Source organism: Rubrivirga litoralis, from assembly GCF_031846415.1.
Lineage (GTDB): Bacteria > Bacteroidota > Rhodothermia > Rhodothermales > Rubricoccaceae > Rubrivirga > Rubrivirga litoralis.
In genome coordinates, this window is sequence record NZ_JAVRHT010000034.1 from 1 (window position 1) to 40,455 (window position 40,455).

Consider the following 40,455-nt stretch of genomic DNA (forward strand, 5'->3'; position numbering starts at 1 on the left):
GAGACGCACCGCTTTGACCGCCCCGCCCCGCCCCGCTGGACGCGCTTGGCACCGACCCCGGCGTCGGCTTGCCGTTCGCAGTAGGTCGAGGTCCGAGCTCTCGTTAGAATCCGTGTCGCCGCCCGGAGTCGGAAGGTCGCCGTCAGCTTGCACGCGGGCCGTGCCTGACACCTCTACTGCGCGCGCCGCCAGGTTTGCGTGCGACCGAGAGCGCGGACGCCGACGTACCCGCGGACGCGGAGCTCGTCGCGGCCGTCGAGCTTCAAGATGCCCTTGTACCGCTTGGCGTTCGTCGGGTCGGTGATGCGCCCGCCGGAGAACTCTCCGCCGTCCCACTCCATGCCCTCGATGAGCGGAACGGTGCGGAGATCTGCCCCCTCGAACTCCCCAATGCACTCGCCGCAGAGGTACTGGGGCTGCGGAGACTCCTCCGTCGGCAGGATGCGAACGATCCGCCCGCGGAGCACGCCGCTGGACTCGGTGAGACGGACGACGGACTGGGGCTCGTCGCCGTCGTACGTCGTCCAGTCGCCGAGGTAAGCGCGCGCTCCGGGGGGCAGCGACTGCGCCGAGACGGTTGGGGCGACGAGGAACGCTGCGAGGACGAGGAGGACTGTTCGGAGCATGAGACGAAGAGTGGTGGACGTCGACGCTAGCTACAAGCCGCGCGCCAGACGTTCCATCGGGCCGTAGAGATTCCCGAACCACGTCTTTCTACTCCGGCTGTCCTCCCATCTGGACGCCTTTGGTCACCACACGCCTCTCGGGCGACAAGTCCTCAAGCGGGAGTCGCGGTGGCGGCATCCGCTTTCAGGCAGTTTGCTCACATGCGATCGAGCACGTGTAGCGAACCGGGAAGGTCAGGTGAGACGAGGACTGAGCGTCGTCCCTACTCCTGGATCTTTGAGTTCGTGCGCCCTCCTCCGCCCCGCCCGAGCGGCCTCTACGACGTCCTCTCTCCCGCTGGCAGGAGACATCGCGCAGCGTCGGCGCAGCCAGGGGGCGGGGTGGCGCATCGACCGTGAGATCTGGTATTGGGGCTCCGGCGGTCGTCTCTACAGAGCCCGCACGCGCCGTCGGAGCGTGGCGAGTGCATGGGGCGTGTCGGCGTCCATCGTCACCCCCTCGTCGCCGGTGTCGACTCGGACGAGGCTCGCGGTGTGCTCGATCAGGACGGCGCGGGCGCCGTCGTCGCCGCGTAGGCGCAGGAGGTCGGGGACGAACGCCTTGGAGAACACGACCGGGTGGCCGGGCTGCCCTCGCCAGATCGGGCGCACGATGGCGGGCGCCGGGGACTGGCGCCAGACCTCGGCAAGCCGCACGAGCGTTGCGGTTTGGACGAGCGGCACGTCGCCAAGCAGGACCACTACTCCGTCGAGGTCCGGGTCGAGGTCGGCGACGGCGACGCGCATCGACGCGCCCATGCCGTCCCGCCAGCGCGCGTTGTGGACCGTTCGAACGCTCCGCGCCTGCGCGACGGCGCTGACGGCACTGCGGTCGTATCCGCCCACCACGACGGCGTCTGCGAACATCGCGTCGGTCGCGAGGTCGAGGACGTGGTCCAGGACGGGCCGGCCGGCGAGGTCCGCGAGCAGCTTGTTCTCACGCCCCATCCGCGACGAGCGGCCGGCGGCGAGCACGACGGCCCCCAGGCGGCGCGCGCTCACAGGGCGGTCTGGGCGGGGTGGAGCCTCGGTCCGCCTGGGAGCCGGTCCCCCAAGCGCACGACGTCCGCGTCACTCAGCCCGAGGTCGGCGACGGCGCGGTCCAGGAGCGTCTCGCGGACAACCAGGAGCAAGCGCGGGCTGCCTGGCTGGCGCGCGCGCGCGATGGCCGGCCCGACGGCGTCGGCCAGTCCTTCGCCCCGGAGCTCCAGCGGGCCGACCTCGTCGACTACGAGCCAACTCCCGGCGCTGTCGGCGCTGTCGACGCGGGCACGCGCCCAGGCGAACGTGGCGGCAGAGAACGCGAACCGGCCGACACGCACAACCTCGTCACCCGGCTCTGCTTCGAGCGGTCGCGTCTCGCCCGACGCTAGAGACAGCACGTGCCGTCGGCCGTTGATCACTGGTTGCAGCACGCCAGCGGCGCCCGGTATAGCACCGTTGGCGAAGACGCGGCGCAGGGCAGTGGTTTTGCCCGTCTGGATGGGGCCGGTGAGGACGACGATCATGGGGCATCGGGTCTCTCCCCGCGGCGCTCCCCGCTGGTGAGGGCGGCGGCCGAGACGAGAACCGCGAAGGCGAGCGGGCGTGCTCCGCCGCGGCCCCGCGTCTTGCGCCACGCGAGCCCCGCGATGGCGCGGAGCTCGGGGATCTGTTCGGCCGCGCGTGCCACGTCGGCGCCGCGCCGGGACCGACCAGCGAGCCGGTGGACGAGCCGAAGCGCGAGCGGCGCCACAACGGTCGTCCACAAGGCGAGCAGCACGGCCGCGCGCACGACGGCCACAGCCGCGTCGGCTGCGGGCCGTGCGCTCCCCTCGGTCAGCCCGAGCGCGGCGTAGGCGGCCAAAAGGAGGGCCGCCAGACCGAGGCGGCGGATCGGTGGCCGGGCGTACCACGGCCGCGGCGTGCGCGCCGCGCGTGCCGTCCGCTCATCGGAGCGGTCCCGCCCCGCCCGTGCGAGGGCCACCGCGCTGGGCCGCTGAGCGGCTCGGAACGCCCGCTTGGGGACGCGCGCCGCCAGCACGCCGACCACCCCGCCCACCACGAGGTGAACGCCGATGTAGACCGACACGAGCCACACGCTCCCCGACCCCGCCCCGCCCAGGTCGGCGCCTACGACCGCGCCGAGCTGACGGGTTGCCAGGTCCACGAGCGCGTCGACGGCGTCCCAGAAGGCGGCCCCGAACAGGATCGTCATCACCAAGACTCGCTGGACGGCCGACTCAGCGAGCGCGACGACGCCCAGCACGAGCGGCCCCAGCCGTCGGCCCAACGTCGGCAGGGCGAGCGTGGCAAGTCCACCCTGGAACGCGACTGCGAGGTACGCGCCGACGGGGCTGTGCGGGCTCGCCGCCGCTTTCACGCCGAGCACGACGGCCGTCGCCCCGAGCAGCGTCCGGCGCACGGAGCGGCCGTCACGCCGCGCCGCCTCGGCAATCAGCGCCAGCAGCACAACGGCGCTCGACCCGACCAGTAGGCCGGTCAGCGGCAGGCGCAGTGCGTGGAGCGCACCGCCGAGCCCGACCTCGACGAGCCCCCACAACGCCGTTAGCCGTGCGACAGCGTGTGATCCTCCGGCTCGGTGCCCGTCGGGCGTATCCGTACGGTGCGCCTCGTCGCTGGCCGTCATGGGCGCGAGCTCCGGCGGCGCGCCGTCGGCGAGGGAGGGGGGCGTCACAGGAGAGACGCTCGCGGCCGATCCGAGTTGGTGGTGAGCCGCGAGTCCGCCTCTGTCCGGATCTTGGACGTCCAGGTCTTGGAGTGGCTCAGGATCTCGGCGCACGTTGCGAGCGCAATCTCCTCGGGCGTCTCGGCGCCAATGTCGAGGCCGACGGGCGACGAGAGCCGGCCGGCCGTGAGCGTCACGCCCGCCTCGGCCAGGTCCGCGACCAGACGCGCTGTACGCTCCCGAGAGCCAAGGAGCCCGAGGTAGGGGACAGCAGCGGCGCTGAGCGCCCCGACCAAGGCCCGGTCGCGCTCGAAGTTGTGCGTCAGCACCACGACCGCCGTCCGGTCGTCCAGGTGCCCCGCGAGGTCGGACGGCTCTGGGACGGCTAGCGCACGGTCTGCCTCGGGGATCGCAGCGGCGACCTCGGGCGCAGAGCTCGCGCCGACGGCGACGGTCTCCCAGCCCAGCAGCGCCGCCTGCCGGACCAGGGCGCGGGCGTCGGGGCCTGTCCCGGCCACGGCAACGCAGACCGGCGGCCGGACGACCTCGATGCGAACCACGACCTCGCCCGCGTCGCTGGGTACCGCAACCGTCCGACTGGCGCCCGCCGCGAGCGCGCCGACGGCCTCAGCCATGAGCGCCGCACGCAGCGCGGAGTCTTGGACTGTGCCGTCGACGTCGCCGTCGGCGCGGGCGAACAGGTGGCGGCCGAGGTGTACCTCTGGCCCCCCGGTGACGAGCGCCAGCGCCCCGGTCCGGCGCGACCGGAGGGCGTGCGCGACGGCGTCGAGCGGTCCGGCGTGGCCCGGGCGAACGGGTTGGACGAGGACCGTGACAGTCCCGCCGCAGCCGATCCCGAACGCGGCGCGGTCGCCGTCACCCAGGCGCGACGTGAGCGCGACCGTGCGCGGCCGGCCCGTGCGGACGGCGTCGAGCGCGTGCCACGCGACCTCGCCCTCCAGGCAGCCGCCCGAGATCGAGCCCAGGGTTTGGGGCCGAGGGACCTGCGCCCAGGTGTGCAGCGCGTCCGTGACGGACGCGAAGTCGGTCACCGGGTCCGGCACCACGAGCAGGCGCGCACCCTCGCGGCGGAACGCCGAGCCCTCCACGCCGACGACCGACGCGACGGCGAACGGACGCCTGTCGGCCCGCAGCGCGGCGTAGTCGGCTAGGAGCGCGCGCAGGCTGTTCGGCGCCGAATGGCCGGCCGGCCCAGCGTCCAGGCCCTCAGACGGCATGGAGCACCTTGTCCAGCGTCGCCGGCAGGCTTAGGACGCGGACGCCCGTCGCGTGGGTGATGGCGTTGATAACGGCCGAGGACGTGCCGACGGTCGCGATCTCGCCCACACCGCGCGCGCCGAGCGGGTTGAGTTCGTAGTCCGGCTCGCCGACAAAGTGGGCCTCGATCTCGGGCGCGTCGCGGTTGGTGAGCGCGTGGTACTCGGCCAGCGTGTCGTTGGCGTAGCGGTGGAAGTTCGGGTCGAGGATCGCCTCCTCCATCAGCGCCATCCCGATGCCCATTACCACGCCGCCGATGGTCTGGGACGCCGCCGTGGTCGGGTTGATGACCTTGCCCACGTCGTTGACCGCCACCACCTTCTCGACGCGCGGCTCGCCCGTCCTCGCGTCCACGCGGACGCGCGCGAACACGCAGCCGTACGAGTGGAAAACGTAGTCCGACGGCATCAGCATCTGGAGCTTGTTCGGCCCCGACGCCGCCGTGGCCTCGACGGGCTCACCGTGCCGCCGGACGGCGTCCATCAGCGTCTCGCGCCCACCCGGCCCGATCAGCTCGCCGTGCTCCAGGCGAACGTCGTTCGCGCTGGCGCCCGCCAGCGGCGAGGCGTCGTCGTCGATGGCCAGTTCGATGACGGCCTGGACCGCGGCCTGGCACGCGGCCCTGACGGCGGGGCCGACCGAAGCCATCGTCATGGAGCCGCCGTGGACGGGCGCGTGCGGGAAGTCGGAGTCGCCGAGCGCGAACCGGACCTTGTCGAGTGGCAGGCCCAGCGTGTCGGCGGCCACCATCGTCATCGAGACGTAGGTGCCCGGCCCCATGTCGGAGGCGGCCGTGTGGACCTGGGCCGTCCCATCAGGCAAGAGCCGCGCCGACGCCGACGCCTTGATCCGGTTGGCCGGGTAGAACGTCGACGACACGCCCAGCCCGACCCAGTCGTCGCCGTCGCGCATCGAGCGCGGGGCGAGCGGGCGGTCGGCCCAGCCGATCTTCTCGGCGCCCAGGTCGTAGGCCTCGGCGAGGTGCTTGGACGAGAACGGCGTGCCCTGGACGTCGTGCGTCGCGTTGTTGCGGCGGCGTAGCTCCAGCGGGTCCATCCCCATCTCAGCGGCCAGCGCGTCCATCGTCACCTCCAGCGCGTGCGCGCCCGAGCACTCGCCCGGCGCCCGCATCGAGGTCGGCGTCTGGACGTTCAAGGGCACCAGCCTATAGGTCGTGCGCAGGTTGGGCGTGGCGTAGGCCATCCGCGTGGTGTTGAGCAGGTTCATCGTGTACTCCTCGTACACCGACGTCTCCTGCCAGCCCTCGTGGATCACGCTCTGCAAGCGCCCGTCGGCGTCGGCCCCCAGCCGGACGCGCTGGAGGTTGTGCGGCCGGTGGCCGACCGACGTGAACATCTCGGCCCGCGTCAGCACCAAGCGGACCGGCCGGTCTAGCTCGCGCGCCGCCATCGCCGTCAGGAACGTGTGCGGCCATGTCCGCAGGCCCGAGCCGAAGCCGCCGCCGGTAAACGGCGTAATCACCCGGACGCTCGACTCCCGAATGCCCAGCACGCTCTCGACGGCGTCCTTGGCCGTGTTGAGCGCGTCGACTTTAAGGTCAATCTCCTCCTGGCGGATGCCGAACGCGAGCGCCAGCTTGTGGCGCGCGTTGTCGACCCATTGGGTTTTGTCGTGGACTGTGAGCTTGTTGCCCTCCCACCACGCAATCGTCGCGTGCGGCTCGATGGGGTGGTTGACGAGGGTCTTGATCTCGATGTCCAGGTCGACGGTGTGCGCGGCGGCCTCGAACGCGGCGTCCGGATCGCCCACCGTCACGTCGGACGGGCGGCCCGTCATCGTGCTGTTCTCGGCCGGCTTCTTCGGCGCCGAGACGCGCGGCGTGTCCTGCTCCTCGTCCGCTTCGGGCCGCTGGCGGGCGGCGTGGAGATTGGTGTCGGCTGGCGCCTCGTCGACCGTGACGCGAACCAACGTCGCCGCGTGCTCCGCCTGCTCCAGCGTCTCCGCCACGACCACGGCCACGGTCTGGCCGCTGAAAAAGATCTGGTCGGTCTGGAGCGGACGCAGCGGATCGCCCACCTGGGGCTGCACCTGGGGCCGCATGACGGGCTCCTCGTACGGAAGCTCAGGCGCGTTGAGGTGCGTGAACACCCGGACGACGCCCGGCGCCGCCTCTGCCTGCTCCGTGTCGATGGACGCGATCCGGCCGCTGGCGGCCATCGTGGTCACCAAGACGCCGTGCGCCAGCTCCGGCCCGAAGTCTTTGGAGAACTCGGCGGCGTACGTCGCCTGTCCCGAGACCTTGAGCGGCCCGGTGACGCGGCGCGTGGCCTGGCCGATGATGGGAGTGGTCTGGGTCGTGGTCATCGGGCATCACCGGATGCGCGCTGCGCGCGTGCGAGCGCCTTGCCTAGGGCGACGGCGACGGTGCGCGGGGCGAGAGGAATCTTGAAGTCGTTGTGGCCGTAGCCGGTCGCGTCGGCGACGATGGCTTCGCCCGCTTGGCGGAACGCGTCGTCAGTGGCAGGGCCGCCGCGGAGCAGGTCCTCGGCGTCGAACGCGCGCCACGGCTTGTGCGCCACCCCGCCCAGCGCCAGCCGCACGTCCTCGACCTGGCCGTCGGCGCCAAGCGCCAGCCCAGCGGCGACGGAGACGAGCGCGAAGGCGTAGCTCTGGCGGTCGCGGACCTTGACGTAGACCGACTGGCGGCTCGCGTCGGACGGCGGCGGAAGCGTAACGGCCGTGATGATCTCGTCGGCCGCGAGCACCGTCTCGACGTCGGGCGTGTCGCCGGGCAAGAGGTGGAAGTCGACGAGGGGGACCTGGCGCTGGCCGCCCCGCCCCTCGATCTCGACCGTGGCGTCGAGCGCTGCCAACGCCACGCACATATCCGACGGGTGCGTGGCGATGCACGCGTCGCTCTCGCCCAGGATGGCGTGGATGCGGTTGAAACCGTCTTTGGCCGGGCAGCCCGAGCCGGGCTCGCGCTTGTTGCACGGGTAGCCGGGCTCGGTGAAATAGTAGCAGCGCGTCCGCTGGAGCAGGTTGCCGCCGGTCGTGGCCCGGTTGCGCAGCTGCTGCGAGGCGCCGGCGAGCGTCGCCTCCGACACCATCCGGTAGTCGCGGCGGACGCGGTCGTGCGCCGCCAGCGCTGTGTTCGACACCAGCGCGCCGATGCGCAACCCGCCGTCGTCCGTCTCGGCGATCTCCCCCAACGGCAGGTCCTGCACGTCGACGAGGTGGTCGGGCGTCTCGACGCCCTTCCGCATCAGGTCCACCAGGTTGGTGCCGCCGCCCAGCGGCGTCGCGCCGGGCTCGGCCAGCAGCGCGAGCGCGTCGGCGACGGAGGCGGGTTTGTGGTAGGTAAAGGGCGTCATGCGGAAGCGGGCGGGGTGGTCTGGGCCGCGTGGCGGAGCGCGGCGCGGATGCCGGGGTAGGCGCCGCAGCGGCAGATGTTGCCGCTCATGCGCTCGGACAGCTCCTCGTCGGACAAATGGGCGGCGGAGTCGGGCGACAGGTCCACGTCTACGACGCTCGGCTGGCCGGTGGCGGCCTCTGCCAGCAGCGCGACGCCGGAGACGATCTGGCCCGGCGTGCAGTAGCCGCATTGGAACCCGTCGTGCTCGATAAACGCGTCCTGCAGCGGGTGGAGGTGGCCGGGCATCCCGATGCCCTCCACCGTCGTCACCTCCTGGCCGTCGCAGGTCACCGCCAGCACCAGGCACGCGTTGACGCGCTCGCCGTCGAGGAGCACGGTGCAGGCGCCGCACGCGCCCTGGTTGCAGCCCTTTTTGGAGCCGTTGAGGTCGAGCCCCAAGCGCAACGTGTCGAGCAGGCTGGCGCGCGGGTCTACGGAGAGGTCTCGGGACTCGCCGTTGATGGTGATCGCAACGTCTACAAGAGGCGAGTCAGAGGGGGCAGGCATGGGCGTATGTACGAAAGGATGTGCGCGCCTGTCGGGCGTACGATGGCCGAGTGCGGCGCAGGCGCCGTAGGAGCACACTACTGAGACGTCCGAATGGATCGGCTCGCGGTCTGGAAGCTAGCCTAGGGGCTGACGCATAACCGAAGGGGTTTCCCGTAGGTGCGTGAGAGTGAGCACCTGCGACGGCTTGTACCAGGTCGCTGACTTTCTACCTCATGCTCCAACGCCTTCAGAGGAGTTCCCCTCCTAGACACCGCGAAGCGACGGCGCAGTCAGGAGGGGCCAGGGGTGGTGGATGGGCGGGGCGGGGCGGCTCGGGTGAGGCACAAACCTTCAGAGCTGGTGTTACGCCGACCAGAGCGAGCTGCAGTCCCAAGCCTCGGGGATCACGCGGAGGTTCGGGAGGTGGGGGACGTGCAGAGTGCGATCGTCATCAAGCGCGGGGCCGGCACGGCGCGCCAACCGTAGCGACGGAGCGGACGCTGGGGGTCTGGGCCGCGGCGAGCAGTACGGCCGCCCCGCCCATGAACCGCGCGGCGGCGAGGTCGGCCACGTTCGACGAGACGTGGGTGTCGAAGGTCACCGTTAGACTGGCCCAGCCTGGAAAAGTCGAACCGGAGCACGGCTAGGGCCGCGGTCGTTGTCGAAGCGAAGCGTGCGGGAGCGCATAGGATAGGGGGGAGGGTGGAGGGCCGGTTACGGTTGCGCTTCGGCGGGCGGTGCGTCGACGGCGCGCTGGAGGAGGCCCGCCACGCGCTCGCGGTTGAGCACCAATCGCGCCGAGCGGTCGTAGGTGAAGTAGTTGTAGACCCAGTTGACGTAGACGTTGGCCCGGTTTCGGAAGCCGATCAGCAGGGCCAGGTGGAGCCAGGCCCAGGCTTGCCACGCCACGTAGCCGGTCAGCTTGATCCCGCCGGGCACCTCAGCCACGGCGGCACCACGCCCGATGGTCGCCATGTTCCCTTTGTCGGTGTAGCGGAACGGCTTGGCGTCCGGCGCCTCGCCGCGCGCCTCGGCGGCCAGCCGCCGCGCCACGTACCGAGCCTGCTGCTGGGCGACCGGCGCGAGCTGGGGCAGCGGCTCTACGCCGGCCGCGACGTCGCCGACGGCGTAGACGCCCGTGTGACCGGGCACCGACAGGTCCGGCTCGACGGCGATCCGCCCGCCGCGGCCTTGCTCCACGCCCAGCGTCGCCGCCAGCCCAGCCGCCTGGACGCCCGCCGCCCACAGCACGGTCTGGGCCGGGACGCGCTCCCCGTCGATGATCGCCGCCGTCGCCTGCCCGCCCGCGCCCTCGACGCGCTCGACGGCGGCGCCCAGCCGGACCTCGACGCCGCGCTTGCGGATCTGGTCGAGCGCGTACTGACGGAGGTCGCGGTCGTAGACCGAGAGGACGCTGTCCCCGGCCTCGGCCAGGATCACGCGCGCGCGCGACAAGTCGAGCTCGGGGAAGTCCTGCTGGAGCACCATGTCGAACAGCTCCACGAGCGCCACCGACATCTCGACGCCCGTCGGCCCGCCGCCGACGAGGACGAACGTGAGCGCGCCGCGGTCGATCTCGTCCGGGTCGAGCGTGGCCCGCTCGAACCGGCGGATGGTGTGGCTCCGCAGCGCGACGGCGTCTTCCAAGTGTTTGAGGCCGAAGGCGAACTCCTCCACGCCGGGCACGCCGAACGACGCCGTCTCGGCGCCGGCCGCGATGACCAAGCGGTCGAACGGGATCGGCTCGCCCTGGGCCGTCTGGAGCTCACGCCGCTCCCAGTCCACGCCGGTCGCCCGGGCCATCCGGAACCGGGCATTCGCCTGGCCCTGGAGGACGCCGCGGACCGAGTGCGCGATCTCCTCGGGCTCCAGCGCCGCCGTCGCCACTTGGTACAGGAGCGGCTGGAAGAGGTGGTAGTTGTTGCGGTCGACGAGCGTGAGTTCGACGGGCTCGCCGTCGAGCTCCTGGGCCAGGCGGAGCCCGGCGAACCCGGCGCCGACGCAGACGACGCGCAACGGCCGTCCGCCGGGCGGTGGTGACGGGTGGCGGCGCCAGCGGCGCAGGGCGGCGGTGCCCAGGCCGAGGGCGCCGGCGGCGAGGAGAGCAGTCCGGGTGCGAGGCATACAGACGATGGGTTGGGGGAGGCGGAGGTGTATGTCGGGCGGCCGTCGGCGTTCAGCATCGCTCTGCTGGCTGTTAGGCTTCGGCCGCGAGCGCGCCGGCCGCGAGCGTGACGAACACGGACCGGCGCGGACCCGCCGACAGCTGCCGCGTCTTGTGGCCGTGGCCGTCGACGTCCTCCACCAGCAGGACTTCGCCTGGCCCGAACCTCCGTACGTCAGGCGACCCGACCGGCTGGCCGTCGGCGTCGCGCTCGGTGCAGGCGATCTCAATCTCGCCGTCGAGCAGCAGGATCAGTTGACGGGCCGGGGCGGGGTGGTAATCCCAGTCGTAGTCGTCGTCGGTCTCGCGGAACTGGGCCGTCCCGGCGTCGGCGGCGTCGCTCATCCGGCCGATGACGCCCTGGTCGGTCAGGGGCACGTCGGCCGTGACGAACCGGGTGCCGCCGGCGGCGGTGGAGACGATGCGGGTGAGGCGGAAGACGTCGGGCATACGGAGGCAGAAAGAGGGGAGGGCAACATGGACGCCTTAGGTCGGCGCCGAGACCCGCTCTGCGACTAAACCGAACGGGCGAACACGATTTTGGGAGCATCGACCACGGCTGACAAGGCACCCGTGCCGTTCTTCCTGCATGATCACCGTCGCACATCCGCCCGACGACACGGAGCACGCGGCCTACGACGCCGACGCGGCGCAGCGCCACTGGCGCGTGCTCGTCCAGGCCCACCGCGTGTTCACCGACTTCCGCGCCCGCTTCCTGGGCAAGGTGAGCCCGGTCCACTTCTTCTGGGGCGCCTTCGACCTCGCCGTCACGCGGTTCTCCGGCCGCGAGGCGCCGACGCACCCCGGCGGCGTCCCCAACTGCGCCGACTGGGTGATGGAGGAGGCGTACTCGCGCGAGCTCTCGAGCGCCGGCTTCTGGGCGGGCGCGGGCCTGGGCGGGGCGGCGTACTTCCACGACGACCTGGGCGAGTTCGTGCTGCCGTACGAGGCGGTGCGGACGGCGGACGACCCGGAGGCGGTGCTCCTGGCGTTCCTGCAGAGCACGTACGAGGCCGCCGCCGACCTAGCAGACTGGGACCAGGCGGGGCTGGAGCGCGAGTCGGCCCCTCCGGCCTGACGGCCCGCGCGACCACGCGGCCCCTACGTCCCCACCCCGCCCGGCCTCTACTGCCCGTCCCCGCCCCGCCCCTACCGCTCACCCTCCGTTCTCTGCCATGTCCTTCCGCACGCCCGGCCTCCACCACGTCACCGCCACGACAGACGGCGACCAGGAGGACCTCGACTTTTTCGCCGGCACGCTCGGCCTCTCGCTCATCAAGCAGACCGTCAACTTCGACGACCACGACGTCTACCACTTCTACTACGCTGACGCCGCCGGCACGCCTGGCAGCGTCATGACGACGTTCCCCTACGGCCGCCGCGACGTGCGCCAGGGCCAGGACGGGGTTGGAATCACGAGCCTGGTGGCGTTCTCGGCACCGGTCGGATCGCAGACGTTTTGGGAGCAGCGGTTCGCCGAGCGTGGCGTCGCCACCGAGTCCGCCGAGGTGATGGGACGCCCGGCGCTTCGGATCAGTGACCCGTCCGGCCTGCCGCTGGCGGTCGCGTTCGGCGAGGACGACCGCGCCGGCGCGCCGGGCCTGGACGCCGAGGTGGCGCTCCGCGGCGTGCTGGGCGTGCAGCTCCGCGTCCGCCAGGCCGCGCCGGTCGCTGCGTTCCTGGCCGACAGCTTTGGGATGGAGGTGACGCAGACCGAGACGGGCCATCTCGCCCAGGCCGAGGGCGGCGGCCCGGGGCAGATGGTCGAGCTCGTCGAGGACGCCTCGGCGCCGGAGGCGAAGAACGGTCTGGGCACGGTCCACCACGTCGCCTTCCGAGCGCGGACGGACGCCGAGCGCGACGCGCTCCACGACCGCCTAGCGGCCGAGGGCGTGAAGGTGACGGAGACGAGGGACCGCTCCTACTTCCGGTCGATCTACTTCCGCGACCGCGAGCGGACCGGCGGCGTGCTGTTCGAGGTCGCCACGGACGGCCCCGGCTTCGACCTGGACGAGCCCGCCGGCGCACTCGGCCGCGAGCTCCGCCTGCCGCCGGGCGTGGACGACGAACAGGCGGTGCGCGAGGGCCTGCCCGACGTCGCCGTCCCGACCCCGTAGACACGACCGCACGCGCTCCCCGAATGCGGCTCGCCGTCCTGATGATCGTTCAGTTCGACTCGGAGCGCGACGCCACGACGCCCTGCCGGTTCGACTGACAGGGTCCTGCACACTCTCACCGTCGTCGACGCGTCCATCTGCAGGTCCAGAGGACGTAACCCACGTAACTCAGCCATACGAACCCATGGAACCCCACGCACACAAGCCTGCCACCCACGGCCTCCACCACGTCACCGTCATCGCCGGAGACGCTCAGGAAAACGTGGACTTCTACACCGGCACGATGGGGATGCGCCTGGTCAAGAAGAGCATCAACCAGGACGCCCCGGACGTCTACCACCTCTTCTACGCCGACGCCGTGGGCACGCCCGGCACCGACCTCACCTTCTTCCCCATCCCGACCGCCAGCCGCGCGAGCGCCGGCCCGGGCCAGGTCGTCGAGGTCCCGCTCGCCGTGCCCACCGGCAGCCTGGACTTCTGGCAGGAGCGGCTGGGCGAGCACGGCGTGACGACGGGCGAGGTCGAGACGCGGTTTGGCGAGCGGGCGCTCCCGTTCGAGGACCCGCACGGCTTGCGGCTGGCGCTCGTCGAGACCGACGACGAGCGCCCGTTCGTGCCGTGGGGGCAGAGCCCGGTTCCGGCCGAGCACCAGGTGCGCGGCCTGCACGCCGTGCGGATCTGGGAGCGTGGGACGGAGCCCACCGAGACGCTCCTGACGGCGGTGATGGGGATGGAGAAGGTCGGCGAGGACGGCGACTGGCACCGCTATGCGGCGCCGGGCGGCGGCTCGGGCACGTACGCCGACGTGAAGGTGGTCGCCGACGCCGCACCCGGGCGGGGTGGTGCCGGGGGCGTCCACCACGTCGCCTGGCGGATGCACGACGACGACCAGGAAGACGTGCTCCGGAGCTACATCGAGCGGGTCGGCCTGCGCCCGTCCCCGCCCATCAACCGCTTCTGGTTCCGGTCCGTCTACTTCCACGAGCCGGGCGGGGTGCTCTTCGAGCTCGCGACCGATGGCCCCGGCTTCGCTCGCGACGAGGACCCCGAGCACCTCGGCGAGACGCTCGTTCTTCCGCCGTGGCTGGAAGCGCAGCGGGAGCAGATCGAGGCCGGCCTTCCCGTCCTGGACACGCCCCACGTCGGCACCTGAGCCCGCGCCGTCTGACGTCCTGCTCCGTCGCGGCACTTCGACCCTACCTCCTTACCACAGCCTACGCTCTCATGTCATCCTCCGACACCCACGCTCGCCACTGGATCGGTGGCGAGTGGGTCGACTCCGAGACCCACACCGACAGCATCGACCCGGCCACCTACGACGTGATCGGCACGTACGCCGACGGCGGCGAAGCCGAGGCGCAAGCCTGCACCGCCGCCGCCAAGCGCGCCTTCACCGAGACCGACTGGTCCACCAACCGCCAACTCCGCGCTCAAGCGCTCAACGAGATGGCGGACCGCTTCGAGGCGGCTACCGACGAGCTCGTCGAGATCTTGTCGCTCGAGAACGGGAAGGTGAAGGACGAGGCGCGGTTCGAGGTCACCATGGCGCCGTCCAAGCTCCGCTTCTACGCGGCGCTGGCGCTCGCCGAGGGCGGCCGGGCCGTCCAGGTCGCGGCCGGCAAGTACACGACCGTCTACCGGGAGCCGATGGGCGTGGCCGGAGTGATCGCGCCGTGGAACTCGCCCATCATCCTGTTTATCCGCTCGCTCGCGCCTGCGCTCGCGGCCGGGACGACCGTCGCGGGCAAGCTGCCGGGCCAGACGGCGCAGACGAACGCAGCGATGTACCGCGTCTTCGCGAGCGTCGAGAGCCTACCGGCGGGCGTGCTCAACGTGTTCCACGAGTCCGGGCCGGACGGGTCGAAGGCGCTCGTCGCCTCGCCCGATGTGCCGACGATCAGCTTTACCGGGAGCACCGCCACGGGCGCGGCCATCCTCGAAGCGGGCGCCCCGATGATCAAGCGCTTCGGCCTGGAGCTCGGTGGGAAAACGCCCCACGTCGTCGCCGCCGACGCCGACCTTGACGGGGCGCTCCCGGTCATCGTGAAGTCGCTGACCACGTTCGCGGGCCAGTTCTGCATGACCGGGAGCCGGCTTCTCGTCGAGCGCCCCGTTTACGACGAGGTCCGCGACCGGCTCGGCGAGATGCTCGCGGCCGTCAAGGCCGGGCCGGCCGCCGATCCAGAGAGCGACATGGGACCGCTCATCGACCGGCCCAACGTCGACCGCGTCGACGAGATCGTCGAGAAGGCGATCGCCGAAGGCGCGACGGTGGTGACGCGCGGCGGACCGATCACGGAGGGGCCGCTCTCGAAGGGCGCCTTCTACCGGCCGACGCTCCTGGAGGTGGCCGATCCCAAAATGGACATCGTCCAGGAAGAGACGTTCGGGCCGGTCTTGACGATGCAGGCGTACGATTCGGAGGACGAGGCCATCGCGCTCGCCAACGACTCCATCTACGGGCTCGCGGCCGCCGTATGGTCGACGGACGTCGACCGCCCGCTCCGGCTCGCGCGGCGCATCGACGCCGGGACGGTCTGGATCAACAACTGGGCCGTCATCTACGACGAGAGCGCCGAGGGCGGCTACAAGCAGAGCGGGCTCGGCCGCCTCAACGGCGTGGCCGCGATGGAGGACTTTGTCGAGTACAAGACCGTCATCCAGGAGCTCTCTGTCGTGGAGCGTGCCTAGTCCGCCGCCCGCCCGCCTCGACGCCGAGGCGGGCGCGGTCGCGGAGGTCGGCCCCGCCGCCGTCGCCGTTGTGCAGCGCGTTCCCCGGTGGGAGCGCGAGCGCTACGAGTCGTGGCTCGCCACGTTCCACCGCGTCGTGGCCGACCGTCCCGGCTTCCAGTCGGTCGACGTGGTCCGTCACTCCGAAGGAGACGATATCCTGTACACCGTCCTCACGCGGTTCGACGGGTCCGCGGCGCGCGACGCGTGGCTCGCGTCGGACGCGCTCGCCGACCTCCGCCAGACGCTCGGCGAGATCGCCGGGGCGCACCGCGTGGTCCAGCAGGGGACGGGCCGCGAGCTGTGGTTCGACCTCGCCCCGCCGGGCGCACGCGCGCCGTTCTGGAAGCGGGCCGTGCTCAGCGCGGCCTGCGTCTACCCGCTCCTGCTGATCGCGAACGCGACCCTCGGCCGGCTCCTCGGCCGCTTTCCCGCCCCGCTGGCGCTGGCCGTGACGGTCGTCGTGCTCTCGTGCGTCCTCACCTATCCCGTGATGCCGCTCGCGACGCGCTGGGCGCGGCCGTGGCTGTACAACAGAGGGAAAGAGCCCACAGGAGGCGCCACAGAGAGAGGTCCGGCCTCGCCCCCCTCGGTGGAGTGAGCGGCCCACGGCCGCCCCGCCCCAGAACCCCGCCCCGCCCCATGCGTCCACCCCGCCCCTCACCACCCTTGCCCCCATGGCCCTGAAGACCGGCGACCGCGCCCCCGACATCCAGCTCTACGACGACGCCACCGAGCCGTTCTCGCTCCAAGACGCCCTCGCCGACGGCCCCGTCGTCGTCCTGTTTTTCCCCGGCGCCTTTACGAGCGTGTGCACGACCGAGCTCAACACGGTCGGCAACGACTACGACCGCTACCGCGACCTCGGCGCGACCGTCGTCGGGATCTCGACCGACTCGCCGTTCGCGCTCGCCGAGTTCAAGAACGTGAACGGGCTGCCGTTCCCGCTCCTCTCCGACCACGAGGGCACGGTCTCGGCGGCCTACGGGGCCAAGTACGACAACGACTTTACGCCGATGGGCCTCGACCGCATCTCGAAGCGGGCGGCCTTCGTCGTCGGCGAGGACGGCACGATCCGCTACGCCGAGGTGCTCGACAACGCGGGCAACCAGCCCGACTTCGACGCCGTCCTGGGCGCGCTCCAGGCGGACGCCGCCTAAGCTCCGCCCCGCCCAGCGGGGACGCGCTTTCTCCACCCCGCCCGCGGCGCTTGTGTCGGGCGGGGTGGAGGTAGGCCTCCCGAGCGGGGCGGTCACGTTCGAGGCCGCGACGCGTCTGCGGTGTCTCGCGTGCCGAGACCGCATGGCCCCACGACACGCACGTCGTTGCTCGGGCGGGGTGGAGCGCCGCTTTGCCCGCGATCACCTCATGGGCGTTTGTCCGTTATTGCAAAATCTAGTATCATGTTCTCTATCACCGACCTCCACGACCGCGCGCGCGCGCTGAACAAAAAGATCGCGCTCCCCGAGGGGACCGACCCGCGCACGATCCAGGCCGCGCTGTGGCTCGCCGAGCGCGGCGTGGTCCGCCCCGCCCTCGTTGGTCCCGAGGCCGAGGTCCGCGCTGAGGCCGAGCGGCAGGGGACCCCGCTGCCGCCGTCGATCTCGGTCGTGGACCCGGCGACGAGCCCGCGCGCCCAGGACTACGCGCAGGCCCTGTTCCAGAAGCGGAAGCACCGGGGGATGACGTACGAGCAGGCGCGCGAGGCCGTGCACGACGTGTTGTACTGGGGCGACCTCATGGTCGACGCCGGCGACGCCGACGGATGCGTAGCCGGCGCGGCGCACCCGTCGCCCGACGTGGTCCGCGCGGCGATCCACGTGCTGGGCGTGGCGGAGGGCTCGGCGCTCGTGTCGTCGTTCTTCCTCATGGTGCTCCCCGACGGCCGCCCGCTGACGTACGCCGACTGCGGCGTGAACCCGTACCCGTCGCCCGACGAGCTGGCCTCGATCGGCCTCGACGCGGCCCAGAACCACCGCTTCCTGACGGGCGAGGAGCCGCGCGTGGCCTTCCTGTCGTTCTCGACCAAGGGCTCGGCCGAGCACGACCTCGTCGACCGCGTGCGCCAGGCGACCGAGACGGCGCAGCAGAAGCGGCCGGACGCGGCCATCGATGGCGAGCTCCAGTTCGACGCCGCCTTCGACGCGGCGGTGGGGGAGCGGAAGGCGCCGGGAAGCGCCGTCGCCGGCCAGGCTAATGTGTTCGTGTTCCCCAGCCTCAACGCCGGCAACATCGGCTACAAGATCACGCAGCGCGTGGGCGGGGCGGAGGCGTTCGGGCCGGTCCTGCAGGGGCTCCGCCTCCCGGCCAACGACCTGTCGCGGGGGTCGGACTGGGAGGACATCGCGAACGTGGCGGCGATCACGGCGCTCCAGGCAGGCGCGCTCGATTAATCCGTTATTGCAGTGAAACTAGCTGTCATTCAGTTCGACGTCGAAAAGGGCGGGGTGGAGGCCAACCTCGCCCACGCCGAGTCGCTCCTGCACGAGCAGGGCGGGGCGGAGGCCGACCTCGTCGTGCTCCCCGAGCTGTTCGCGACCGGCTACTTTTTCGACTCCACGGAGCAGGCCCACGCGCTCGCCGAGCCGGTCCCCGACGGCCGGACGGTGCGCCGCCTCGAAGCGTGGGCGCGCGAGACCGGCGCCACGTTCGTTGCCGGCCTCGCCGAACGGGCGGGGAGCTCTCGCCGCCCCGCTCACTACAACAGCGCCGTCGTGGTGGCGCCGCGCGGCTGGCTGGGGACGTACCGCAAGACGCACCTCTACTACGAGGAGACGCAGCACTTCCGCCCCGGCGACACCGGCTTCCCCGTGTGGACCGTCGCGGATCGGGCGGGGCGGCCCTACCGGCTGGGCGTCATGGTCTGCTTCGACTGGTTCTTCCCGGAGTCCGCCCGAGCCCTCGCGGCGGGCGGGGCGGACGTGGTCGCGCACCCGTCGAACCTCGTCCTCCCGCACTGCCCGGAAGCCATGCCCATCCGCGCCCTCGAAAACGGCGTGTTCACGGCGACCGCCAACCGCACGGGGTCGGAGTCGAACGGCCGCGAGACGCTCACGTTTATCGGCCGCAGCCGGATCTGCTCGCCGCGCGCCGAGGTGCTCGCCGAGGCCCCGCGCGTGGGCGACGCCGTGCTCACGGCCGAGGTCGACCCGCACGACGCCCGCGACCGCCAGCTCAACGCGTACAACCACCGTGACGACGACCGCCGCCCCGCCCTCTACGCGTCCTACGCATCGAGCGGGGTGGGCTGAGTGGGGAGGCGCGTAGGTCCCGCCCCGCCCTCACGGCCGGCTCAGCCGCGGGTCGACCGGAAACGGCTCGGGGTCGCCGGCCCCGATCTGCCGGAAGTCGGGGTGCGTGGGGTTGAGGAGCACGTTCCACTCCCGCGGCACGACGACGGACGGAACGACGAGCGCGGCCGAGCGCTGCCCGTCGAACCACGCCGTCCCCAGCGCCTGCGTCGACGGCGGGTGCGGCCACGCCTGCCAGTCGGCGGGGAGGTCGTCGAGGTCGACGCGCTCCACCAAGCCGGCGGGGACGTCCAGGGGGACGGCGACGTAGGCCGCCCGGAGCAGCTCGGTCCGGTCGACGTGGACGAGCGTTTCGAGGAGCGCGAGCGAGGCCGACGAGGCCGCGTAGACGACGGGCCGCCCGCGCGCGTGCCACCGCCCCGCCCGCAGGGCCGAGCCGATGCCCGAGAGGGCGGAGCCGGCGTACTTCGCCTTCGTGAGCCGCCACGCGCGGAGGTCTCCGCTGGGACGTCGGGCCACTACGCGGCGGCCGTGAACTCGACCGCGTAGAGCGCGTCCTCGACCGCGCGGGCGCCGGGCGCCGTGTCGGCGTGGCGGAGCGGGGGTTCGCCGCCGAAGAGCGCGTGGGGCTCGGTCATCCACTCGGCCCCGGCCCGGTCGTCGCCGAGGGCGACCGCGGCCATCTCGGCGAGGCGCGCCGCGCGGAGCAGGCGGTCCGACTCGTCCGTCGCCAGCCGCCCCGCCGCCCGGCGACGTGCGAGCGTTCGGGGGGCGATCCCCAGCGCCTCGGCGAGCGCGGGCGCTGGGAGCGCGAGCGCCTCGCGGAGCGCGTCGAACGCGCGGGCGGGAAGGCCAGCGCGGACCGCGCGGGCTAGACGGACCGGCCCGTCGACTCCGTCGAGGCCGAGCAGGCGCGACCCGTCCAGGGCGTCGAAGGGGACGGTGTCGAGGTCGGGCGGGGCGGTCGTTCTCATGGGAGCGCGCGGGAGGCGAGCGGAAGGTACGTGCCACATGCCTCTTGGTTTCGGCACATGGCACGCGACCCTGAACACCACCGTTCTCGCTCCCCACCCCGCCCGTTCTGGTGCGGACGTGTCGTGGGGGCGGGGTGGCGCCCGGCTCGGTGGTCTATCTGCGTTGCTCTCGGCTCTGGATCACCCTGCGCCGGCCACCCCGCCCAGCGCGGCGCGGATGCGGCCTTCCGGGTCTGGGCTCAGGTCCGGTTCGAACGCCTGTCCCGTGACCGTCTCGTACAGCTCGACGTAGCGCGCGCTCACGTCGCGCACGAACTCCGGCGGGAGGTCGGGGAGCGTTTGCCCGTCGAGCCCGCGGAACCCGTGCTCCATCAGCCACTCGCGCACGAACTCTTTCGAGAGCTGCCGCTGCGGCCGCCCCGCCCGCAGCCGCTCCTCGTACGTGTCGGCGTAGTAGTAGCGCGACGAGTCCGGCGTGTGGACCTCGTCGATGAGGAGGAGCCGGCCATCGGGCGCCCGCCCGAACTCGTACTTCGTGTCGACCAGGATCAGCCCGCGCTCGGCCGCGATCTGGGTGCCCCGGTCGAAGACGGCAAAGGCGAGGTCGGCCGCGCGCCCCAGCGTGTCGGCGTCGACGAGTCCGCGCGCGACGATCTCGAGGCGCGAGACGTCTTCGTCGTGGCCCTGGACGGCCTTGGTCGCCGGCGTGAGGATCGGGCGGGGCAGGCGGTCGCCCTCGCGGAGCCCGTCGGGGAGCGGCTCGCCGCACAGCTCGCGGCCGCCTTCTCGGTAGACGCGCCACGCGTGGCCGGCGAGGTAGCCGCGGACGACGAACTCGACGGGGAGCGCGTCGCACCGGACGCCGACGGTCACGTTGGGGTCGGGCACCGCCAGGACGTGGTTGGGCGCGACGTCGGCCGTCCGCTCGAAAAAGTAGGCGGCCACGCTGTTCAGGACCTGACCCTTGAGCGGGATGGCCTGGCGGAGCACGTGGTCGAACGCCGAGATCCGGTCGGTCGTGACGAGCACGAGGCGCCCGTCGCCGGCGTCGTACGTGTCGCGGACCTTGCCCTCGTAGCGGGTCCCCAGGCCGAGGTCCGTCCGGGCGAGGGCGGGGGGGAGCGGGGCGGTCATCACGCGCGGGCGGGACCCGACGACCCGCGGGCGATGAGCCGGGCGGGGAGCTCGACCCCGACGCAGTCGTCTTGGCTCCCGTCGAGCCGCGAGAGGAGTTGCTCGGCCACACGGAGCCCGGCCCGCTGCATTTCCTGGCTGACGGTCGAGAGGTCGAGGTAGCGGCTCAGCTTGAGGTCGTCGTAGCCCACGATGGAGACGTCGCGGGGCACGCGGAGGCCGTTGTCGCGCGCCCACGCCCAGGCCCCGTATGCCTGCACGTCGGAGGCGGCGAAGATGGCCGTCGGCGGGGTGGGGCCGCCCATGAGCTTGGCCATCGCTTCGGCTCCGGCCTCCTCGGAATACCCCGCGTGTTTGGTCGTGTCGCCGGCAGCGACGAGGTCAGGGTCGTAGTCGATCCCGGCCGCCTCGAGCGCGCCCCGGTACCCGGCCAGCCGGGGGCGCGCGCTGTACCCCCACGCGTGGGCGGTGACGAGCGCGATCCGGCGGTGCCCGAGCTCGATCAGGTGCTCCGTCGCCGTCCGTGCGCCGGCCTCGTCGTCCCACCAGTACGCGTCGAACTCGTCGGACTGGCTGCCCAGGAGGACGACCGGCGCCTGCATCCCCCGAAGCTGCACCGCGAGCGCCTCGTCGACGGGGAGCGACACGAGCAAGAGCCCGTCGACGGCGCCCCGATGGAGGAACCGCTGGAGCGTCGCCCCCGGGTGGCCCGAGCCCAGGTTGCACAGGAGCAGGTCCATCTCGCGCTCGCGCATGGCGTCCTTGACGCCCTTCAGGATCTCGACGTAGAACGCCGATGTCGCCGACGGCAAAGCGACGGCGAGCGAGGTCACCGACTGCTGGGCGAGGGCTCGCGCCGTCCGCTGCGGTCGAAACTGGAGCTTCTGGATCGCCGCCTGGACCCGGTCGCGTGTGGCGTCGGAGACCTCGTTCGAGCCGTTGAGGACGCGGGAGACGGTCGAGATCGCCACCTTCGCTTCGCTGGCAACGTCGTAGATCGTGGGGCGCGTGCGGGGCGTGGGCGGGGTTCCGGCCATGAATCGGGGCGGGGTGGACCCCAAGAAGCGTTCGCGGGGGCGGGGTGGAAGCTAGGTCCGGTTTTCCGCGCCCGTGCTGGGAGCGGGCGACGCGTTCCCGCCGCTGGCCCACCAGGGGTTGATCCGTGACGTCCGCCCCGGCACGTCGAAGGGGTGACGCGCGGCTTCGGTCGAGGCACGCTTGGCGGCCTGCAGGGCTTCCTCGACGGGCGAGCCCTGGACCATTTCATTTAAGGCCGTTATTGCAAATATACTTGACATCCCATCCGCCGCCGATCCATCAATCAGAGAAGCCTCGTACAGCGCGAAGTCGTCGCCGTCGTAGTACAGGTCGAACGCGAGCGGGACGGGCGCGCCGTCTCCCCCCGGTGTCCCAGGGTCGTCGGCCGCGTCGTAGAACCGGTAGGGGAGAGACCCGCAGCGAATGACGACCCGCTGAGCGCCCCGGTTGTGCAGCCGCTGTGCGGCAACTTGAGCGTCGTCAAGCGACTCGATCTGGCCTCCCGTGACGAGTTCGGCGTCGGCCTTCGACACCGTTACGAGCGTAGCAACCCCGAGCCGGTCCGCGACGGCGTCGATGCCTCGTGCCGAAAGCACAGTCTCACCATTCGGTCCCGACGCGACGAGGTCCAGGACGGAGGGCACCCCTAGTGCGACGACAGCGTCACACACGGCCTCGACCGTTTTGGGTCCACCCAGGATTCCGACCTTAATCCCTTCGACGGCTCCCGTCGCTTGGAGATGTTCGAGCTGAGCCTGAACCGTGTCGACGGGAACGTCGGTGACGTCGGTAACCATACCGTCGGACGCAACGACGATGGAGGTACAGACGGGGAGCGGGGCGGCGCCGACCGCCCGCGCGGCCAGCACGTCGGCGGCGAGCCCGCGCTCAGAGACGGCGTAGAGGGCGCCGACGACGGCGAGAGGACGGAGATACATAAGGTGTGAGATGAGAAACGGTGCCGCTCGGGACGCCACCGCTCGTCGGGTTGGGGCGGCCTGCTGCCCATGTACTAAGCCACCCCGCCCAGCGGCGAGGGCGGGGTGATGAGCGCCTGCAAGGTTGTGCCGGTATGCCATGACGCTGCATGACCTCTACGACTGTGCGGCTTGGAGGCGAGCATCTCCGGCAGGACCCAGCCGCCGCGGTAGGGTTCCACACGGGCGGGGCGCTGATGCCCTCGGAATAGTCCCGGCAGCGATTTGAGTCCGTTATTGGTGTATGGAATAACACCACCCACACGGTTCATCAAAGGCACTGAATATCCGCACGCCGCGCGTATAGCCGGCTGTATCTATGGCCGCCGGATCGACGAATCCGCCTGCCCATCTACCCCAACACCCATGAGAATCTACTTGACCTCTGCCTTTGCGGCAGCGCTCCTCATCGGAGCCCCTTTGACCTTCACCGGCTGCGAAACCGAGACTCAGCGCGAGGTAGAATCTGACGGCGACGTCGACTACGATACAGAGCTCGGCGTAGACGAGGCGGCCGTCGACGAGATCCAGACCGACGCCGAAGTCATCGGGAACGAGGTCGAGGAAGGCGCGCGCGAAGTGGGCGACAACATCGAGGACGCGGCCCAAGACGCCGGCGACGCGATCGACCGTAACGTGGACCTCGGCGAGAACGCAGAGAACCAGTAGCCGACAACAGGCTCGGCATCTGTCCGGGCGGGGTGGCCTGAGACCGCCCCGCCCGGACGTCGTTTTGCGGAGCGGGGCGGCTCATACGAGGCTATACTTACGATAACAGTCCTTATCGCACGCATACCATGAACCTCCCCGCCCACCCGTCAGGCGACCACCCCGCCCGCCCGCTCGGCGCCGCATTCTCGGAGCAGTCCGACCTCGTCCCGCTCTACCTGCTTCGGTTCGACCGCGACAACACGCGGCGGGCCTATGGGCTCGACCTGGAGCACTTCTTCGGGACCGGGACGGTCACGCTCCAGATGGCGCGCACCGTCTCGTTTACGCACGTGAACGAGTTCGTGGCACGCCTGGAAGCCGACGGACTCAGCCCAGCGACGATCCGCCGCCGGCTCGCAGCGGTCCGCGGCTTTTTCAGTTGGCTCGTGGCCCTTGGGCTCTTGTCGCTGAACCCGGCCGACCGCCAACTCGTGCGCCGGGTGACGCCGGACCGTCCCCAAGACCGGGTGCTGACGGTCCTGACAAAGGACGAATCCGTCCGCCTGCTGTCTGGGATCGACCTCGACACCGAGACGGGACCTCGGAACCACGCTCTGGTGTCCACGCTTCTGCACTGCGTCCTTCGCCGCTCAGAGGCGGCGGCAATGGACTTCGAGCACATCGTCCGCGCGAGACCGTACTGGGTGCTGCGTCTGCCCCGTGCCAAGGGCGGGGCGAACCAGACGGTCAAGATTCCCGAGCATGTTGTCGAGTCAATTGAATCACTCAAAGACACGTACGGGTATCGCTCGGGAGCAATCTGGAGATCCTTGAGCCGGAACCGCTCCCGCGGGCAGCGCCTCTCGACGACATCGGTTTACATGATCGTCAATCGAGCGGCAAAGGACGCAGGCATATCAGGAACGGTAGGCGCACATACTCTTCGCCACACAGGCTGCACGATGGCGATTGAGAACGGCGCGTCTATTCAGCAAGTCCAGATCCACGCCCGGCACAAGAACGTCGAGACGACCATGCGGTACGTTCACCAGCGTGACCGGCTCGCCAACAGCGCGGCCGACTTTATTGACCTGACCCCCTAGCGACGCGTGGACTACGACCTCATCGTCATCGGCGCCGGCCACAACGCGCTCATCTCGGCCGCCTACGTCGCCCAGGCCGGGTACCGCGTCGGCGTGTTCGAGCGGCGCGACGTGGTGGGCGGGGCGGTCTCGACTGTCGAGCACGTCCCGGGCTACCAGTTTGACCTGGGTGGGTCAGCCCACATCCTGATCCGCCTCACGCCGATCGTCGAGGAGCTCGGGCTCGAACGCTACGGGCTGGAGTACCTGGAGCTCGACCCGCTGTTTTTCGCCCCGTACCAAGATGGCGCCTCCGTCACGATCTACCGGGACGTGGACCAGACGGCCCAAGGGCTCGAGCGGCAGTTTCCCGGCGAGGGCGAGGCGTACAAGGCATTCGTGGACACCTGGGCGCCGTTCTCGCGCACGGTCAAGGACGTGTTTCTCTCCACGCCCAGCCCGTTCGAGTTGGGCAAGACGTTCGCCTTCGGGGACTCGGCCGCCATCGACTGGCAGAACGCCCTCGGCACGATTCTCCGGCCCTACGGCGAGGTCGTCGACCAGTTTTTTACCCACGAGAAGGTCAAGACGCCCCTCGTGTGGATGGCCGCGCAGAGCGGTCCGCCGCCGACCGAGCCCCTCAGCGCCCCCTTCCTCCTCTGGCACCCGCTCTACCACGAGAGCGGGGTGGCGCGCCCCCGCGGCGGTTCGGGCGGTCTCACGAAGGCCCTCCGCCAGCACATCGAGGCGCACGGCGGCGACGTGTTCACGAGCGCCCCCGTCGACCGGATCGTCGTCTCGAGCGGGGCGGTCGAGGGCGTCGAAGTAAAGGGCGAGGTGTACACCGCGACCAGCGTCCTTTCGGGCACGCACATCCTGGAGACGCTCGACCGCCTGCTGCCCCGCGCAGACCGCCCCGCCCAAGCCGACCAGATGCGGGTCGGGAATGGGTTCGGAGCGATCCTCCGCCTGGCCCTCGACAAGCCGCTGGAGTACGCGGCGGCACCCGGACTCGAATCGAGAACCGGCCTCCAACTCGTCTGCAGAAATCGACAGCAAATCAGCGACGCCTACGCCGACTACCTCAAGGGTCACCCTGCCCAGGACCCGCCCATCGTCGGCATGAGCTTTTCGGCCGTCGACGACACGCTCGCCCCGCCGGGCGGGGAGGTCCTATGGCTCTGGGCGCAGTACTTCCCGTACGAGCTCTCCGGCGGCCGCTCCTGGGACGACATCGGCGACGAGGTGGCCGAGTCCATCCTCGACACGTTCGAGGTATACGCGCCGGGCACGAAGGCGTCCGTCGTGGGCAGCCTGTTCCAGCACCCCCTGTGGCTGGAGCGCGAGCTCGGCCTGTTCCGCGGTAACGTGATGCACCTCGAGATGAGCCTGGACCAGATGTTCACCCTCCGCCCCGCCCTCGGGATGAGCGAGTACAAGGGGCCGGTAGACGGCCTGTTCCTGACGGGCGCGAGCACACACCCGGGCGGGGGGATCATGGGCGCCTCGGGACGGAACGCGGCCCGTGTCGTTCTCAAGCATCTGTCCTAACGGTCCTGTGGAGATCCAAACGTCTGCTCGTTACCACCGACAGGTCCTCTTGCCGGAGGTCGGTCTGAAGGGGCAAAAGCGCCTCGGCGCCGCGTCGGTTCTGATTGTGGGCGCGGGCGGGTTGGGCACGCCGGCCGCCACCTACCTCGCTGCCGCCGGCGTAGGCCGGCTCGGCCTCATCGACTTCGACCGCGTCGATGAGACGAACCTCCACCGCCAGGTCCTCTACACGCCCGAGGACGTGGGTGAGGCCAAGGTCGACGCGATCGCGCAGCGGCTGACGGCTCAGAACCCCGGGGTCGTGATCGACCGCCACGCGTCCCGGCTCGACGACAGCAACGCGCTGGACCTCGTCGGCGCCTACGACCTCGTGCTCGACGGGACGGACACGTTCGCTACGCGCTACCTCGTCAATGACGCGTCCGTCCTCACGGGGACGCCGAACGTGTTCGCCTCGATCAGCCGGTTCGACGGGCAAGCGTCGGTGTTCGGGGCGCCGGGAGGCCCCTGCTACCGCTGCTTGTTTCCCGCCCCGCCCCCGGCCGGTCTCGTCCCGAACTGCGCCGAGGGCGGGGTGCTCGGCGTCCTTCCAGGCCTCTTGGGGACGATTCAAGCGACCGAGACGCTCAAGCTCCTGCTCGGCATCGGGAACCCGCTCGTCGGGCGCCTCCTCCTGGTCGACGCCCTCGGCATGGCGTTCCGCGAGCTCCGCGTGGACCCGGACCCGGCCTGCCCCGTTTGCGGTGATCACCCGACACTCACTCACCTTACTCCAACCCAACCGATGGCGTCCGTTCCTGAGACCACCGTCCGTGACCTGAAAACCCGCATCGACGCGGGCGACCGCCCGTTCATCCTCGACGTCCGCGAGGCGGACGAGTACGAGGGCGCCAACATCGGCGGCGCGCTCATCCCCCTCGGCGAGCTCCCCGACCGCATCGACGAGATCCGCGAGCACCAGAACGAGGACGTCGTCGTGCACTGCCGCTCGGGCGGTCGCTCCGCCAAGGCGGTCGAGTACCTCCGCGCCAACGGGTTCCCGAACGCCGTCAACCTCAAGGGCGGCATCCACGCTTGGAGCGACGAGGTCGACCCGTCGCTGCCCAAGGTGTAACCCCGCGCCACCCCGCCCGCAGGAGCGTGGCTGATGTTCTCGCCCCGGTTCTCGTCCTGACCGGCCCGACCGCTGTCGGGAAGTCCGCGCTCGCGCTCGACGTGGCGGAGCGCGTAGGCGCCGAGATCGTGTCGGCCGACAGCCGGCAGATCTACCGCGGCCTCGACGTGGGGACCGCCTCGCCGACGGCGGCCGACGTGCAACGGGTGAGGCATCATCTGGTGGACGTCTTAGAACCTCCCGAGCCGTATTCGGCGGGACGGTTTTTGAGTTGGTGTGGACGAGCAATAACAGAAACACAGAGCCGAGGGGCGCCCGTCCTCGTCATCGGAGGCTCGACCCTGTATATCCACGCCGTCGTCCGAGGCATTGCCGACCTCCCGACTGTCAGTGAAGGGCTCGACCAGACCCTCCAAATCAAGGCCCGCACGCCCGAGGGGCGGGGCGGCCTCTACGACGAACTCCGCCGCGCCGACCCCGAGAGCGCGGCGACTCTGGACCCCACCAAGAGTCAGCGTCTCGTGCGCCTCGTGGGATTGCTCCGGGAGACCGGACGTGCCCCCTCAGCCTTGTGGCGAGAACAGGAGCGCCCACCCCTCCCGCACCGTCTCGTCGTCCTCGACCGCCCGCGGTCCGAGTTGTACGCGAGGATCGACGCGCGTGTCGACCGGATGCTGACCGACGGGCTCATCGAGGAGACCCAGCGCGTCCTCTCACACAACCCTAGCGCGCGAGCCCTTCTGGACGCGACGATCGGCTACCGAGAGGTCCTGGCCCTGCTCGACGGGACTATTGACCGGGACGAGGCGGTCCGCCTCATCAAGCGCAACTCGCGGCGCTACGCGAAGCGCCAGCTCACGTGGTTCCGGCGCTACGAGGAGGCCCAGTGGCTCGACGCCCGAACGGCCACCGTTCAGGACGTGCTAGACGCCGCCGCCCCGTGGCCGTCGAGCACGTAGAGCGCCTGGGGATGAAGCCCTGCGAACGTCCGGGTGCGGCGCACTGCGACCCCTTCCTCGCGGAGCACGGACCGCCATTCCGCATCCGATCGGATGTCCAGCGGCTCTTCGTCGATAGCTGCCCCCGAGCGGAGCCGGTTGGCGAGGCGGTCGGCCCGCTCCAACCACGCCTTCTGCCAGGGCGCCGTCCAGACGGTCTCCAGCACCAGGACCACCCCGCCCGTTACGCGGACCGCCTCGCGGAGCACGGCGGCCGGGTCCGCGCTGTGGTGGAGGACGAACACGACAACGGTGAGGTCGAACTGGCCTGACGCGTACGGGAGCGTCTGCCCATCGTAGAGGTCCACCCGGCGGGAGCCGCTCCCGAAGTGGACCACGTCGGCAGCCGTGACCGCGACGCCGAGGTCCGCCGCGAGCGCATCGCCGACGTAGCCCTCGCCGGCGCCAAGGTCGAGCACGCGGGCGCCCGGCCGGAGCACCGGGACGTACGGCCGAAGACGCCTCCACTTACCCCACGCACGATACCGCATCAGAGCCTCCAGACGATCAAAGGAGAAGAGAACGACCGCCCCGCCCCACCCCGCCCAGACAGCGGAGGTGTAGGCTGGGGGCCAGACGTAGACCAGGTAGGTAGCGGATGTAACTGCACTCAGCCACAGGTACGATTTTCTGGACAGCAATAACGGCAAAACAAACAAGCCTGGGAGCAGGTGCCACGGGTGCAGCGTGGTTGACGTGAGTGTGAACCCCATGACGAGGGCGGCGACTGCCCATCGGGTTCGCGTCACGCTGCGGTTTTGTGTCGCCACCACCCACCCCGCCCACACGACGCCAGCCACCCCCAGGAGGCGGGCGGCGACGAGGCCCGGCTCTGATGTGCTGTGATAAAGGGCTCCCTTGAGGAGGAGGTACGGGGCTGAGTAGAAGTCGAACGTGCCCATGTAGAGCCGGAGCGACTCGGTAGCGTGACGGGCGGCCTCAGCGCTCGTGTAGGGCAGCGCGAGCACCACCGCTACCGCCAGAGCGGAAACCGTCCCGCGCCACCCGACGCGCTGCACGACCACCGCACCGAGCGCGAACGGGTACAGTTTGACCCACCCCGCCGCCGCGACGGCCGCCCCAGCCAGGGCGGGGTGGCGCGCAACGTCCCACAGCAGCACGCCCAGCGCGCCGACGAGCAAACCCTCGGTGTGCCCCTGCCCCGCCACCTCGATGACCGCCAGCGGGTGCCACGCGTAGAGCGCCGCCGCCCGTGCCCCGACCACGCGGATCAAACACACCACGCCCACCATCTCCGCCGCGACGATGAGCGCCTTCAGCACCCACCACGACGCGCGCCACCCCGCCCCATACACGGCGCCCGCGGCCGCGAACACGGCCTGCGACAGCGGCGGGTACACCGAGAAGTAGTCGGGCGAGTTCATCCGCCGGTACGCCGCGTCCTCGTGGTGGTGCGCGAGGGCGGGGTCCGACGGGCGGAAGCGGTACGGCGAGGTCCCCTCCCCCACCTGCACCATGCCGTCCCACAAGTAGCGGTACCCGTCGTCGGAGAGCGCTGGGTTGAGGGGGAATACTGCTGCCCGTAATGCAAAAGATATTGCAATAACGGCAAAAGGTGACGGCCGCCACGTCCGCAGCGTCCACCCCGCCCACAGCACGCCGGCGAGTGCGCAGGCCACGAACGCCAGCCGCCACCCCGCCCCGGCCGACGGCGGCCGCGCCGTTACCAGCACGCCGAGCGACCACGCGGCGCCCCCCGCGAGCTGGAGCCACCGCTGCGCCGTCACGCCCGCCCCGACCGCACGAACCGGAGCACCACAGCGCCCTCGGCCACACGGACCTCGTCGGCGACCGTCTTCATGATGTAGAGGCCCCGGCCTCCCTCCGCGAGTTTGTCGGCGGGGAGGGCGGCCGCGTCCAAGAGCGACGGGTTGGGGCCGTCGCCCCCGTCGGTCACCTCCAGCGTCAGGGCCTCGGGGGCTGACGCGAAGCGCACGTGGATCCTCCCCCCCACTGGACCGTGCTCCACGGCGTTGCCCACCGCCTCGCTCACCGCGAGCACCGCCCGCGTCACGTCGGCGACCGGCCACCCCGCCCGTGCGGCCTCCGCCTCGACAAACTCCGCGGCGCGGGCGACGGCCTCGGCACGGTCAGGGAGTCGAATCTCGGGCACCGTGGAAACCGGCCAGGAGGGCGTGCCCGAGAAGGTAGCGCACCGCCCGGACCTGCACGGACTCGGGGAGCCGCCGGAGCGCGCGCCGGAGCACGAGCGGGGCGGGGCGGCGCGCGAGCGCGCGGAGCAGGCGGGAGTGCGCCGCCCCGCCCACGCCCGCGAGGTCGAGCGCACCGGGACACTGCGCCTCGAGGGCGGGGAGGGCCGCGCCGAACGACCGGGCGTTCGCAAGCGCCTCGGCCAGTCCGCCGACGCCGAACAGGTCGACCTCCAGGTCCGCCAGGCGGAGGCCGTCGGGGTGGCGAGCGGCGAGCGCGCAGGCCAGCGCGAAGTCCTCGCCGTAGGCTACACTCTCGTCGAACCCGCCGGCCGCGACGAGGGCAGGGCGGCGGACGGCGCACACGCAGGTGATCAAAAACCGCCACGGGACCGACCGCCCCGCCCGCTCCGGCGACGGGCCGCGCCGCGCGTGCGCGAGGTAGACCTGGTACGGGTCGCCTGCGTCGGTGAGGGCGGGGCGGACGCGCCCGACCGAGGCGGCACCGTCCGCGGCGGCGGCCAGGTGGCGCGCGGCGTCTGGGGGCGGGACCACGTCGGCGTCGAGGAAGACGAGCACGTCGCCCGTCGTCTCGCGCACGCCCCGGTTCCGGGCCGCGCCGCGGCCGGTGTTCCGCCCCTGACGGACGAGGCGGGCGCGAGGCTCCGCCGCGACCAGACGGTTGATCGTCGCGGCCGAGCCGTCCGTCGAGCCGTCGTCCACCCACACCCACTCCCCCACCCCGCCCAGCGCGAGCACGGCCGGGACCGTCCGGGCGAGCAGGTCGCCGCCGTTGTAGACCGGGACGACGACGGAGACGCTCATCGGCCGACCGCACCCCGGAGGATCGCCTCGAAGCGTTCGGTCGAGTCCGCCCACGAAAAGCGCGCGACGTCCTCGACACCAGCCCGCGCGATCTCGACGCGGCGGGACGCGTGGCGCAGGAGGTCGGCCGCCTCGCGGGCGAGCCCGGCCGCGTCACCGACAGGGACCTGCCGCATCGACCGCCCCGCCCGCAAAAACTCCGAGACGCCGCGGCTGTCGGTCGCCACGACGGCGCACCCGCACGCGGCCGCCTCCATCGGGACCAGCCCCCACCCCTCGACGCGCGACGTGTGGAGGCACACGGCGGCCCGGTTGTACAGCGCGCGGAGGGCGGGGCGGGGCGGGCGCACGTGGAGGTCGACCCACTCCGGCAGGCGGTGGCGGGGCGGGCGGGCGGAGACGACGTCGGCGCCGACGCCGGGCACGAGGTCGCGGAGCACGCCGAGCGCCTCGACCAACACGTCCGGTCCCTTGACCGGCAGCCGGTGGTACAGGGCGACGACGCGCGGCGCGCGCTCCGCGAGCGGAACGTCGAGCGCGACGTCGGCCGGGTCGACCGCGTTGGGGACGACGCCCACGACCGGCGCCCCGTGCGCGCGGACCTCGTCGGCGATCCACCCCGCCACGGCCACGTTCGAGAGCCCCAGGTGCCACGTCGCCTCGGCGCGGGGGCTCAGGTGGCGCTCGTCGTGCTGGAGAAAGTAGAGGCCGACCGCCCCGCCCTCGGCGCGGGTCGTCTCCCCCGCCCCGCCCCACGCGCCGAGTTCTGGAAAAGACGGGGGGCGGAGCGGGGCGACGTCGCGGGAAGCCGGGCGGGGCGGGGAGGCGACGGGCGGGGCGGGCCGGCGGGGCGGCGAGCGGGGCGGGGTGGTGAGGGCGGCGACCCAGGGGGCGGTTTGCCATCCCGTTGCAATAACGGCATCATGAGAGCGGACGTCGAGCGCGCCCGGCGACGCCGGCTCGACGGTCCGCACGCCGGCGGCCTCGTGGTAGGGCGCGTTGGCGACCCCGTGGAGCCGGTCGCGCGCCCAGACCGCCCCGCGCCGTGCGAGCCCGACCGCCCCGCCCGCGCTCCGCGGCGCGGCCACCGTCACCTCGTGCCCCCGCGCCGCGAGGCCGGCCGCGTGCCGGTACACGACGGCCGCCCCACCCATCGGGATGCGGACCGGCGCGGGGAGGACGAAGAGGAGGCGGAGGGGAGGTCTGGTCCTCGTCATGGGTCCTGTAGTCACTCGCTCAGGGTCGGAGCCCAACGACTTCTGGCTAGCGTCACGGGGCCTCCGTCGGGTTGGCTCTGGACGGTCGCGCCTTTCGTATCGCGTGCTCTCTCCTCAGGACACGAAACACGCCATACGAAATATGCAACGAGCGGCTTCCCCTCACACCACCAGCAAGTCTGTCGGGAGCGGCGTCAGGTTGTCCGCCCCGCCCTCGCGGAGCACGACGAGGTCCTCGATGCGGATGCCGAAGCGGTCCGGGAGGTAGACGCCCGGCTCGATCGTGACCGTCGCCCCGGCCGGCAGGCGGTGCTCGACCTGCTGCGACAGCCGCGGCCACTCGTGGACCTTCAAGCCGACGCCGTGGCCCAGGCTGTGCGAGAACGCCTCGCCCAGCCCGTCCGCCTCGATCACGTCGCGGGCGACGGCGTCGAGCTCGCCGCCCAGCATGCCCGCCCGCGCCGCCGCGACCGCCGCGCGCTGCGCACGCCGGACCGTCTCGTACGCCTCGCGCGCCGACGCGTGCGGCTCGCCGCCAACGGCGACCGTCCGCGTCAGGTCCGAGCAGTAGCCGTCGAGCACGCAGCCCATGTCGATCACCACGAGCTCGCCCGGCGAGATCGTCCGCGACGACGGCCGCGCGTGCGGGAGGGCGCCGCGCGGCCCCGACGCCACGATGGGCTCGAACGACATGGCGCTCGCCCCACGCCGCAGGTGCTGGTAGACGATCTCGGCCGCGATGTCGCGCTCGGCCACGCCCGGCCCCAGGAACGGGAGCACGGCGTCGAACACCTCGCATGTCAGCGCCTGCGCCCGCGCGACCGCCGCGATCGCCGCCTCGTCCTTGGCCGCGACCGCCTCGGAGAGCAGGTCCTTTACCGGCGAGAACTCGACCGCGGGCAGCGCCTCCCGGTACGCGTCGAGCGCCGCGACCGTCAGGTGCTCGGCCTGCACGGCGACCCGCCCCGCCCCCTCCAAGAGACCGGCCTCGGCGACGTAGTCCACGAGCGAGCCCTCAGGCACGTGGACGTCGGCGCCCTCGACCTCGTCGTCCGCCTGCGCGCGGTAGCGGCCGTCTGTCACGAAGTGCGCCGCCTTGCCCGTGACCACGAGGAGCCCGTTCGAGCCCGTAAACCCGACGGCCCACCGGAGGTCCGGGGCGTGCGTGACGAGCGCGGCATCGGCGCCCGCGGCGTCCGCCAGCGCGCGGACGAGGTCGAGCCGCCCCGCCCCCACGGGCGGAGGCGCCGCCCCGCCCTCACGGTTTGCGCCCCAGCGGTTTGCGCCCGCGGCGGGCGGGGTGGCGGGCGGTCCCAAATCGGGCGGGGTGGCGGACGGGTCGGGCGGGGCGGTCACGAGCGCGTGGAGTAGTTGGGGGACTCGGACGTGATCGTCACGTCGTGCGGGTGGCTCTCGCGGAGCCCCGACGACGTGATGCGGACGAACTGCGCCCGCTCCTGGAGGTCGGCGACCGTCGGGCAGCCGCAGTAGCCCATGGCCGCGCGGAGCCCGCCGACCATCTGGTACGTCACCTCGCCCAGCGTGCCCTTGTACGGCACGCGGCCCTCGATGCCCTCGGGGACCAGCTTTTTGAGGTCGTCCTCGGCGTCCTGGAAGTAGCGGTCTTTGGACCCGGCCTGCATGGCGCCGAGCGAGCCCATCCCGCGGTAGTTCTTGTAGCGGCGGCCCTCGTAGAGGACCGTCTCGCCCGGGGCCTCCTCGACGCCCGCGAACAGGCCCCCGATCATGACCGTCGCGGCCCCGGCCGCGAGCGCCTTGGGGATGTCGCCGGTCTGCTTGACGCCGCCGTCGGCGATGATGGGGACGTCGTAGCGCTGGGCCGCCTCGGCGCACCGCAGCACGGCCGAAAACTGCGGCACGCCCACGCCCGCGACCACGCGCGTGGTGCAGATCGAGCCCGGCCCGATCCCCACCTTCACGGCGTCCGCGCCGGCCAGGATCAGGTCCTCGGTGCCCTCGGGCGTGGCCACGTTGCCGGCGACGACGTCGATCCCGTCGTGGTCCGACTTGACGCGCTCGACCATGCGGAGCACGCCCTCCGAATGCCCGTGGGCCGTGTCCACGACCACGAAGTCGACGCCGGCCTCGACGAGCGCCGCCACGCGGTCGTGCGTGTCCGGCGTCACGCCGACGGCGGCGCCGACGAGGAGGCGGCCGAACTCGTCCTTGGCCGCGTCGGGGTGCTTCTTCTTTTTCTGGATGTCCTTGAACGTGATGAGCCCGCGGAGCGTCCCGGCCTCGTCGGTCACGGGCAGCTTCTCGATCTTGTGCTCCTGGAGCGTCGCCTCGGCCTGCTCGAGCGTCGTGCCCTGGGGCGCCGTCACGAGGCCGTCGACCGTCATGACCGCGCTCAGCCGCACGTCGTTGTCGGGCTGGAACCGGAGGTCCCGGTTCGTCACGATGCCCACGAGCCGCCGCTCGTCGTCGACGACGGGGATGCCGCCGATGGAGTAGCGGGCCATCCGCTCGCGGGCGTCGCCGACTGTGTCGTCGGGCCGGAGGACGACGGGGTCCAGAATCATCCCGCTCTCCGACCGCTTCACGCGGCGCACCTCGCGGGCCTGGAGCTCGGCCGCCATGTTCTTGTGGAGCACGCCCACCCCGCCCTCGCGCGCGATCGCGATCGCGAAGCGGGACTCGGTCACCGTGTCCATCGCCGCCGACACGAGCGGCACGTTGAGCCGCAGGTTCCGCGTCAGCCGCGTCGACGTGTCGACCTCGCGCGGCATGACCTCGCTCCGGGCCGGGACCAGGAGGACGTCGTCGTAGGTGAGGCCCTCGAAGGCGATTTTTTGCATGGGGGAGGGATGTGGGACGGAGGGATAGAGGGATGAAGGCGGGGGGAGGGCGGGGTGGTGAGCGGAGCGGCTCTGCTCATCCCTCCATGTCCCGTCCCTCCTCATCCCTCACCCGAACACAACAGGCTTGAGCTTGACCGAACGGCGGAGGCGGCCGACCTCGTGCGGCTCCAGGCGGCGCCACCGGCCGCGGCGGAGGCCGTCCAGGTCGAGGCCGGCGTAGCCGACCCGGTCGAGCGCCTCGACGCGGCGGCCGAGCGCCTCGACCATCCGGCGGACCTGGCGGTTGCGGCCCTCGTGGAGCTGCAGCCCAATCTCGGACCGCCCCGCCCCGCCCCGCCCGATGAAGGTGGCGTGGTCGGCGCGCGCCGGGCCGTCGTCGAGGTCGACGCCGCGGCGGAGCTTTTCCAAGTCGGCGTCGGAGATCGGCGCGTCGAGGCGGACGCGGTAGAGCTTGACGGCGCCGTAGCTGGGGTGCATGAGCCGGTGAGCCAGCTCGCCGTCGGTCGTGAGCAGCAGCGCCCCCGTCGTCTGCCGGTCGAGGCGGCCGACCGGGAACAGCGCCGACTGCTGGTCCTCGGGGAGCGAGACCAGGTCCATCACCGTCGGCCGGCCGCGGTCGTCGGTGACGGTCGTGATCGTGTCGGTCGGCTTGTTGAGCAGGACGTAGACGAGGTCCGACGGGCCGACGGGCCGGCCGTCGACGGCGACGCGGTCGCCCGGCGACACCTTGACGCCCATCTCGGTCACGACCGCCCCGCCCACGGTCACGCGGCCGGCCGCGATGACGGCGTCGGCCTCGCGGCGCGAGGCGACGCCGGCGCGCGCGAGGAACTTGTTGAGGCGGACCGGCCCCTCGGGCGCGGGCCGCTCGGCCGCCCCGCCCGGCGATCCCGCCTCGCCCGCGCGCTCCTTGCGGGCCGCCTGCCGTCGGCGGCGGACCGAGGCGTCGCCGCCCGTTCGCTTCTTGTCGCTCATCGTCGGTTACTCGTCGTCGGGGCCGCCCCGGGCGGGGCGGCCGCCGGGGGCGGGGTGGTGAGGGGCGGAGTGGGCATCGGGAAGATCGTCGGTCTCCGCCCCGCCCGTGCCGGGTCCGGCCGCATCGGGTCCGTTCTCCTCGGAGCCGCCCGCGTCGGGCTCGTCTCGCCCGGGCGCGCCGGACGCGGGCGGGGCGGTGAGCTCGGCGAGGAGCCGGGCGCGCTCGCGGTTGAACGCGGGGTCGCCCAGGATCTCGTTCACCTCGCGCGGCGTGGGGAGCGCGCCCAGCCCGTCGAGCCCGAACTGGTCGAGGAACGCGTTGGTGGTCGCGTAGAGGAGCGGGCGGCCGACGGAGTCCGAGCGCCCCGCGATCTCGACGAGGTCGCGCTCCAAGAGCTGCCGCAGCGCGTAGTCCGACGAGACGCCGCGGACGTGGTCGACCTCGGGCTTGGTGACGGGTTGTTTGTATGCAATAACGGCCAACGTTTCCAGCAGCGACCGGCTCAGCCGCCGCACGTCGCGGTCGGCGAACAGCGCGCGGACGAACGGGGCGACGGTCGAGACCGTCGCCAGCCGCAGCCCCCCGCCCCACCGCCGCACGCGGACAGCCCGGCCGCCCTCTCGGTACGCCGCGTTCAGGCGCTCGACGGCCGCCTCGACGTCCGCCCCGCTCGTCTCGGCCCCCGTCACCTCGTCGTACACGCGGGCCACGTCCTCGGGCCGCAGCGGCACGTCGGACGCGAACACCAGCGCCTCGACGGCCTGGTCGAACGTGTCGGCAGCGTAGCGGGGCGGGGCGGTCTCCACAGCAGGGTTCGGGGTTCGGGGCTCAGAGTTGGCTGCGCCGGCCTATGGCTCGGGGTCCGCGAGCACGGGCGGGGCGGCGTCGGCGGGCGTCTCCCCCACCCCGCCCCCGTCGGCGGGCGGGGCGGGCTCCAGGGCAAAGTCCTCGGGGCGCAGCCCGAACACGACGCGGATGGCCTGCCGCTGCGCGAGGTCCAGGACGGCCAGGAACGTCGTGATCACGAACGCCTTCGAGCGGCCGGCGACGAGCGACTGGAACGACGCCCCGCCCCGGCGGTTTGCGCCCCGCCCCGCCCGCCCGACGCGCTCCAGCACCCAGGCGCGCTGGACGTCGACGGCGAACGTCTCGCGCTCGACGTCGTGGGTCGGGGGCGGGGCGGCGGCGGCCCGGTCGAGCGCGGCGCCCAGCGCCTTGACCAGGTCGAACACGGTCGCGCGCACCGCGACCTCGGGCGGCGGGGCCAGCCGGTCGTGCTCGGCCGACGCCTCGCCGCGCGTGAACAGCCGGCGCCGGGCCTCGAACCGGCCCTCCAGGTGCCCCGCCGCCTCCTTGTAGCGGACGTATTCGAGCAGCCGGTCGACCAGCTCCTGCCGCGGGTCGATGGGCTCGCCGTCGTCGTCGAGCTCGGGGCGCGGGAGCAGCATCCGCGCCTTGATCTGGATGAGGAGCGCGGCCGTATACACGAAGTCGGCCGCCGCGTCCAGGTCCACGCGTTCGAGCGTGCGGACGGCCTCGAGGTACTCGTCGGCGATCCGCGCGACGGGGATGTCGTGGACGTCGAGCTCGTCGCGGCGGACGAAGAAGAGCAGCAGGTCGAGCGGCCCTTCGAAGTGGTCGAGCTGGACGCGGTACATGGGGCGACGGCTTTGCCCAAGCTACGGACGGCGCCGGGGCAATGCCGGCCGCCCCGCCCCGCCCGCGGCGGGCGGGGCGGCCCTAGAGGTCTCTGCGGGCGGGGCGGCTGACCGCCGCCGCACCCGCTCTCCGCCCCGCCCACGCCGCGCGTACAGGGCGGGGCGGCCCTCGCTGCTTACGAGGTCAGGTGGATGACGCGCTTCCCAAAGGCCTCGCCGTTCAAGAGGCCGACGAGGGCGGACGGCGCCTGCTCCAGCCCCTCGATCATCTCCTCGCGGTACTGGATCTCCCCCTCCTTCACCCAAGCCCCCACCTGGCGGGCAAATTCGGGGTAGAGGTGCCCAAAGTCGTCGAGGACGATGAACCCGCGCACCGTCATCCGCTTGCGGAGGATGACGCCCATCAGGTAGTTCATGCGGTCCGGCCCGTTGGGCAGCGACGTCCTGTTGTACTGCGAAATGAGGCCGCAGAGCGGGATGCGCGCGCGCGTGTTGAGGAGCGGCAGCACCGCGTCGAGCACGTCCCCGCCGACGTTTTCGAAGTAGATGTCGATGCCGTCCGGCACGGCCGCCGCCAACGCGTCGGGAAAGCCGTCGGCCTTGTAGTCGACGCAGGCGTCGAAGCCCAGCGTCTCGACGACGTGGGCGTTCTTTTCCGGGCCGCCCGCGATGCCGACGACGTGGAGCCCCAGGATCTTGCCGATCTGGCCGACCGTCGCGCCCACCGGGCCGCTGGCGCCGGCCACCACCAGGGTCTCGCCGGCTTGGGGCTGGCCGATCTGGGTGAGGCCGGCCCAGGCGGTCAGCCCAGGCATTCCCAACACACCCAACGCCCACGACGGGTTGTCGGGGCTCGTGCCCAGGTTGATGACGCCCCTGCCGTCGGAGAGCGCGTAGTCCTGCCAGCCGCCGTACGCCACGACCCAGTCGCCCTCAGCGAAGCCGTCGACGTCCGAACGGACGACCTGGGAGACCGTGCCGCCCACCATGACCTCGCCGATCTCGACCGGCTTGGCGTAGGAGGGCGCGTCGCTCATGCGGCCGCGCATGTAGGGGTCGAGGGAGAGGTACTCGTTGCGCAGCAGCATCTGCCCCTTCCCAGGGGCCGGAAGATCGCCGGTCTCGAGCCGGAGCGTATCGTCGTCGGGCTCGCCCTCGGGCCTCTCGGCCAGGACGAACCGGCGGTTCTGCGATGGGGATTGGGACATGAGAGGGTCGGGTTCAGCGTGTACGGTTTCGGGGCCGGGCGATACGTCGCAGCAACGGACCGGGAAGGTCCGCCAGCCGCCGGGGGCGGGGCGGGGCGGGGCGGGGCGGGGCGGGGCGGGGCGGGCGCGCGGGCTTCGGGCGGTGAAGCCTGCGCCACGCGCTACTCGGAGTACGTGTAGAAGCCCTCGCCGCTGGCGACGCCCATCTTGCCCTTGTCGATGTACTCGGTCTTCAGCCACTCCGCGAGCTTCTGCTTCTCCGGTCCGCCGTGCCAGAAGATGTTGTACGGGGTCGTGAGGCCGATGATGTCGAAAATCTGGAACGGGCCGAGGGGAGCGCCCGTCGCGATCCGCCACGTCGTGTCCACGGCCTCGGGGTCGGCGTACCCGCCCGCCGCCAGCTCCGCGGCCGCGTCGAGGAAGGGGACGAGGAGCGAGTTGAGGACGTAGCCGGCTTTTTCCTTGTGCAGCTCGATCGGCACCATCCCGATGTCTTTGGCAAACTGAACGACCGCCTCGAACACGTCCGGGTCCGTGTCGGGCGTGCCCATCACCTCGGCCGTGTTGAAATCCCAAATGCGGTTGGCAAAGTGCAGCGCCAGAAACTGGCCCGGCCGGCCCGTCGAGTCCTTGATGTCGCTCGGGAGCAAGGTCGAGGAGTTGGTCGCGAAGATCGTCTCGTCTGGGGCCACCTCCGCCAGCTTCTGGTAGGTCTCCCGCTTGATGTCTAGAACCTCGGGCACGGCCTCGATGATGAGGTCCGCGTCCTTCACGGCGTCGGCGAGGTCCGAGCTCAGCGTGATCGCGTTGCGAGTCTCCTCGGCCTTGCCGTCTGCGGCGAGCGGGACCTCCTCGGCGTAGGTAGCGGCCAGCTTCTCGAGCCGATCACGTGCGCCGTCGAGCGCCTCGTCATCGATGTCGTACGCGGTCACGGTGAACCCGTGCAGCGCGGTCTGGAACGCGATCTGGGAGCCGAGCACTCCCGTTCCTAAAACGGTGACGTTGCGGATCGTGGGGGTCATGGTGGTTCATGGGTTGGGGTGCTCCGGTGAAGCGCGGGCGGCCCTACAGGTTCCTCCGCGCTACAGCGCCGGCCGACGGCCGGGGCATGCCTGTCGCTGGGTTCAGGGTCGCCAGCCCACCCAGGACGCTCCGGCCTGTCCATGAGCAGGAAGAGGCCTGCGCCTCGTTCCGCCCCGCCCCCTCCTAGCCAGGAGCAGGACTCCTCCCGCCCCGCCCGGTTCGGACGCTGATACAGCATGAGACTGCTCGATCCTGCGCCAGGAACGTTCAGAGAGTTTGGTTGCAATAACAGAAGCTC

39 protein-coding genes and 1 pseudogene are annotated in these 40,455 nt (G+C 71.7%); 13 read left to right on the top strand and 27 right to left on the bottom strand.

The window, feature by feature from the left end:
* Positions 1-173 precede the first annotated feature (173 nt).
* From RM540_RS12855 to RM540_RS12905, 11 genes are all read right to left on the bottom strand, one after another.
* Positions 174-626: a DUF2147 domain-containing protein gene (locus RM540_RS12855; RefSeq protein ID WP_311664725.1), complete on the bottom strand. Its 453-nt coding sequence runs from the start codon at positions 624-626 to the stop codon at positions 174-176.
* 429 nt (positions 627-1,055) lie between these two features.
* On the bottom strand, positions 1,056-1,667 hold the full coding sequence (locus RM540_RS12860; RefSeq protein ID WP_311664727.1) for a nucleotidyltransferase family protein: 612 nt from the start codon (positions 1,665-1,667) through the stop codon (positions 1,056-1,058).
* The gene (locus RM540_RS12865) at positions 1,664-2,173 is read right to left on the bottom strand and encodes a nucleoside-triphosphatase (RefSeq protein ID WP_311664729.1); all 510 of its coding nucleotides are present in this window, start codon (positions 2,171-2,173) and stop codon (positions 1,664-1,666) included. Before RM540_RS12865 ends, RM540_RS12860 begins: the two co-directional genes overlap by 4 nt.
* Entirely contained in the window at positions 2,170-3,342 is a 1,173-nt protein-coding gene (locus RM540_RS12870) for a hypothetical protein (RefSeq protein ID WP_311664731.1), read from the bottom strand. Before RM540_RS12870 ends, RM540_RS12865 begins: the two co-directional genes overlap by 4 nt.
* Positions 3,339-4,571: an XdhC family protein gene (locus RM540_RS12875; RefSeq protein ID WP_311664733.1), complete on the bottom strand. Its 1,233-nt coding sequence runs from the start codon at positions 4,569-4,571 to the stop codon at positions 3,339-3,341. Before RM540_RS12875 ends, RM540_RS12870 begins: the two co-directional genes overlap by 4 nt.
* Positions 4,561-6,936, bottom strand: coding sequence for a xanthine dehydrogenase family protein molybdopterin-binding subunit (locus RM540_RS12880; protein WP_311664735.1), 2,376 nt, complete (start codon positions 6,934-6,936; stop codon positions 4,561-4,563). The genes RM540_RS12875 and RM540_RS12880 overlap by 11 nt, the downstream gene beginning before the upstream one ends.
* Positions 6,933-7,946, bottom strand: coding sequence for an FAD binding domain-containing protein (locus RM540_RS12885; RefSeq protein ID WP_311664737.1), 1,014 nt, complete (start codon positions 7,944-7,946; stop codon positions 6,933-6,935). The genes RM540_RS12880 and RM540_RS12885 overlap by 4 nt, the downstream gene beginning before the upstream one ends.
* Positions 7,943-8,494 carry a (2Fe-2S)-binding protein gene (locus RM540_RS12890; protein ID WP_311664738.1) on the bottom strand — a complete coding sequence of 184 codons (552 nt, stop codon included), beginning with the start codon at positions 8,492-8,494 and terminating at the stop codon, positions 7,943-7,945. The genes RM540_RS12885 and RM540_RS12890 overlap by 4 nt, the downstream gene beginning before the upstream one ends.
* A gap of 433 nt (positions 8,495-8,927) precedes the next feature.
* Complete coding sequence (locus RM540_RS12895; RefSeq protein WP_311664741.1) at positions 8,928-9,077, bottom strand: hypothetical protein; 150 nt, start codon at positions 9,075-9,077, stop codon at positions 8,928-8,930.
* A gap of 113 nt (positions 9,078-9,190) precedes the next feature.
* Positions 9,191-10,600, bottom strand: coding sequence for an NAD(P)/FAD-dependent oxidoreductase (locus tag RM540_RS12900; RefSeq protein ID WP_311664743.1), 1,410 nt, complete (start codon positions 10,598-10,600; stop codon positions 9,191-9,193).
* Between the two features lie 73 nt (positions 10,601-10,673).
* Entirely contained in the window at positions 10,674-11,090 is a 417-nt protein-coding gene (locus tag RM540_RS12905) for a cupin domain-containing protein (RefSeq protein WP_311664745.1), read from the bottom strand.
* A gap of 166 nt (positions 11,091-11,256) precedes the next feature.
* Between RM540_RS12905 and RM540_RS12910 the strand changes: the two are divergent.
* From RM540_RS12910 to RM540_RS12945, 8 genes and pseudogenes are all read left to right on the top strand, one after another.
* Positions 11,257-11,718, top strand: a pseudogene (locus RM540_RS12910) (DUF5996 family protein); the annotation flags it as partial.
* Between the two features lie 97 nt (positions 11,719-11,815).
* Positions 11,816-12,757, top strand: a complete 942-nt coding sequence (locus RM540_RS12915; RefSeq protein WP_311664749.1) for a VOC family protein — start codon at positions 11,816-11,818, stop codon at positions 12,755-12,757.
* Between the two features lie 184 nt (positions 12,758-12,941).
* Complete coding sequence (locus tag RM540_RS12920) at positions 12,942-13,910, top strand: ring-cleaving dioxygenase (RefSeq protein ID WP_311664751.1); 969 nt, start codon at positions 12,942-12,944, stop codon at positions 13,908-13,910.
* Between the two features lie 71 nt (positions 13,911-13,981).
* Positions 13,982-15,448 carry an aldehyde dehydrogenase family protein gene (locus tag RM540_RS12925; protein WP_311664753.1) on the top strand — a complete coding sequence of 489 codons (1,467 nt, stop codon included), beginning with the start codon at positions 13,982-13,984 and terminating at the stop codon, positions 15,446-15,448.
* The gene (locus tag RM540_RS12930) at positions 15,441-16,088 is read left to right on the top strand and encodes an antibiotic biosynthesis monooxygenase (RefSeq protein WP_311664755.1); all 648 of its coding nucleotides are present in this window, start codon (positions 15,441-15,443) and stop codon (positions 16,086-16,088) included. Before RM540_RS12925 ends, RM540_RS12930 begins: the two co-directional genes overlap by 8 nt.
* A gap of 76 nt (positions 16,089-16,164) precedes the next feature.
* Positions 16,165-16,647, top strand: a complete 483-nt coding sequence (locus RM540_RS12935; RefSeq protein WP_311664757.1) for a redoxin domain-containing protein — start codon at positions 16,165-16,167, stop codon at positions 16,645-16,647.
* Positions 16,648-16,890: 243 nt separating this feature from the next.
* Positions 16,891-17,880: a phosphate acetyltransferase gene (gene pta, locus RM540_RS12940; RefSeq protein ID WP_311664759.1), complete on the top strand. Its 990-nt coding sequence runs from the start codon at positions 16,891-16,893 to the stop codon at positions 17,878-17,880.
* A 12-nt stretch (positions 17,881-17,892) separates the two neighbouring features.
* Entirely contained in the window at positions 17,893-18,738 is an 846-nt protein-coding gene (locus tag RM540_RS12945) for a nitrilase-related carbon-nitrogen hydrolase (protein ID WP_311664761.1), read from the top strand.
* Positions 18,739-18,768: 30 nt separating this feature from the next.
* Here RM540_RS12945 and RM540_RS12950 read toward each other — a convergent pair whose 3' ends face one another.
* From RM540_RS12950 to RM540_RS12970, 5 genes are all read right to left on the bottom strand, one after another.
* Positions 18,769-19,257, bottom strand: a complete 489-nt coding sequence (locus RM540_RS12950; protein WP_311664762.1) for an RES family NAD+ phosphorylase — start codon at positions 19,255-19,257, stop codon at positions 18,769-18,771.
* On the bottom strand, positions 19,257-19,712 hold the full coding sequence (locus RM540_RS12955; protein ID WP_311664764.1) for an antitoxin Xre-like helix-turn-helix domain-containing protein: 456 nt from the start codon (positions 19,710-19,712) through the stop codon (positions 19,257-19,259). Before RM540_RS12955 ends, RM540_RS12950 begins: the two co-directional genes overlap by 1 nt.
* Positions 19,713-19,892: 180 nt before the next feature.
* Positions 19,893-20,846: a phosphoribosylaminoimidazolesuccinocarboxamide synthase gene (locus RM540_RS12960; protein ID WP_311664766.1), complete on the bottom strand. Its 954-nt coding sequence runs from the start codon at positions 20,844-20,846 to the stop codon at positions 19,893-19,895.
* On the bottom strand, positions 20,846-21,883 hold the full coding sequence (locus RM540_RS12965; protein ID WP_311664768.1) for a LacI family DNA-binding transcriptional regulator: 1,038 nt from the start codon (positions 21,881-21,883) through the stop codon (positions 20,846-20,848). The genes RM540_RS12960 and RM540_RS12965 overlap by 1 nt, the downstream gene beginning before the upstream one ends.
* Positions 21,884-21,934: 51 nt before the next feature.
* A complete protein-coding gene (locus RM540_RS12970) occupies positions 21,935-22,822 on the bottom strand; it encodes a bifunctional hydroxymethylpyrimidine kinase/phosphomethylpyrimidine kinase (protein ID WP_311664770.1) in 888 nt (295 codons plus the stop codon).
* A gap of 405 nt (positions 22,823-23,227) precedes the next feature.
* Here RM540_RS12970 and RM540_RS12975 point away from each other — a divergent pair, with 405 nt between their 5' ends.
* From RM540_RS12975 to miaA, 5 genes are all read left to right on the top strand, one after another.
* On the top strand, positions 23,228-23,530 hold the full coding sequence (locus RM540_RS12975) for a hypothetical protein (RefSeq protein ID WP_311664772.1): 303 nt from the start codon (positions 23,228-23,230) through the stop codon (positions 23,528-23,530).
* Positions 23,531-23,658: 128 nt separating this feature from the next.
* Positions 23,659-24,615, top strand: coding sequence for a tyrosine-type recombinase/integrase (locus RM540_RS12980; RefSeq protein ID WP_311664774.1), 957 nt, complete (start codon positions 23,659-23,661; stop codon positions 24,613-24,615).
* Positions 24,616-24,621: 6 nt separating this feature from the next.
* Entirely contained in the window at positions 24,622-26,145 is a 1,524-nt protein-coding gene (locus RM540_RS12985; protein ID WP_311664776.1) for a phytoene desaturase family protein, read from the top strand.
* Between the two features lie 7 nt (positions 26,146-26,152).
* Positions 26,153-27,259 (top strand): molybdopterin-synthase adenylyltransferase MoeB, encoded by a 1,107-nt coding sequence (gene moeB, locus RM540_RS12990; RefSeq protein ID WP_311664778.1) that lies wholly within the window; start codon positions 26,153-26,155, stop codon positions 27,257-27,259.
* A gap of 26 nt (positions 27,260-27,285) precedes the next feature.
* Complete coding sequence (gene miaA, locus RM540_RS12995) at positions 27,286-28,218, top strand: tRNA (adenosine(37)-N6)-dimethylallyltransferase MiaA (protein WP_311664780.1); 933 nt, start codon at positions 27,286-27,288, stop codon at positions 28,216-28,218.
* Here the strand turns inward: miaA and RM540_RS13000 are convergent.
* From RM540_RS13000 to RM540_RS13050, 11 genes are all read right to left on the bottom strand, one after another.
* On the bottom strand, positions 28,173-30,005 hold the full coding sequence (locus RM540_RS13000) for a class I SAM-dependent methyltransferase (RefSeq protein ID WP_311664782.1): 1,833 nt from the start codon (positions 30,003-30,005) through the stop codon (positions 28,173-28,175). The two genes, miaA and RM540_RS13000, sit on opposite strands and share 46 nt — an antisense overlap.
* A complete protein-coding gene (locus tag RM540_RS13005; protein ID WP_311664784.1) occupies positions 30,002-30,391 on the bottom strand; it encodes an ATP-binding protein in 390 nt (129 codons plus the stop codon). Before RM540_RS13005 ends, RM540_RS13000 begins: the two co-directional genes overlap by 4 nt.
* On the bottom strand, positions 30,369-31,253 hold the full coding sequence (locus tag RM540_RS13010; RefSeq protein ID WP_311664786.1) for a glycosyltransferase family 2 protein: 885 nt from the start codon (positions 31,251-31,253) through the stop codon (positions 30,369-30,371). Before RM540_RS13010 ends, RM540_RS13005 begins: the two co-directional genes overlap by 23 nt.
* Entirely contained in the window at positions 31,250-32,470 is a 1,221-nt protein-coding gene (locus tag RM540_RS13015) for a glycosyltransferase family 4 protein (RefSeq protein WP_311664788.1), read from the bottom strand. Before RM540_RS13015 ends, RM540_RS13010 begins: the two co-directional genes overlap by 4 nt.
* Before the next feature lie 162 nt (positions 32,471-32,632).
* Positions 32,633-33,826 carry an aminopeptidase P family protein gene (locus RM540_RS13020; protein WP_311664790.1) on the bottom strand — a complete coding sequence of 398 codons (1,194 nt, stop codon included), beginning with the start codon at positions 33,824-33,826 and terminating at the stop codon, positions 32,633-32,635.
* A complete protein-coding gene (gene guaB / locus RM540_RS13025; protein ID WP_311664792.1) occupies positions 33,823-35,289 on the bottom strand; it encodes an IMP dehydrogenase in 1,467 nt (488 codons plus the stop codon). Before guaB ends, RM540_RS13020 begins: the two co-directional genes overlap by 4 nt.
* Positions 35,290-35,397: 108 nt before the next feature.
* A complete protein-coding gene (locus tag RM540_RS13030) occupies positions 35,398-36,267 on the bottom strand; it encodes a pseudouridine synthase (protein ID WP_311664794.1) in 870 nt (289 codons plus the stop codon).
* Between the two features lie 6 nt (positions 36,268-36,273).
* Positions 36,274-37,074 (bottom strand): SMC-Scp complex subunit ScpB, encoded by an 801-nt coding sequence (gene scpB, locus RM540_RS13035; RefSeq protein WP_311664796.1) that lies wholly within the window; start codon positions 37,072-37,074, stop codon positions 36,274-36,276.
* Between the two features lie 42 nt (positions 37,075-37,116).
* Positions 37,117-37,926: a segregation and condensation protein A gene (locus RM540_RS13040; RefSeq protein ID WP_311664798.1), complete on the bottom strand. Its 810-nt coding sequence runs from the start codon at positions 37,924-37,926 to the stop codon at positions 37,117-37,119.
* 176 nt (positions 37,927-38,102) lie between these two features.
* Positions 38,103-39,134: an NADP-dependent oxidoreductase gene (locus RM540_RS13045; protein WP_311664800.1), complete on the bottom strand. Its 1,032-nt coding sequence runs from the start codon at positions 39,132-39,134 to the stop codon at positions 38,103-38,105.
* 161 nt (positions 39,135-39,295) lie between these two features.
* Complete coding sequence (locus tag RM540_RS13050; protein ID WP_311664802.1) at positions 39,296-40,156, bottom strand: 3-hydroxyacyl-CoA dehydrogenase; 861 nt, start codon at positions 40,154-40,156, stop codon at positions 39,296-39,298.
* Positions 40,157-40,455: the final 299 nt, after the last annotated feature.

Excerpts from the sequence above, each read along its gene's own strand:
- RM540_RS12855 (WP_311664725.1), bottom strand. The coding sequence starts at position 626 with ATGCTCCGAACAGTCCTCCTCGTCCTCGCAGCGTTCCTCGTCGCCCCA.
- RM540_RS12865 (WP_311664729.1), bottom strand. The coding sequence starts at position 2,173 with ATGATCGTCGTCCTCACCGGCCCCATCCAGACGGGCAAAACCACTGCC.
- RM540_RS12875 (WP_311664733.1), bottom strand. The coding sequence starts at position 4,571 with ATGCCGTCTGAGGGCCTGGACGCTGGGCCGGCCGGCCATTCGGCGCCG.
- RM540_RS12880 (WP_311664735.1), bottom strand. The coding sequence starts at position 6,936 with ATGACCACGACCCAGACCACTCCCATCATCGGCCAGGCCACGCGCCGC.
- RM540_RS12885 (WP_311664737.1), bottom strand. The coding sequence starts at position 7,946 with ATGACGCCCTTTACCTACCACAAACCCGCCTCCGTCGCCGACGCGCTC.
- RM540_RS12890 (WP_311664738.1), bottom strand. The coding sequence starts at position 8,494 with ATGCCTGCCCCCTCTGACTCGCCTCTTGTAGACGTTGCGATCACCATC.
- RM540_RS12900 (WP_311664743.1), bottom strand. The coding sequence starts at position 10,600 with ATGCCTCGCACCCGGACTGCTCTCCTCGCCGCCGGCGCCCTCGGCCTG.
- RM540_RS12905 (WP_311664745.1), bottom strand. The coding sequence starts at position 11,090 with ATGCCCGACGTCTTCCGCCTCACCCGCATCGTCTCCACCGCCGCCGGC.
- RM540_RS12915 (WP_311664749.1), top strand. The coding sequence starts at position 11,816 with ATGTCCTTCCGCACGCCCGGCCTCCACCACGTCACCGCCACGACAGAC.
- RM540_RS12920 (WP_311664751.1), top strand. The coding sequence starts at position 12,942 with ATGGAACCCCACGCACACAAGCCTGCCACCCACGGCCTCCACCACGTC.
- RM540_RS12925 (WP_311664753.1), top strand. The coding sequence starts at position 13,982 with ATGTCATCCTCCGACACCCACGCTCGCCACTGGATCGGTGGCGAGTGG.
- RM540_RS12935 (WP_311664757.1), top strand. The coding sequence starts at position 16,165 with ATGGCCCTGAAGACCGGCGACCGCGCCCCCGACATCCAGCTCTACGAC.
- pta (WP_311664759.1), top strand. The coding sequence starts at position 16,891 with ATGTTCTCTATCACCGACCTCCACGACCGCGCGCGCGCGCTGAACAAA.
- RM540_RS12955 (WP_311664764.1), bottom strand. The coding sequence starts at position 19,712 with ATGAGAACGACCGCCCCGCCCGACCTCGACACCGTCCCCTTCGACGCC.
- RM540_RS12960 (WP_311664766.1), bottom strand. The coding sequence starts at position 20,846 with ATGACCGCCCCGCTCCCCCCCGCCCTCGCCCGGACGGACCTCGGCCTG.
- RM540_RS12965 (WP_311664768.1), bottom strand. The coding sequence starts at position 21,883 with ATGGCCGGAACCCCGCCCACGCCCCGCACGCGCCCCACGATCTACGAC.
- RM540_RS12970 (WP_311664770.1), bottom strand. The coding sequence starts at position 22,822 with ATGTATCTCCGTCCTCTCGCCGTCGTCGGCGCCCTCTACGCCGTCTCT.
- RM540_RS12975 (WP_311664772.1), top strand. The coding sequence starts at position 23,228 with ATGAGAATCTACTTGACCTCTGCCTTTGCGGCAGCGCTCCTCATCGGA.
- RM540_RS12980 (WP_311664774.1), top strand. The coding sequence starts at position 23,659 with ATGAACCTCCCCGCCCACCCGTCAGGCGACCACCCCGCCCGCCCGCTC.
- RM540_RS13010 (WP_311664786.1), bottom strand. The coding sequence starts at position 31,253 with ATGAGCGTCTCCGTCGTCGTCCCGGTCTACAACGGCGGCGACCTGCTC.
- RM540_RS13015 (WP_311664788.1), bottom strand. The coding sequence starts at position 32,470 with ATGACGAGGACCAGACCTCCCCTCCGCCTCCTCTTCGTCCTCCCCGCG.
- guaB (WP_311664792.1), bottom strand. The coding sequence starts at position 35,289 with ATGCAAAAAATCGCCTTCGAGGGCCTCACCTACGACGACGTCCTCCTG.
- RM540_RS13030 (WP_311664794.1), bottom strand. The coding sequence starts at position 36,267 with ATGAGCGACAAGAAGCGAACGGGCGGCGACGCCTCGGTCCGCCGCCGA.
- RM540_RS13040 (WP_311664798.1), bottom strand. The coding sequence starts at position 37,926 with ATGTACCGCGTCCAGCTCGACCACTTCGAAGGGCCGCTCGACCTGCTG.
- RM540_RS13045 (WP_311664800.1), bottom strand. The coding sequence starts at position 39,134 with ATGTCCCAATCCCCATCGCAGAACCGCCGGTTCGTCCTGGCCGAGAGG.
- RM540_RS13050 (WP_311664802.1), bottom strand. The coding sequence starts at position 40,156 with ATGACCCCCACGATCCGCAACGTCACCGTTTTAGGAACGGGAGTGCTC.